Source organism: Streptomyces sp. NPDC005648, assembly GCF_040605395.1.
In the GTDB taxonomy this organism is placed as follows: domain Bacteria; phylum Actinomycetota; class Actinomycetes; order Streptomycetales; family Streptomycetaceae; genus Streptomyces.
Genome location: NZ_JBEXCS010000084.1, coordinates 1 through 43,599 on the forward strand (window position 1 = coordinate 1; position 43,599 = coordinate 43,599).

Genomic DNA, 43,599 nt, shown 5'->3' on the forward strand with positions numbered 1-43,599 from the left:
TGGCGTTGATTTTTGGCACGCTGTTGAGTTCTCAAGGAACGGTCGCTTCCTTTGTACTCACCCTCTCGGGCTTTCCTCCGGGCGCTTCCCTTCGGCGTTCCAAACTCTATCAGTGTTTTTCCGTCTCCCTGACCACCCTCCTGCAGGCATGCAGAAGACGACCCCGGGATAGGATCTGACAAGTTTGGGTGCTGCTGAGCAAGGACGCTCGATCGCGTCGCTCGGCCTCAAGCAGGAGTACGACTGTACACGGGGCCCGGAAGCCGGAGCAAATCCATTGGGCTGGTGGTCTAGACCTCTAGCCGGTATGTTTCGTGCGGTACCGCCACTTCGGGTGACATACCCTGCTGCACAGTGCGCCGTTCGCGACGGACAGTGACGGCTCCGCTCTGAATCTCCACCTCTGGGAGGCTTCCCATGACCACCGTGACGTCCCCTCTGGCAGGACGCGCCATCGGACTGGCTGCCGTGCCTGACCCGGTCTTCTCCGGGGCCATGGTCGGCCCGGGCACCGCGATCGACCCCGTGCGTGAGCCTTCCGAGGCGGTCTCGCCCGTGGACGGAGTGATCGTCTCTCTGCACCCGCACGCTTTCGTGGTCGTGGACGAGGAGGGTCACGGCGTCCTCATTCACCTCGGTATCGACACCGTGCAGCTCAACGGCGAGGGTTTCGAGCTGCTGGTGAACAAGGGCGACACCGTGACGCGTGGTCAGAGTGTGGTCCGCTGGAACCCGGCCGCCGTGGAGGCCGCCGGCAAGTCCGCAGTGTGCCCCGTCGTGGCGCTCGAGGCCTCGGCCGAGGCTCTCTCCGATCTCCGTGACAGCGGTGAAGTGAAGGCCGGCGACAGTCTCTTCGCCTGGAAGTGACGTCACAGCCGTCGTATGACGGCACGTACGACAACCACAGCGGCGGCGGGACCCGCCGCACTATCGGAGACGGGTGAGATGGAGACAACGCTGCGAGGCGTCGGCGTGAGCCACGGTGTGGCGATCGGCGAGGTTCGGCACATGGGAACGGCGGTACTGGAGCCGCCTGCCAAGCAGATCCCGGCAGAGGACGCCGAGCGTGAGCAGGGACGTGCACGCAAGGCCGTGGAGGCGGTGGCGGCCGACCTGATCGCGCGCGGCAATCTGGCGGGGGGCGAGGCCCAGGCGGTGCTCGAGGCGCAGGCCATGATGGCCCAGGACCCCGAGCTGATGGCGGATGTGGAGCGCCGTATCGCTGTCGGGAGCACTGCGGAACGGGCCGTGTACGACGCGTTCGCCGCGTACCGTGCCCTGCTGGCCGGTGCCGGTGAGTACCTCGCGGGTCGGGTGGCCGACCTGGACGACGTGCGGAATCGTATCGTCGCCCGGCTGCTCGGAGTTCCTATGCCCGGTGTACCGGACAGCGACGAGCCGTACGTCCTCATCGCCCGTGACCTCGCGCCGGCCGACACCGCGCTGCTGGACCCGACCCTGGTGCTCGGTTTTGTCACCGAGGAGGGTGGGCCGACCAGCCACAGCGCGATCCTGGCCCGGGCGCTCGGTGTTCCGGCCGTGGTGGCGCTGCCGGGCGCGGGCGAGCTCGCCGAGGGCACGGTGATCGCCGTGGACGGCAGCACGGGCGAGATCTTCGTGAACCCGAGCGCCGAGAAGAAGGCGCAGCTGGAGACCGCGGCTGCGGAGCGGAAGGCCGCGCTCTCCGCGTCCACCGGGCCCGGTGCCACCTCCGACGGGCACAAGGTGCCGCTGCTCGCCAACGTCGGCGGTCCTGCGGATGTGCCGGCGGCGGTGGAGGCCGGTGCCGAGGGCGTCGGTCTGTTCCGTACCGAGTTCCTTTTCCTTGACGACAGCAAGAACGCCCCGTCCGAGGAGAAGCAGATCGGCGCCTACCGGCAGGTGCTGGAGGCGTTTCCCAAGGGTCGTGTGGTCGTACGTGTGCTGGACGCCGGCGCGGACAAGCCGCTGGACTTCCTGACCCCGGCGGACGAGCCCAACCCGGCCTTGGGCGTGCGCGGTCTGCGGACTCTGCTCGACCACCCGGAGGTGCTGCGGACCCAGCTGACCGCGCTGGCGAAGGCGGCCGAGGGTCTGCCGGTCTACCTTGAGGTCATGGCGCCGATGGTGGCGGACCGTGCCGATGCCAAGGCGTTCGCCGATGCCTGCCGTGAGGCGGGGCTGCGGGCGAAGTTCGGGGCGATGGTGGAGATCCCGTCGGCCGCGCTGCGGGCCCGGTCGATCCTGCAGGAGGTCGAGTTCCTGTCGCTGGGGACCAACGACCTCGCGCAGTACACCTTCGCCGCCGACCGTCAGGTGGGTGCGGTGTCCCGGCTGCAGGACCCGTGGCAGCCCGCGCTGCTCGACCTGGTGGCGCTGTCGGCGGAGGCGGCGAAGGCCGAGGGCAAGAGCTGTGGTGTCTGTGGTGAGGCCGCGTCCGACCCGTTGCTCGCGTGTGTGCTGACCGGTCTTGGTGTCACCTCCCTTTCGATGGGTGCGGCGTCGATTCCCTATGTCCGGGCGACGCTCGGCAAGTACACGCTGGCCCAGTGCGAGCGCGCTGCGGCGGCGGCGCGGGCCACGGAGAGTGCCGAGGAGGCGCGCAACGCGGCTCAGGCGGTGCTGTCCGGCGAGTAGTCGCCGGACCGGCTGTTTCTTGAGGGGCGCTCCACCCGCGGGTGGAGCGCCCCTTCGCATGGAGCGCCCTTTCGCGTGCTCAGTGGTGGTGGCCGGGGTTCTGTCCTTCCTCACCCAGGTCTGGCGGTACGCAGTAGTCGACGTCGGATTCGGGGGAGATCAGGTCTCCGGATTCGATGTCGGTGCAGTAGGCGTCGAACACCTCGCCCGCGGTGAGGGGTTGCAGACCCTCACCGCGCAGGCGCCAGCCGTAGACCCGGTCGGTGCTCCCGGGAGCGCTGGTGCGCATGACGATGCCGCCCGGGCTCCGGGTGGCGATGCCGAGCGCGAGGACCGTGGTGAATTCGAGGGCTTCGGCTTCGTCGAGTCGCAGGGCGCCCTCCTCGTCCTCGTCCGCGTGGAGGACGGAGAGGAGGGCTTCCGGGGTGGCCGTGACACTGCAGACGAGGTGTCGGTTGCCCGGTCCCGCCGTGTCGAGGATGCGGACGACGAGGCCGGACGCCCGGGTGAACGCGGCGCGGCCGATGTCCTCACCGCAGGAGGCACAGGCGCCGAGCCTGGCCAGGAGTGTGGAGGCGTACTCCCAGGTGGCCTGTCGGACCGCTTCGTCGACCAGGACGGGGACGAGGTCGGTCAGGGGTTGGCCCTGGTAGGCCACGGTCGGGCCCGTGGTCGCCAGTTCGGCGGTGAAGCGTGTGCGGCTGGACGGGATGTCGGGGTCGAGGCCTGTCTCCGCGCAGAACTCGGCGTACTCCTGCGGGTCGAAGAGGGCCACTGTGGTGTGGGTGCCCTGGGCGGCGCGGGTCTTGAGGACGGCCTCGACCTGTTGCAGATAGGTCCGGTGGTCGTCGAAGGTGAAGCTGCGGTAGCGCCGCATGGCTCGGAAGTCGTGTTCGTCGGTGAGCAGGCCGATGGTTCCGGCGATTTCCCGGCGCAGGACGCGCCGCATGGTCTGGTGGTCGGTGTCCGCCATGATTTCCCCCTGTGCACAGTCGATCAATGCTCACTCACAGTAACCGGCGGCACTGACAACGGCTCGGACGGGGCGATCACGGACCATGCGGTGCTGGAACTCGTCAGGCGCGCTTGCGGGCCAGGTCCTCGTAGAAGTGGAGCAGGTCGAGGTTGTCGATGGAGCCCGGGTTGACCGCCTTCTCCAGGGGCGCTCCCTGGAGAAGGCGTTTGACGGGGACCTCGATGCGCTTGCCGGTGAGGGTGTGCGGGACGCCGGGGACCTCGATGATCTCGTCCGGTACGTGGCGTGGGGAGAGCTGCTCGCGGATGGTCTGCTTGATGCGGCCGAGGAGGGCCTCGTCCAGGGTGGCGCCGGGGGCCAGGTGGACGAAGAGGGGCATCCAGTAGCCGCCGTCGGGCTGTTCGATGCCGATGACCAGGGATTCCTTGATCTCCGGGAGGCGTTCGACGGCTTCGTAGATGTCCGCCGAGCCCATGCGCACGCCCTGGCGGTTGAGGGTCGAGTCGGAGCGGCCGTGGATGACGACCGAACCACGGGAAGTGACGGTGATCCAGTCGCCGTGGCGCCAGACGCCGGGATAGGTGTCGAAGTAGCTGTCGTGGTAGCGGCTGCCGTCCGGGTCGTTCCAGAAGCGGATCGGCATCGATGGCATGGGGTTGGTGACGACCAGCTCGCCCACCTCGTCGACCAGCGGTTTGCCGCTGGGGTCCCAGGACCGCAGATCGGTGCCGAGGCCGGGGGCCTGGAGTTCGCCGATGTACACCGGGAGGGTCGGTACGGCGCCGGCGAAGCAGGAGCACACGTCCGTGCCGCCGCTGACGGAGGCGATCCACAGGTCGTCGCGGACCTCGTCGTGGAGCCAGCGGAATCCGTCGGGCGGCAGCGGTGATCCGGTGGTGGCGACGCACTTCACCTCGGAGAGGTCGAAGTCGCGCGCGGGGTGGACGCCGGCCTTGCGGCAGGCCATGACGTAGGCCGCCGAGGTGCCGTAGAGGGTGGCTCCGGTGCGTTCGGCGATGCGCCACTGGGCGCCGGTGTCCGGGTAGCCCGGGCTGCCGTCGTAGAGCACGATCGTCGTCCCGGTGAGCAGCCCGGAGACGAGGAAGTTCCACATCATCCAGCCGGTGGACGTGTACCAGAAGAAACGGTCCTCTGGGCCGAGGTCGCAGTGGAGGCCGAGTTGCTTGAGGTGCTCGACCAGGATGCCCCCCTGGGACTGGACGATGGCCTTGGGGAGGCCGGTGGTGCCCGAGGAGTAGAGCACCCAGAGCGGGTGCTCGAAGGGGACCTGCTCGAAGACGGGCTCGGTGTCCGCACCCGTGAGGGCGGACCATTCCAGGGCGCCTTCGGGGGCGTCCGTGCCGAGGAGCGGGATGTGTACGACGGCGCGCAGCGTGGGCAGTTCGCGGCGCAGTTCGGCGACGATCTCGCGGCGGTCGTGCTCCTTGCCGCCGTAGCGGTATCCGTCGACGGTGAACAGGACGACCGGTTCGACCTGCTGGAAGCGGTCCAGGACGCTGCGGGCGCCGAAGTCGGGCGCGCAGGACGTCCAGACGCCACCGACGGCGGCCGTGGCGAGCAGGGCGACGACGGCCTGCGGAACGTTCGGGAGGTAGCCGCTGACGCGGTCGCCGGGGCGTACGCCGAGGGCGCGGAGTTCGGCGGCCAGGGAGCCGACCTGGCGGCGGAGTTCCGACCAGGTGACGGGGCGCGGTTCGTGGGTCTCGTCGACATACAGGAGGGCCGGTTCGTCCGCGCGGGTGGCGGCGGCGCGCAGGGCGTGCTCGGCGTAGTTCAGGGTCGCGCCGGGGAACCACTGCGCCCCCGGCATCGAGCGGTCGCCGAGTACGCGCGCGTAGGGCGTCGAGAAGCGTACGTCGAACCACTCCGTGACGGCTTTCCAGAAGGTGTCCAGCTCGTCGACGGACCAGCGGTGCAGTGCCGCGTAGCCGCCCTCGGCGGGGGCGCCGTGGTGCTGGGCCGCCCAGGCCTGGAACTTCGTGACCTGAGCCTGTGCGATACGTTCCGGATCTGGCTGCCAGAGCGGCTGGGGGTTCACGGTCGACATGGGGCGGCTCCCGGACTGTGCGCGTCGTGTGCGTCGGTCGCGCACGTGCTGGGTGTGCGCGTGACGCGGCTGACACGGACGATGCCATGTGATCGACTTCTACACCAGGGCGCGCCCCACATAGTCCTCGTCGTGAAGATGTGGTCCCAGCACGGGTGAACGGAAGTTGAACGACACGCGCGCGTGGGGCGGCAAATGGCAGGGTGAGCAGCATGGACGGTCGTGACCTGGTGCGTTCGATGAGGGTGGTCGGTTCTGTGGGGGCGGCCCAGAGGTTGCGTACCGTGCGGGCGGCATGGCGCAGGAGGCGCGCGGACGCGGGGGCCCTGCCGCCGCGTGGTGCGGAGCGCGCGCGGGTGCCCGGTCCGGTGCAGGAGGTGGAGCCGGGTCCGGGCGGCGGTGTGGTCCGGTTCAGCCGCTCGGAGCTGCGCGTCCTGGTCGCTGTCAACGGGGCGGTCTTCTGGGGCTGGGACGGGGCCGCTCCCGAGCCGTCGTACGCGCTCGCGGGCCGCTGCCCCGAACCGGATCCCCGCGCGGTCCTGGAGCCGGACAAGGACGGCGGCTGGCGGGTCGTGGCCGAGCGCGTGACGGTGACCGTCTCGCGGCATGGCGCGGTCGAGGTGCAGACGCCCGGTGGTGTGGTCCTGCGCCGGGATCTGCCGCCCCGGTGGTGGGAGCCGGTCGGGGGTGGGGACGCGCGGTGGATGCAGCGCTCGGAGGTGGCCGCCGACGCGCGGTTCTTCGGGCTGGGCGGGCGGGCGGCGGGCCCGCGGCTGCGCGAGGGGACGTACCGCTTGTGGAACACCGATCCGGGCGGTTCGTTCGCTCCCGGCGACGATCCGCTGTACATCACCATGCCGGTGCAGCTGGTGGTGGCCGACGCTGCTACGCATCTGGTGTTCCACGACACCTCCTGGGACGGCACGGTGACGCTGCGGGAGGGTGAGGAAGGGGCCGGTTCGGGGCACGACCGGGCGGGGACGAGTGAGCTCCGGGTGGACGGCGGGCCACTGCGCTGCTGGGTGATGGTGGGCACCCCCGCGCGCGTGCTGCTCGCCTGGGCGTCGCTGACGGGGGCGCCGGCGCTGCCGCCCGCCTGGGCACTGGGCCACCACCACGCGCGCTGGGGCTTCGGCAGTGAGCAGGAGGTGCGCCGGATCGTCGCGGGCTACCAGGAGCGGGAGCTGCCGCTCGACGCGGTCCATCTCGACATCGACCACTACGACGAGCACCAGGTGTTCACCGTCGACCAGGAGCGCTTCCCCAAGCTGCCGGTGCTGGCGGAGGAGTTGCGGCGGGACGGGATCCGGCTGGTGTCGATCGTCGACCCGGCGGTGAAGGCCGCCGAGGGCAACGCGGTGTACGACAGCGGGACCGGCCGGGACGCGTTCGTACGGGACGCTTCAGGACGGCTGGTGCGCGGGGTGGTGTGGCCCGGAGAGGCGGTTTTCCCGGACTTCACGCACGCGCGCGTGCGCGCGTGGTGGGGACGGCTCTACGAGGAGCGGCTCGCCCAGGGGTTCTCGGGTTTCTGGCACGACATGAACGAACCCACCTCGTTCACCGCCTTCGGGGAGTCGACGCTGCCGCGCTCGGCCCGGCACGCCCTGGAGGGCCGCGGAGGGGATCATCGCGAGGCGCACAACGTCTACGCCCTGTGCATGGCCCAGGCGGGCTACGAGGGACTGCGCGAGCTGGCGCCCAAGGAGCGGCCGTTCGTCTTCTCGCGCTCCGGCTGGGCCGGCATGCAACGCTACGGGGGGACCTGGTCCGGCGATGTGGCCACCGGCTGGCCGGGGCTGAAGGCTTCGCTGTCACTGGTCATGGGGCTCGGACTGTGCGGGGTGCCGTACTCCGGTCCGGACGTGGGCGGCTTCGACGGGAGTCCGTCGCCCGAGCTGTATCTGCGCTGGTTCCAGCTGGGCGCGTATCTGCCGCTGTTCCGGACGCACGCGAGCCTGCGGGCGGGCCGCCGGGAACCCTGGGAGTTCGGCGCCGAGGTGCTGGAGCACGCGCGCGTGGCGCTCGTCGAGCGCAGACGGCTGCTGCCGTACTTCGTGACGCTGGCGCATCTGGCCCGGCGTACGGGTGCGCCCTATGTGCGTCCGCTGTGGTGGGGCGCGCCCGAGGATCGTGCCCTGCGTGACTGCGAGGACGCCTTCCTGCTCGGCGACTGCCTGCTGGTGGCGCCGGTGCTCGATCCTGGTGCGGACCGGCGGGCGGTGCAGCTGCCGCGCGGACGCTGGTACGACACGGTCACGGAGCAGGTCTACGAGGGCCCGGCCCAGGTCCTCGTGGATGCCCCCTTGTCGCGGATTCCGGTGCTCGCGCGCGCGGGTGCCGTACTGCCCGTGCGCGGCGACGACGGAGGGGTGGAGCTGGAGGTGTGGGCTCCTGCCCGGGGCCGCTCCGGGGGCGGACTGGTGGTGCCGGACGGGGGCGACGGCTGGGACGAGCCGGAACTCGAGCGGTACGTCGCCCGTTGGAGGGGGCGGAGGCTGGTGGTGGAGCGGGAGGGTGAGGGCGGCCCGGTCGAGCCGCCCTACCCGGTGCGTGTGCGGGGGCTCGGGGAGGGCTGAGTTCAGATGTAGCGGCCCTCGAACCACGCGCGTACGGCCAGGGTGTGGAGGGGGAAGGCCAGTTCCTCGGGTCTGCGCAGGAGGTCCCAGCCCTCCGTCTCGTCCGTGGCGGCGGACTGCGGCAGGCCCTCGGCCGGGCGTTCCGGAAGGAGCCCGAACAGCAGGAGGTGCCCGTCGGGAGAGCTCATGGCGTCGACGAGCCGTACATCGCGGCTCGCCGCGTCGATGCCGGTCTCTTCCTTGAGCTCGCGGACGACGGCCTGCCGCCAGTCCTCGCGGTCGTCGAGGTAACCGCCGGGCAGCGCGATCCCCCCGCGCGCGGGAGCGATGGTTCGGGTGACGACGACCAGGGCCGTGCCCTTGGTGTCGTACACCGGCTGGAGCGCGACCGCCACCGGGAGCGGATTGCGGTAGGCCACGTGGTGGCAGGCCGGACAGGTGCGCGGCCAGCCGGAGACGCCCTCTCCGTAGGGCGCTCCGCAGCTCGAACAGTGTGAGTCGGGCGCGGAGTTGGGGGTGGAGGCTAGGTTTTCGGACACGAAGCGGAATGTATCCGATCACGGGGAGGACGTCTGCCGGGGGCGGCTCAATGGCCGCCGCTGAGCGATTTCCAGGACACGGGGAAGTCGAAGTAGGTGTCCGGGTAGGGCTCCGGCTTGTACGTGTAGTGCCACCACTCCTCGGCGAGGTTCACGAACCCCAGCCCCTCCAGGGTGCTCTTGAGCAGCAGCCGGTTGGCGCGCTGTTGTCCCTGGATGCGCGGGTCGAGGGTGTGCGCGAGGGTGTCGAAGCAGTTCGACTGTAAGGAAACACCAATACGTAGAACTCCGCCAAAGCCGCAGGTCTCAGCGCCGCCGTAGATGAAATGGAGCCCCGCCGGGCCGAGGCTTCCGGTCCTCGGCGCGCGGCGGGGCTGGTGGAACGCGGTCCACCCTTCTCCCGGAAGCGCCGCTTCAGTACCGTGCGCGCGGCATATTCCAAGGAAGGTCGAGTACACCCCGTGCGAATCCGTTCACAGGCGAACCTTCTGGATGGCCGAAAGCCGCCCCACCGCGGTCTTCCGGAACCTTGGCGGGGCGGCTGCTTTCGGAGTGGCCGCCGCGAAATACCTGACTACACATCAGAAAAAGCGTCACGGCTGACGCTGACATGTGAACACGCTGCGTCCAATTTTGTCGAGTGCCTCGCGACAACCCGAAATGGATCATCGACCGACGTCGCGAGTTGGGCGCCCGCATCCGCGACCTGCGCACCGACGCGGGCCACACTCAGGAACAGTTCGCGGAGATCACCAGCATCGATCGGCGCACTCTCCAGCGCATCGAGGCCGGCGAATCCGATCCCCGCTACGGCCATCTGCTCAGGATCGCCGCGGCTCTCAACCGAGAGATTTCCGCGCTCGGTGAGTGATGCCCAAGACCCCGCCCATCCGCCACGGGGGGAGGCAGACAGGCGGGGCCGTCTAGGGGGAACTGCATCAGAGGGACGCGCGCCATCGCCCTCGTGCGAGCCTGGTCTCTCCATCGGGGCGGATCAGGACCCTTGCGCCACGCACCGGTAGTTCTCCGTGCTGGAGCCAGTAGGAACGGATCTCATCGAGGCAGTCCCAGAGCCGGCTGGGACCGCCCTGGTGGACGAGCGTCGGACCGTCGCCATCGGAGCTGGCGCGGGCCCATGACCCATCCGGGTGCGCCATAACTGCGATCCGTCGCCCGTCAGGATCCTGGTACGCATGTTCGATTCCCGGAGTAGTGATCGCGAGCATCGAGTCGAGATCCCACGCGTTGGCCACGTCAACGACTGGGTACGGGCTGATGGTGATGTCTTCGCCCTCCATGTCGTGGGCGGCGGCGAGCAGGCTGGACGCGCCGGGCGCGTAGTCGTCTCCGTGCCGGGCGTGCATGAAGCCCGCTCGGCTCCACTCGACACGGCCTCTGGCACTGCCGTCCTCCCCCTTCTCTGCGGTGACGATGAGGGACGTCCCGGCGATGGTGGTGACCAGCCTTCCGCCGACACACAGTGCCGTCAGCCAGCTTTCGGGGACCGTACGGACGGCGACAGTGGCGACGATCCTGTCGAACTGCCCCGCGCGGGCCGGGAGGGGTCCGGTCGCGTCGACGGTGTGCACGGCGGGTTCGAGGCCGATCAGCGCCAGGCGCTCGCGGGCGGCTTCCACGAGGTATGGGTCGACGTCGACGCTCGTGACGGCTCCGCCCCCGAGCCGGGACGCAGCCAGTGCCGTCCCGTACCCGCTGCCGGTGCCGACGTCGAGGAGTTCGTCGCCGTCGTCGATGCGCGCATGCTGGAACATCTGCACGACGAGGCTGGGCAGCGTGGCCGATGAAGTAGGCCGGCCGATGGGGTTGTCGTCGGGCTTGGCCCGATCCGCGTGCAGATCTCCGACGCGAGTGATGAGCGACCGGTCGTCGTACGCGGCAGCGAACCACACCTGTTCGTTGAGCGGTTCGCACAGGACCCACCGGCCAGACCCGGCTTCCCACCACTGCGGGATGAAGATGTGTCGCGGTGTACCAGCCACCAGCCTGCGCCACCGGGACGACCGGTGGGTGACACGGTCGGCCAGCTTCGCGGCGTGGGGTTCCCAGTTCACGCGGTCACTCCGAGACTCAGCGCGGGCGGCGGGGCGTAGTAGGCAGGATCGCACGCCTCAGTACTCGCGGGGTCGCAGTCGCCGGAGTCGTCCGGCGTGCACGCAGCGCGCGGCGCGGGGACGGCGTCGGTCAGATGCTGCCAGCGGTCGCTGCCCAGGATGGCGGCGAGAGGCTGCTCACGGACGTTCCCGGCGACGAGGAACCGCGACAGGATGCAGCCCGACACGGCACCATCCGGGTCGACGGAGACGCGGTAGCGGAAGCAGTTTCCGCACAGCTCTGAGGTACTCGGGATAGAGGTTCCGGGGTCGGCGGCACGCCCCACCTTGCGCGTCCGGTCCACCTTGATGCTGGTCACGCCGAGCTGACGCAGTTCCTCCTGGGCCTGGGCGATGCGCTGGCCTTCGAGGACCTCCACGATGCCCACGCGCAGGGGAATGCCGAGGCGCACGGCCTCGGCGATGTTGTCCCGGGTGCGCCGGTAACTGCCGGGCCCCTTGGTGATCTGCTCGTGCTGGGTGGCCTGGTCGCTGTAGTAGCTGGTGGCCAGGCACACGCCGGCCTTCTGGAAGGCGGACCACAGTCCGGGACGGACATGGGCGAGGTTGGAGTAGACCTCGACCTTCAGATTCAGCGTGAGGGCGTGGTCGATGTACTGCGTCAGGTACGGGGTCAGCGTGGGTTCTCCGCCGATGAACTGAACTGCGGGGATGCCCAGTGCCGCGATGTCCGTGATCACGGAGCGCCAGTCCTGCGGGGTCATCGCGCCGGCGGATGCGGTCGGTCCGGAGCTGGTACAGCAGTGGCTGCATTGCAGCTGGCAGCGGCCGGTGACCTCCAGCTCGACAGACTGGATGCCGGTCGCGGACGATTTCGAGGTGTGCAGCGGTAAGGCCGTCGTCATCAGGATCTCCTGCTTTGAGGTCTGCGGCATGAGGACCCGCCCCGCCGAGTCCTTCCGGGACCTCGACGGGACGGGCGTATAGCGGTGCGACCCTGACCCGGTGGTCGCCGCGCGGCCCCTGGTCACCGGGGCACAGTGGTATCGGTCAGCGAGCGGGACGCGACCGGTTGACACAGGCAGCGTGGATGCGCCCGGAGGATGCGGCCGCGCCAGACGGGCTGATCTTGCCATAGGGAAGATCGTCCTGGCCCGGCTTGATCCGTTGGTCGCAGGCCAGACAGATGGTGATCCCGGTGAGGTTCTCGAGGTGGTCACACAAGGCGAGCACGGAGCGGGCGAGCTTCTTCACGCGTTCGTGCTCGCCCATCAGTCCAGCGCGTTCGATCAGTGTGAGGCGCCTGCGTGCCTCCTCGACACCGGCCATGGCCACCTGAGAAATGATCTCGTCGGGGGCGTCTGCGTGGCTGCGTTCGATCTCCGGGATGAGGGCCCACAGGTCGCGGCTGAAGTCCAGACTGTGTCGCTTGATGGCCTCGTAGCGAGGGAGAACGTTCAGGGTCACGTACTCGGTTGCAGCCGCGCGCATGGCCCCGGTGTCGATGGTCGCGCGCTGTTCGCTGGTCATCATCGAGCAGCCCCCGTCTGGCGGTGCGTGGGGCACGCACACGGGGGCAGTTGGGTGCCGATGCCCTCCAAGGGCGGCTGCTGTCCGTGCGCGACGTTCAGGGTCGCGCCGGGTTCGGTGGTCGTTCCGTCAGCGCGCACCGTGTACACCCTGATGGTCATCTTCGCGCCCCGTGTGCGCTCTCGGGGCGGGGCGGTAACGTTCGTCATGTCGGCGCTCCCTCTCAGCTTCGAGCGTGGACCACACCCGGGACCGTTCGCGCGGTCGCCGGGCTTCACCTTGGAAGGGACAAGGCGGCGCGGCGTGATCCAGAGAAGTGCTCGATGAGCGTTCACGCTGCCTCCCGCCGGTCGTTGACCAGGTGTAGGTACAGCGTGACGCTGAGAGAAGGGCCGAATGCCTACAGATCTGTAGGTGTTGTAGGCGTTACCTACAGGCCGACCCAGGCCGCCATGTGGTTGAGCGTGTCCGGCGTGCGACGGGATAGGTGGACCAGGCCGCTGATCGTCTCGCGAGCGCCCGGGTGATACCGCGTCTGCTCCGGCGCCAGGCGTCGCGCTTCGACAAGCGACGTCAGCGCCGCATCCGTGTGCCCCGTCTCCATCTCGGTGCGCGCCTGGTCGATGAAGAAGTGAGCCCGGCGCGAGGTCGCCAGCTTGGAAGGTAGCGCCTTGATGATCTTCTTGGCCTTCTTCAGTGCGTCGTCGTACTGGTGCATCTCGACGGCAGCGGACATCTCGTGCAGGTCCACGTTCGTCGGGCCGAAACTGAGCCAGTGGATCTCGGAAGCGTCACCGATCTCCTTCGCGATCCGGCGTGCCTCTCCGATGTGGGACTTCACAGCGGTCGCGTCTTCGGCTCGCGCGCAGATCACCGACGCGCCCAGGTGTAGCTGGCCAGACACAGCCAGCGCCTCGCGCGTCTGGTCGGACTGGCCGACCACACTCTGCCCGGAGGCGACGAGTCTCTGCCCGATCCGGTACTCCCCCTCACGGAAGTACACCAAGGCCCGCATGTACTGGCGCACGGCCGCGAGACACGGATCAGAGGCTCGCTGCGCGGCCCAGTCCATTCTGTCCAGAGCAACCGCAGAGAGATCGTAGTAGCCCAGTTTCACGGTGATGTCGTGCGCGGTGCGATACGTCGATGCCAGGGCCTGCCACAGCTCTGTCGAGGGCGTCGCCCAAGCTGTGTGCGTGAGCTCGGCGATGATGCCCGGAAGGTCGCGGGCAGCGTTACGGAGGTGTGTGGCGCGCACCAGCTCACAAAGGTGGTCCGCTCCGGCGATCAGCTGGTGCGCTGGCCTTGTGCTCAGATCCGGGTTGGGTCCGAGGTCGTAGAGGTCCAGAGCCTCACGGATCGGGCGGACGAGTTCGGCGAGGCGATCTCGCTGCAATTCGCTCACGTACGGCTGGCCTGTGAGCACGGTGACGTCGACGTTGAGGGCCTTGGCGCATGCGGCCACGAAGTCTGACGTGGCCGGCCTCAGGCCGCATTCCACCGAGTTGAGCAGCGCGTAGGAGTACGGGATCCTGTCAGCCAGTTCACGTTGAGTGAGCCTGGCCAGTTTGCGCTGTTCCTTGATGCGTGCGCCCGTGCGGTTGTCGTCCGGTGTGGGCATACTGTCTCCGTTCTAAGCAGCCACTTGGAACAGTACCCGCCCCCGACTCTCTTGAGAGCGGGGGCGGTTGCATGTGGTCGGATAGGACCATGACGACAACTGATCGTGTGCTCTACCTGTTCGGTTCGGCCGCGCCACCCGTCTTCGATGTCGACAAGGTGATTCAGGACGCGCAGGGCAGGGGCTTCGACGTGTGTCTGGGTCTGACACCGACCGCGGCACGGTGGCTCGAACCGCAATTGTCGGAGCTTGAAGTGCTGACCGGCCATCCGGTGCGTAGCGAGTACAAGATGCCGGGCGAGCCGGATGTGTGGCCGAAGGCGGACGTGATCGCCGTCGCGCCGGCCACCTTCAACACGGTCAACGCGTGGGCGCTCGGGATCACCCGGGAATTCGTGGTGGGGGTCGTTGCCGAGGGCATCGGCAAGCAAATCCCGATGGTGGCCATGCCGTGTGTGAATGCCGCGTACGTGCAGCACCGACGCTTCGAGTGGAGCGTCTCCGAGCTGCGTGAGATGGGCGTCCGGGTGCTGTATGGCGGAGGGGGCTTCGTGCCCAACGAGCCGGGCCAAGGGAAGCCGAACGCGTACCCGTGGGGGCTCGTTCTGGATGCTGCTGAAGACCTGCTCCGTTGTTGAGGGCAGGAGCGCGTCGGGCGTGCGGGCATGAAGAAGTCCCCGCCGCCCTGAGGCGGCGGGGATCAGTAGACGATCTGTGGACATCAGTAGAGGTTGGTCACCGCTCAGTGGCCGAAGAGTGAGACGACCGCGGCAACCACGCCGCCGAGCCCGACGAGTGCCCCTATCTGCGCGAGCGGCCAACGCCCCTGCTTCAGGGATTCCACTTCGGCCCGGAGCGGCTTCAGCTCGTCCTCACGGATCTTCTGAAGTTCCGCCTCCATGTCGATGCGGAGCTGGCGGACATCGGCGTCTGTGCGGGAGGTGCGCTCGACGAGGATGCCGAGGGTCCCCTTGATGTTCTCCAGACCCGTGTTGATCTCCCCTCGTAGCTGCGCTAGCTCGACGGCGACGTTCGTGGTCGGGTCCGGGGCCGCGGTCACGACGAGTCCTTGGTCTCCCCGTTCGGCACCCGCCAGACGATGCCGAGGGCGCCGAGCACGGCCAGTCCGATGGTGACGCCTTCGGTGCCCGTCACGGTCCCGTCGCTCAGGGCGGTGGCCAGAGTTCCAGCGCCGGCCGCAACGGCGCCGGCGAGGGCCTTGGCGTAGGTGGGCAGTTTCATCGGTCAGGCCTCCTGCGGCTTGGTGACGGTGACTTCGACCTGGAGGCCCTGGAGCTTGGCCAGGAGAGCGGCCTCCAGGGCGGCCGGGTCGAGTGCGGCGAGCGCCGTCTGGAGGGCCTTGACGCGGGTGAGGGTCTCACGGATGCCCTCGACCTGGGTTTGCTGCGTGTACGCGGCGGTCCAGGTGGTGTTGTCGAGGGTCTTGCCGTCGGGCTTGTAGTAGTCCGCGTTGTTGTACGGAGGCCGGGCGGCCGGGATGACGTCGTCACCCCAGATGCGGTCCAGGTCGCTGTTCTCGAGGACGCCGTCTCCCGCAATGAGCTTCGCCACCACGGCGTTCGCGACCTTCTGCACGTCGTCGTCGGTCAGGGCCACGTCGGTGTCCTCTCCTGCCGCCCAGGCGGCCATCTCGGCGCGGCTCGCGAACGCGGCCACGTTGGTGTCCAGCGGGGTGGATGTGTACTGGTGGATCAGCCACTTCGCGGTGATGTCCGGCTTCCCGGGCTTGCCGTTGTACTGGGCGATCCACAGGCCGTCTCCGACGTACGAGGTGGTGTCCTTGGTCAGCCAGAACTGCTGGCCCGTGTAGAGCAGCACCTTGTTGTTCGGGCAGAGCACCTTGACGGCCTTGATGAAACGGTCCTTCTCCGCGTTGCTCGGGAAGGTCTTGGTGGCCGGGTTGGTCTCCCAGTCGCAGGCGAGGATGTCGCCGGCCTTCGGCGCGGCGTGCTGCACGAAGTACTCGGCCTGCGCCTGGATGTTCCCGGCGACGAGGAAGTGGTAATGGCCGACGACGCGCGCGTTGGTGCGGGCGCGGGTGACCTGGGCGGCGTGCCGGGGGTTGGTGTAGTTCGTCGACTGGGTGGCCTTGACGATGACGAAGTCGACGTCGGTCAGGTCGTACGTCTCGCTCTGGAAGTTGGAGACGTCGATGCCCTTGATCATCATCCCTGGGTCTCCTTCCGCTGGCGTGGCCGATTTCTGCGGGAGCCGAGCCCGAGGACCTTGCGGGCGATGGCCTCCGCGGCGACCTCCCAGGCGGTCTGGATGGAAGGACCTAGGTCCTCCCAGGCCGGCATGGGCTCTCCACGGTGGTTCTTGCCGCCAGTCGAGCCGCCGTATGCGGCGTAGGCGTCTCGGGCGAGTTCGCTGGGGTCATGTCGGGTCATCAGAGATCGGTCTCCTCGCCGTTTCGGTAGACCGTGACCTTCGAGTCGGGGAAGGCGGCCCGTACGTCAGCCATCTCCTGCCGCATGGACAGGGCCACGTCGGTCTGTGTGCCGAGGTGGTCGAGGATCCCGTAGACGACCTTGGGCGAGTCCTCGCAGCCGGGGCTGTTCTTGATGCCCTCGGCGTAGTTGCTCGCCCAGATGCCGATGATCCTCAGCTCGTGCTTGGTCAGCGTCACGGTGGCCGTGTCGTCGGCGTCTGCCGGAGTTGCCGTTGAGCCGCACTGCGGGCAGGCGCGAAGGGGCTCTCCTTCGGGGTCTACCTCTGTGATCTCTCGGCAGTGGCAGCAGAGTAGGCGCATGGCGCCTCCCTTCGATGGTCAGGCGGGGATCCACACCCCGCCGCGGACGAAGCCGTGTATGTCGCAGCAGCGCCACAGGAGGCTCGGCTCCAGGTGCAGTGGGTCGCGGGAGATGAGGGTGTGCTTGCTGGTGCCCGCTCCCACCCACTGGCCGTGCACCGTCCGGTCGTCGGGTACGCCGGCCAGAGCGGCGCACCGGTGCCAGAACATCGGGTTCGCGTCGCCCTCGATCCAGCCGTAGTAGAGGTCCTCGGTCAGCTGCGTCAGGCCGGCAGTTTCCAGGCCGGGCCAGTCGGTTGGGGGCTTGCTCCGGTCGACGGAGGGCATCGCCGTCTCTTCTCAGGCGCCGAGGACGAGAGACCGGCTGGTGAGGTTGCTGTAGTCGGCGCGCAGCGTCACGAGGTCGAGGCCGGCGCGGTCGCGGCCGGTCGTGGGATCGAGGAAGTCGGCTGGGTTGAAGACGACCCAGGCTTCGTCGCCGTAGACGTCCCACCAGCGCCAGGTGAGGCGCTGGACGCAACCCCACGTGACGGCGTCGAGGCCCTTGCGGTCGTACGCGCCGAGGGTGATGCAGTGGCCGCCGAGCTGCGGCGAGCGGCGGGAGACGTCCCAGATCTCGTCGCCGTTGAACTGGTCCTCGGCGGCCTGGGTGATGGTGACGCCGACGTAGATCTGTCCGAACAGGTTGATGGCCTGCTTCAGTTCGGTGTGGTCGTCGATGTTGATCCGGGTGTATGCGAGGTTCTTCTCGCCGAGGAAGCCGCGGCGGTGCCAGTAGGAGAGGACGTCCTGGCAGACGGCGCCCCTGTCGGTGGATGGGTCGCCGGGCCGGTAGCCGAAGTGGCCGTAGTACTTCAGGCAGTCGGCGGTGTTGATGTTGAGGGGGCGCCGTTGCCCGGCGTAGGCGTCGCCGATCCGTTTGTGGGCGAGTGCGGCCACGGTGCAGTCGCCGACCTGGTCGTTGCCGAGCATCCCCCAGGCGTCGGCCGGGACCGGGGTGAGCCAGTCGGCGGACGCCGGAGGTGCGGCCAGGTCCGTGGTGAGGACCCGGGAGAGCTTCAGGTGCGGGCGGTTGGTGTCGTGGGGCAGACGGCCGCCGCGGAAGGTGATGGGCAAGGCTCCTCCAGGCATGAAAAAAGCCCCAGGTGGGGGGCGTTGGGCGGCTGGTGCGTGAAGAAGGTCAGGAGGGCGTCATGCTGCGCGTCGTGTACGCCGTGAACCCCTTGGTTCCGGTCACGCCGGCGTAGCGGGACGTGAGGAGGTCGACGAGCTCCTGGAGGAGGGCGTCGCCCTCGGCCTCGGTAGAGGAACTCTCGACGGTGATGGACACCTGGAAGGCGGTGACGGAGTTCGCGTTGTAGCGGCCGGACACGGTCCAGGTCGTGTCGGACTGGGACGTCTGAGGCGCGTCGAGGGGCATGCCGAGGGCTCCTATGCCGTGTAGGTGGTGACGATGACGACGCCGTTCGCGCCCGCTGCCCCTGCGACAGCGGACTGGCTGGCGCCATTCGACGGACCGCTCGCTCCGCCGCCGTACTGGTAGCCCGCGAAGCCGCTGGTGCTCGTGGCGGCCACACCGGTCGCGCGGCGGATGTTCGAGAGGAATGAGCTGCCGCCGTTGTTGAACTTGATCGGGATGGCGCTGATCACCTGCCCGTTTCCGCCGTCGCCACCAGGGATCCGGATATCGCCGCCGGTGCCGCCGCTGCCGCCGTTGGAGGCGCCGTTGGAGACGTTGGTGCTGGTGGCGGCTGCGCCGCTGCTGCCGGACCCTCCGAGCGCGGTGATGAGTGAGCCGAAGGAGCTGGTGCCGCCGTCGCTTCCCGCGTTGGCGCCTGCGCTTCCGGCGGTGCCGCCGGTGCCGACGGTGACGGCGACGCTGGACCCGGCGGCGGCTGGGGTGAGCCAGCCGGCGGCGTACTCGCCACCGCCGGCTCCCGGGGCGCAGGCGGCTTGCCCGGAGGTGGTGGCGGCCACTCCCCCGGAGCCGCCTCCAGCGCCTTGCACCTGGACGTGGACCAGGATCGCGTTGGCGGGCCTGGTCCAGGTGCCGGAGGTGGTGAAGATCTGCCGGTCGACGCCGCCGATGATGATCTGGTCGGCGTCGGTGGCGAGGGTCTGGAGGTGCTCCCAGATCCGGGTGTGGTCGGTGGACTGGGGGTAGACGATGCCCTTGGAGGTGGATGCGGTCATGACGAGGTACGCCTCCAGGAAAGCGTCAGGGTGAAGGCCGCGGACCACGAGCCGCGCCCGGCGAGGTGGATGTACGGGTCGTCGGAGCTGACGGTGATGCCGATGCCGCCCCGGGTGCCGTCGATGAGGGCCTGTCCCCACGAGGTCGGCAGCGTGAAGGTGCTTGAGGACCCGATGGCCAGCGACGGGCCGCTCGTCGACTCGTTCAGGGTGGCCGCCCCGGAAGGCCTGCTCGTCTGGGTCACGAGCCGCAGGGTTGCCGCGCGGGCGGCGAAGTCACCGGCCGACAACCGCTTGATCTTCACGGTCGCCTTGGTGCAGGTGGCGCCATTCAGGGTGTGTGGCTTGCTGCCGTAGAAGGCGACGCCCGTGTTCCTGCCGAACGACGAGCCGGAGTAGCGGCCCTGATACAGGTCGAATGAGTTCGTCGGGTCTCCGTCGGAGCGCCAGCTGCCGTCGCGGTAGCAGGAGGTCGCGGTCGGCACGCACGTCAGGGTGCCGGTCGTCACGGTCGGTTTCGGAGACGGTGCCGGGTCACCGGTGCTGGGCTGCGCGCTGTCCGCCGGCGGCGGCGTGCTGGGCGTCGATGTGGGGGCCGCGGGTACGACGCTGATGACGTAGTAGGTGCTGCCCAGGCGGCCCATCAGCAGGATGTTCCCGGCGGCGATCGTCAGGGTGGTCGCTACCCGTGCGGTGATCGTGATGCCGCCAACGCTGACGAGGCAGGCGTTCCCGGACACCGCGGTCAGCGCGACACCGCGCACCATGCCGGTTCCGGCGAGGCTGAGCCGGGTGTCCGCGAAGTCGGCCATGAACCCTCCCCCGCTACAGGACGCGCACGGTCAGGCTCTGCTCGCCGGGCGAGTAGGGCAGTGACAGGGACTCGATGGCGCACAGCGCGTTCGTCAGGCCGGCTCCGGTGACCGTGATGATGTCGCCGGTGACGAGGCCCGGATGGGGGACCATCGTCACGCCGAGCCGCCGGAAGGCCTGCCGGCGCAACAGGATCATCTGGGCGGCGGCCGCGGTACGGCACTGGTCGACGGTGGTCAGCAGGCTGGACTGGTACGGGTACGGGACGGGCAGCGGGTTGAAGGGGCCGCCGTACCGGAACGGGGAGGTTCCTGAGCTGTCGTACGCGACGCCCTGGATCTGGTTCCCGGACGAGTCCTCGCCCTGGGCGACGACGACGTTGAACGCACCGTCACGGCTCGTGGAGCCCTGCCAGCGCACCACCGTGCCGGTAGAGGCGTCGTCGGTGATGGACAGCACCGACGAGCCGGCGTCGCTGACGGGCTCGATGAGGAGGAATCCGTCCTCGGTGACGCGCTCGGCCGCGCCCCACGCGTTGAGGACTTCGGTCACGGCGCCCAGGCGGTCGCTGTCCCACTGCATCCCGAGCGGCACCGACCGGTCGACGAGGGATCCGTTGAAGGACACCGTGAGGGCCGGTTCGACGAGTGCGCGCACGACGGAGCCGAGGGTGTCGGTAGAGGACGGCTGGAACGGGACGACCAGCTTGGCCTCGTCGATGAGGGTGAGCAGCCCCTGGCAGGTGACGGTGACCGTGTCGCCGTCGGCCGACGAATCGGTGATCAGGAACCAGCCGCGGTTGATCCACTCGGTCGTGCCGCCGATGTCGACGCCGAAGTCGATGCGGAGCATCTGCCCGTATGCGGCGAGGGGGTGAGCGGGGTCGGTGCCGGGGTCCCAGTCGAAGCCGCGGTCACGGCGCGGGACGGTGAGGGTGACCTGCTCGGGGATGCTCAGAGACCGGTCGCGGGTCTCGCCGCCGTCGCTGACGGGGATGCCGTCGGCGAGCAGCTGGCCGCCGAGCCAGGACTCGGCCCGGATGTCCATCGTGTAGGAGCGCTGCACGACCGCGAGCGCGGTATCCGACATGGAGAGCATGTCAGGGGCCGAAGTCGTAGAGGGCGATGGCCAGGAGGTTCGTCGTGAAGAAGTTCGCGATGTCCTGGAGCGTCGAGAAGTTGTCGGCGATGTCCTGGAGGGTGAAGCCCGCGGCCTCGAGGACATCCGGCCATGCCTCGACCTCGACGGTATCGAGGTCCCACATGCGGAACGGGATGGTCCAGGTTCTGCGCTCGTCGTCGTCGAGGAGTGCGAGGTGTCCGTCCACGCCGGAGAGGGTGACCTGCTTGCGGATCATGATGGTGCCCTCGGTGGCGTTGTCGAGGACGTCTTGCAGATCGTCGCCCGCGTCGTCGGTGTCGGTGGACACGGTTACGGTTGCCTGTGGTGCAGAGCGCTTCTTGCCGACGACGATGATCCGGCCGCCGACGTTGAACTGGGTGGCGTCACGGGTGCGCTTCTTGTCGGCCCACTCCTCGATGAAGACGGCCGCCCCGACACCGCGGATCGCGTCCGAGATGACGTCGGAGGTGACGGTGGACGTGATCGGTCCGGAGAAGACGGTCCACTGCGTGCCGTTGACGTCGGTGAGGATAGCTACGTAGTTGAGGCTGACGCCGAAGGGTTGCTCTGCGTCGACCCGAAGCAGCGAGGACTGGCCGGTGACGTCGATGCCGCTGGCGGCGCGGACGGCGGTGAGGTCGGTGCCGACCTGCCGGTAGAGCGTCGCCGTCACGATGTCGTCGCCGGTCAGGCCGGTCGCGCTGACGAGGTTGCGGGGCGGGAACACGCTCTGTGCGGTCGCGTTGATGTCGCTGGAGGCTTCGCGGATGCGCAGGACGGCTGCCGCTCCGGTGGTGGCGGCGGACAGGGTCGCAGACGCGGTGGGCGCCTGTGTTCCCGTCCCGGCACTCACCGGCTGGGCTGAGGCCATGCCCAGTCGGGCTGTGTTGCCGCTGGCCACTGCGTTGTCCAGGCGCTCGGTGACGACGCCGAAGGTGATGCCTGTCGCCGCGACACCCTGCGCGGAGAGCGTCACCGACGAGCTGGGGAGCGCATATCCGATCACGGTGAAGTCGCCGACCGCCCACGTCAGGGCTGTGGAGCATGCCGCCGAGAAGCTGGTGCCGGAGATGGTGTCATCGCCGTTCGTGTACGCCCACCGCCAGCCGGTCCCGGCTGTGCGGGACAGTGTGACAACGCACGCTCCGATCATCGACCCGGTGGACCCCGAGGGGATCGCGGTAGTCGGTGCCGCTTCGCCACCGACGAGCACCCGTACGAAGAACGTGACCCGGCGTGGGCCGGTCCCGCTGCCGAAGGTGCCCCCACCTCCGGAGGAGGAGCCTGCGAGCGTCCACCCCGAGGGCGTGGACGGGACGTTGTCGTTGGGGTGCCCGGAGACTACTTGGAGGATCGCGAGCATCCCCGCTGCCGCTCCGCTAGGCAGCCCGGGACTGACCGTGTCGGTGTGGCTGGCCGTCGCCCCGGTGAGGGAGTAGGAGATCGTCACCGGCGGCCCACCTTCGCTCGATACGCCTGCCGCTGCTCGGACTCGCTGATCATCGGCTTGACGGTTCCCTTGATGACACCGAGGAGTTCGCCGGAGTCGAGGACGAGCTGGCCGGTGAACTCGCCACCGCCGACCGGCGCGAAGCCGCTGGAGCCCATGGCCTGGGCGAGGCGGTCGAAGGCGGCGTCCGCGCTCGCCGCGCGGGCGGTGGTGGCGAGGCGGCGGGCGGCCGCCGCGACGTGGGGTCGGTGGTCGTCCATGCCGCGGACCATGCCGAGGGCGAGCTGCTTGCCGACCTCGTCCCGGAACACCTGCGACGGGGACTTGATCTTCAGCTTCTTCTTGATGGACTTCACCAGGCTGTCGGCCAGCGTGCTCATGGCCTTCTCGAGGTCCTTCTGCTGGGCCTTCAACCCAGCAAGGAAGCCCTCGCCAGCGTGCTTGCCGGAGTCGTACATGGTGTCGGCCATCGACTTGCCGAAGTTGTCGGCCAGCTTGTTGCCCGACTTCACCAGCCCGTTGAGCTTGCCGATGTCCGTCGTCGTGACGTTCTTCGCGCCGAGGATCGTCGCGAGCTGGCTGCCGGGGCCGGCCTCGGCGAGCTGCGCGAGGAGCTCCTTCGAAGCGCCGCGCGCCTTCAGGGACTTGGTGAGGTCGGCGAACCCGGAGACGGTCTTCTGCCCGGACTGCATCTGCGAGATGAGACCGCCGACGGAGGTGGCCGAAGTCCCGGAGATCGACAGGAAGTCCCTGATGTTCGAGGACTGGTCGGCCGCGTACTGGTTCGCGGCCTTGATCGTGGCCCCGACCGAGGCCTTCTTGTTCGCCAGGGACTGGAGCTTCTCGCCGGCCTTGATGACCTGGTCGGTGAACTTCTTGCCCAGACCGGCGTTCTGGAGCTTGCCGACCATCGACTTGATGGCCGCGGCGATCGCCGCGGCCGTCCCGGTGGTCAGGGTCTTCTTGAAGCCATTGTTGATCGAGTTCTCGACCGCGGTCTTCGTGCGCCTCTTGGCGTTGGCGAGTTCCTGCTCGGCGGCCTTCAGCCGGGTCTTCGCGGCCTGGATGCCGTAGTGCCTTTCCTGGGCCTCCTCCAGGTCCTTCTTCGCCTGGTTCACCCGGGCCTGGGCGTTGGCGACGGTCCCGGAGGCGTAGCCGGGCAGCCGGATGCCGTGCGTCTTCGCGAAGGCGATGGAGTCCTCATGGTTGAGGACGTCCTCGCCGCCGCCGAAGTTCACCAGCTCGGCGCCGCGCTCGCCGACCCAGGCCAGGCCGCGCGCTGCCCCCCGGGTGCCCTTCGCGTACCAGTGCGGGGACCGCGACAGCCACGCGCTGTATGCGCTGAGGGGGTTGCCGTACCGGGAGGCGATGTAGGAGAGGCCCCACTTGATCTGGGTGGACGCGCTGGTCTTCCAGTCCGAGCCGGCCGACGCGTACTTGCTCGCGGGCAGCGCCTGGGCGATGCCGTACGCGCCTGAACTCTTGTTGAGAGCGCGCTCGTTCCAGCCGGACTCGCCGTTCCACAAGTTCTTCAGGGCGGCCCACTGCGGGCCGGACCAGCCGCGGGCGGAAGCGAGGACCTGGCCGATCTTCTGGTTCGCCGAGGAGCCGCTCCCACCACCACCCAGGCCGAGGAGCCCCAGGATGTCGCCGCCCAGGCCACCGAGCGCCTTGAGGGCCTTGGCGGGCAGCGCGGAGATCGAGACGAGGCCCTTCTTCGCGATCGCCGCCAACGCCTTGGGCAGGCTCCCGAACACCTTCTTCGCGATGGCCGTCCCGGAGGTCTTGGCCATGCCCCTCATCAGGCCGGATACCAGGTGGCCGCCGATGCCCATGAATACACGGCTCGGGCTCTTGATCCCGAAGAAGTGCTTGACCGCTCCGACGACCGGGTCGACCAGGTACTTCTTGATCCACGACCCGATGCCCTTGACCGCGCCGACGATGCCGGCCTTCATGCCGGACACGAATGCGGAGCCCTTGGACACGAGGATCGTGCCGAAGTTGCTGAAGGCGTTCCGGGCCGGGTTGATGACGTGGGAGGTGGTCCAGCTGCCGAGGCCCTTCGCCCCGTTCACCACGCCGTTCTTCATGCCGATGACGAAGTTCTTGCCCTTGCCGAGCAGCCACGAGCCGGCGTCGGCGAACGCATCGACGGCCGGTTTCCCTGCGGTCCGCCACGCCCAGGAGCCGAGTCCCTTCGCGGCGTCGACGGCACCGGTCTTGAGGCCGCTGACGAAGCTGCGGCCCTTGCTCAGCAGCCACGACCCGGCGGTCTTGAAGGCGTCCACGGCGGGTTTCCCGGCGTTTCGCCAGACGAATCCGCCGAGGCCCTTCCCTGCGTCGGCGATGCCGCGGCCGAGGCCCTTGACGAAGTCGCCGCCCTTGCCGAGGAGCCAGCCGCCGATCTTCGCGAACGGGCTGAGCATGCCCCTCGTGAACGAGATGACCTTGCCGGTGACGTAGGAGGTGCCGTTCTCGATGCCGGTGCCGATGGCCTTGGGCAGTAGCTTGGCCTGCGTGCTCAGGCGGCGGGCGGGGCCGAGAACGAACCGTTCGACGATGTCCTTGGCGAACCCCTCTGCGGCGGGGAAGGCGTCCTTGAAGGCGCGTGCGATGCCGCGGCCGACGGGCCCGAAGGCCTTTCCCAGGGCCTTCTCGACATAGCCGCCCAGCTTCCCGAAGCCTGACAGCAGCGGCTCGAAGACCTTCAGGAAGGGGATGTGCTCGAAGACCTTCCCGAGGACTCCCGCGAAGCGTCCGATCGGGATGACGCTGAGGATGGCCAGCACCGTGTCCCAGGCGTGCTTCTTCCAGAAGGACACATGGAAGAGAGGCTCGAAGAGGTTGACGACGAAGCCGATGGCGAAGGGGAGCGCCTGGCCGCCGATGGCCTTGCCGACGTCGACGAAGTCGATTTTCGACAGCGCTCCGCCGAGCTTCTTCGTCAGGTCCGCAGCGTGCTTGCCGACCCAGCCGATCGCCGTCCCGAGTGCCTTGCCGAGGACGCTGCCGATCTTGCCTGAGTCGATGCCCTCGATGCCGCCGCTGACGGCCTTGCGGATCGTCTCGCCGAACTTCTGTGCCGCCGACTTCTGCGGCGTCACCTTCGCCTTGGCCAGCGGAGCGGTCAGCCCCGATCCGCCGTGCGGGCCCGCGAATTGCTCGACGGTCGCGATGCGCCCGTTGGACGGGGCGACCTGGCCCACGTCGTAGTGCGGCATCGGCGCCAGCGCGGGCCCCTTGGCCTTCGCGCTGGTCTGGCCGGAGCCGAGGTGCGGGGAGGTGCCGAACAGGCCGGCCGCGAGGTCGGTGGCGGTCTTCGAGGTGCCGGAGAAGCCCTTGAGGAAGTCGCCGACGAGTCCCTTGACGGTTGAGAAGCCGCGTTCGATCTGAGCGACGGGGACGAGGCCGGCCATCGTCCGGCCGAACTTCGCGGCGGCGGGCATGGCCTTGTCGTTGAGGAAGCCGACGAACCCGGTGACCGGCGGCAGGATCTTCGTGCCGAACCGTACTGAGAGCGACTCCAGGCCGCTGACGAGGCGCTTCCACTGGGCCTCTGCGGTCTTACGCTGCATCGCGACGGCGTCGTCGAACTTGCCCGCGGAGTTGTTGACCTGGTCCTGCTTCTTCTTCAGGACGTCCAAATTGTTGATCAGGGTGATGATGCCGCTGGAGGACCGGCCGCCGCCGAACGCCCGGGACAGGATCTGCGACTGCTGCGCCGCGCTGAGCCCGCTCGCGTCGAGGTGGTCCTTCAGCAGCTGGATCGCACCGATGAGGCCCTGCGGTCCGCGCATCGCGGTCGCCAGGTCGATCCCGGTGAGCCCGATTTTCTTCAGCTGCTTCTCGGCCGCCATGCTGGGCGCTCCGAGGAGGCTGAAGGACATACGCAGGCGGGTCGCGGCGTCGGTCGCGGGGACGCCTTCGTCGGTCATGAGCGCCAGGGCGGCGCCGACCTGTTTCAGGGAGAGACCGAACGCCTTCGCGCTGGGCAGGATGCCGGTGCCGATCGCGGCGTTGAAGTCCTCCATGCGCATGTTGCCCGCGCCGATGATCGCGTTGACCGTCGACACTGCCTCGTGGAAGGACCCGGCGCCCTTGATGCCGGTCCGCCACGCGCCGGCGAGGGCATTGGTGGTCTCTTCGAGGGAGGAGCCGCCCACGGCCGCCAGGTCGGAGGCCTGCCGCAAGGCCTTCATCGCCTGGACGTTGTCCATGCCAACGGACTTGAGGTGGTACAGCGAATCGGCGAGCTGCTCGGGGGCCTGCTGGACCTTCCCGCCGAGCTTGAGGACCTGGTCCGAGAGGACCTTGACATCCTTTGCGGTGCCGCCGGCCTGCGTCGACACCTTCGTCATCGACGACTGGAAGTCCGACGCCAGCTTCCCGGAGACGATCGCGAATGCGCCGAGGGCTAGGCCACCGACCTTCAGGCTCTTGCTGATCGCGGCGCCGAGCCCGGCGGTCTTCCTCTCCAGCGCGGTCGCGGACTCGCCGACTCGGACGAACGTGCGCGACGCCTGGTCCCGCGCGACCAGGTCGTAGAGGACCCGGGTGGCGAGCGTGGACATGCCGCGTCACCTCCCCACGAGGGGTCAGGACGCGGCGGTGCCGGTCAGCGAGTCAGGCTCAGACGATCTGCTTGGCCACGCGGTCCATGGCCTTGTTCACGTTCGACCGGGTGCGCAGGCCGAGGGGCCGCACGGTCTTGTAGAAGTAGGGCGAGGGGTCCTGCTTGACCCACACCTCGCGGTTGCCGAACACGGGGTGGCGCCACGGCTTCTTCAGGCCCTCCATGTACGACTGGAGGGCCTTCTCGTGTGACGGCATCTTGCGGCCGTCGACCCGGATGCGGACGCCGGCCAGCTTCCCGGTGGGCCGCACCTCGAGCTTCACGGCCTTCGACATCCGTCCGCGCAGGCCGTCGGCGGTGTAGCCGCGCTGGGACGGGATCTGCCGGATCGCCTGCCGCACCGCGGGCACCATGGGCTTCGCCGCGGACCGGAGTTCCTTGCTGAACTCACGCTGGAGGCGCTTGTTGCCCATGCTGCGCAGCTCGGCAGAGATCCGCTTGAGGTCCTTGCCCGTGCGCATCTGGAAGCTCGCGACCATACGACCTCCCTTGATCCAGTTGACCGGGTATGGGGCCGGTGGGACGATCCCGCCAACTGTGGTGAAAAACAGGGGGGATGAGAATGAGCAGCGACACCAGAGCTCAGGCCGGCACGCAATGCTCCCATTGCGAGCAAGCGGTGAAGCCCGTCGAGAAGAAGGGCTTGCAGCACTTCCTCGGGTGGGTCGCCCTGCTCCAGCTGGGCGCCGTGGTCGCCGCGGTGGTGACCGCGTTCCACTCGTACGACCCGGATGCGGCGACTGGGATCGGCCGGCTGATCCTGTGGCCGGGCGCCGTCCACCCCGTGTGGCTGTCCATCGTGGCCGCGGTCGCGGCGTTCCTCACTTGCGCAGTGCTCGCCGGCCGTGCCGGCGGACGCGCGGAGAGGAACGCCACGTGCCCGATGTGCGGTCTGCGGCTGGCCGATCCGGTGCCTGCCCCTAGCGCCTAACCCGTGGGCGCGGGAGGGTCCTTGGCGAGTTCGTCGCACACCACGGCGAGCGCGTCGAACTCGTCGAGGGTCAGCTGACCGATGTCGTGGGGTCGGTACTTGAATTGGTAGGCGAAGGGTCCGAGGTAGCGCCAGTAGCGGGACTCGGGATCGTCCCACTCTGGCCAGACTCGGGCGTAGGGTCCGCCGGCACCACCTCCGACGCCGCCCCGTCACCGGTCTGCTCGCCCGTACCGTCCTGCGCCTCGTCGGGGTCGACGAACTCCAGGTCGAAGTCGGCGTAGTCGAGGCTGTCAAGGTCGGAGTACCTCAGCTGCTCGCCCGCGCGCTTCTTGGCCAGGTAGATCAGGAAGGCGAGGCCGTCCGGGTCTGATTCGTCGATGGCGGCGAGCCACTTGGGCGGCGTGAACCCGGTGTACGTCTTCAGTTCGCGGGCTTCGGCGACCAGGAGCCTGGAGCCGTCGAACTCGTACTCGGTGCCCTCTACGGTCAGCTTGACGATCACAGGGTGGTGTCCTTCGAGATGATGCGGACCTGGATGACGGGGTTGACCTCGTCGCTGTAGGCCTCGAAGTCGGTGGACATTGAGACGATGTCGGGGCCTCCGACGTTCGGGGAGGCCGCCTTGAGCTTGATGGCCGGCAGGATGAACTCCAGGGTCTCCAGGTTGCCGCTGCCCGCGTCCGCGCCGGTCAGGGTCAGGACCAGGGCCTTGGTGGTGTTCGAGCTGAAGACGTCGTAGAGCTCGGTCTTGCTGAACTCCGCGCCGAGCGACCCGGTGATGGTCGGGGTGTCGTTCTCCAGCTGCTCCGCCTTCAGACCGGAGTTGCCGATGCCGTAGCGGTCGGCTGCGAGCGGGGCGGCTCCAGCGATGCTGAGGTCGTTGATGATGGTCGCGACCGCGGTGTTGCCGCTCACCGTGGTCTTCCCGCTCGCGGTGGTCGCGGTGCCGCCCAGCTTGAGCGTGGCGGACGCGAAGCTGAAGACTGCCGCCCCGGCTGCATAGGCCGGCGCGGCCAGCGCGGTCGCTGTGTCCTCGCTGCGTCCGTCGAACGTGAGCTTCAGGGTCGGGATCGCGTTGTCGGAGAGGCTGAACTCCCAACTGGTGATCTTGCACCCGGCGAAGGTGAACGGCCGCACGGTGCCTGTGGACGGCTCCGGCCGGCCGACCTGCACGGTGAGGCCGAGGCCGCGGTGGTCACCGGGGACGTGGACCTGCTCGTACGCGGTCGAGGTGCTGATCTGCGTCGCGGTGGCGGAGGAGGCCAGGGCGTGCTTCCACAGCAGGCCCATGGTGCGGGTGCTGTGTTCCATGGTGACGTCGCCCGACACGCTCTTGCGAGAGATGGTGACGCGGGCCGCGCGCTTGTACTTGGTCCCGACGCGGAGTCCTGTCGGCTCCAGGAAGGTGGGGTCCAGCTTCAGCGATTCGTCGTTGAACTCGTTGGCGTGGTCCGCAGTGACCAGGGTTCCCCAGGTGGTCTCCTGGCCGTACATGAACTGTGCGTCGAGACCGGTTCCGGTCGTCATCAGTCCTCGCCACCCTTCTCGTCATCGGCCGCGGTGCTGGCCTTCTTGGCGCGGGGCGGCGGCTGCTCGGCCACCCACCGAGACTTGGGGAAGGCCCGCTTGGCGTCGCCCTCGCCGCACACATACGCGTCGTCGATCTCCTCGAGGGGACCGGGGACGGTGATGATCTGGCCCGCGTCGACGGGCAGGCTGTTGGGTTCGCCGGGGGGCGCGTACAGGTGCACGGCCTCCCCGAGGTTGCGCAGGCGTACGGCGCCCATCGGTTTCCTCCAGGCTCAGGGGTCAGATACGGGTGCTGCTGGTGAGCGTGAACGGCATACGGCCTTGGATGCCGCGGTCGGTCTGTTCGGTGTGGAAGGTGTGCTCGGCGACGGAGCAGATCGTCGGCGGAGGCAGGCCAAGGGACGGGTTGGCCCGGACGACGGCCTCGACAGCGCCGAAGATGGCGAAGGTCCGCATCCGGCAGGCCTTCACGTCGGTCGAGCCGCGCCGTACGAGGACGGAGCAGACCAGGGCGATGTCCTCGCTCTTCGCTTTCGCGCCCAGGCCCGCCCACTGCTGGGTGGTCTGAGTGGTCATGAACTCGCCGTCGGGGTCGCCGTCGTAGCCGACGAACACCCACTCGGTGGCCGCGGAGTCGGTGACGAGGGGCCCGTCGACGATCTGGACGCCGTCCAGGTCGGCTGACGCCTCGAGGGCGGCGATGAAGGCGTCGATGAGTTCGGGCACGCGGGAGGGTGAGGTCATGTCAGGCCATCCCGGGGAGGTGGTTGCCGAGCAGTTCCACGGCCCGGTTGGGGATCGCGTAGCCGGCCGGGATGGCCATCTCGCCTCCGCCGCCGGGAACTGCCTCGGCCCGGCCTCGCTGCGTCTCCCACACGTGCTGGAGGATGATGAGACCGGCGAGCAGCTCGTTAGCGGGTACCTGCGCCGGGCCGGCGCGGTAGGTGGCGGCGACGAGCCCGGTGAGTGGGGCGCCGGACAGGACGGTGACCCGTCCGGTCACGGTGTTGACGTGCATCACGGCGGGGTCGACCGACCAGGTGGCAGAGCCGTCGACAGCGGCGATGCTCGTCAGAGAGACGACCGGCACCGAGCGGAGCAGAAACGACGTGGTGCCCTGATCGAAGTCGAACTCGTCGATGAAGACGCGCTGTTCGACGACGTGCCCGGTCTCGCGTTCCAGCGGGAGGGTCACGGCGTCCATGTACGTCTGGAGCTCGAGGTCCTGGCTGTCGTCGCCTGCCTGAAGGTTCAGCTGTGCCTTGGCGGCGGCGAGCGTCATGATGGCCATGGCGTCCTTTCAGACCGCATACCAGCCCCAGGCGGTGCCGTTGTAGAGAGCCTGGACGCGCAGCGACTGGCCGGAGGCGACAGCGACGGTGGCGGTGCCCGAGGTGCTGCCGACGCCGGTGATCAACTGTCCGGAGAACGCTGCGACGGTGAGCGTGTTGGCGCCGACGTTGCGGAAGATGTACTCGACCGGGTTGACGTCGGCGTCCGGGAGCGTGCCGGTGAACGCTCCACTGCTGGTGTCGCACACCAACGTCCGATCGAGCGGGCCAGCGGTGAAGGCCCCGGTCTTGCGGCTGATCGCGCGCGGCGCCTGCCCGTTGATGATCTGGATGCCCGTGGGGTGGGCGATGCTGACGCCGGCGGGGTTGTACAGCCCGGTGAGGGTGAGGGTGCCGACGGCGGCCATCAGGGCTCCGACGCCGTTGCCGTCGATGTTGGGGGTGGACGACTCGGTGGACAGCTGGATGTCGACGATCGGGCCGTCGCCGTTGGAGCCGGGCCCGATGATGTACACCTCGTGCTGGCAGGCCTCAACGGACGCGGACAGCACGCGCATCGAGTGGGCCGCGCCGACGCTGCCCGCGTAGGTTCCCACCGGGCAAAGGCCTGCCCAGGCGTACAGGGCCATGATGCGGCCGATCAGGGTGTGCTCGCTGAAGAAAATGGCGTAGGTGAAGCCGCCCTGGATGCTCAGGTTGTCGACGATGCTGAGGTCGTTGTTGCCGGGCGCCGGCATGAGGCAGCCGATACTCAGGCCGGTCCCGAAGACCCCGGGGCTGGTGTAGTCCGTACTGCTCGGAACGACACCGATCGTGGAGACCGAGACATCCCTGATGTGGGCGTTCGCGCACCCGAAGAAGTTCCAGGCGCCCCGGGTGAGGCCGTAGGCGCTGTGTGGGACCAGGAACGCCATGTTGCTGATCATCGGCATGGTGTTGCTGAAGCGGCCTCCCACGCCGTAGGCGAGGCCGTTGGAGGCGCCCTCGTTGGGCCCGCTGATGATGCCGGGGTTCCCGTTGGCGTTGATGTCGCTGAGCTGCGCCGACGTCGAGCTGTAGAACCCGAAGCTGATCCAGGTGCCGCCGCTGATCTGCGGGACGAGCTGCTCCCAGTGACGTACGCCGGCGCCGGAGCCGTCGCTGCGGAAGTGGGGGACCTTCTTCCCGCCTGTCGTGGCGTCGGGACCGAAGACGACTTGGCCGTTGCCCGACTTGCTGGTGTCGAGGGGCCCGTCCAGGATGAAGCCGCCCGTCGGCGGCGTGTACACCTCGGAGTAGGGATGCCCGGCGGCGCGGTAGGCCGTCGCTGCGGCGTTCGCAGCCCGGATGGCCGTGTAGTTGTTCGTGCCGAAGATGACGATCGCGCCGGTGGCGCTGGTCGGCGGCGCGGCCGTCAGTCCCATGCTGGTCGGGCTGTTGTAGCTGGAGAACGTGGTGACGAACTCCGTGACGCCGGTCGGGCCAGCGCCGTGGATCAGAACGGACTTGCCCACGAGGCCGCTGTGGAAAGGGGCGCTGGTGTTGCAGTTGACGACTGGCACCCCCGCCGTGACCGCGCCGTCGGTGACGATCTTGGCGTCGCCGACGGCGCCGAACGCTGGGTCGGTGATGTCGAACACCCATGGCTTCGACTGCCCGAACCGCGGGTCGTCGCCCGCAGCCACGGTGTCGGCGCCCGTGCCGACGTCCAGGACGGCTGCGCCGCCCAGACCGAGGTGGGTGCGGCCTGCTGCCTTGTCAGGGACGTCCGCAAGGTTCGCAGCCTTGGCCAGGTAGGCAGCAGAGACGGCCGTAGCGTCGATGAGGGTCGAGAAGCTGCCCGCGACGGGGTCCGGGACCACGACGTCCGACAGCTTCACGCTGGGGGTGGCCTTCGGGAGGCTGATGTACCGGATCCACGAGGCGGCGTTGGTCAGCACCGCGCGCACCGTGTACGTCCACCCGGTAGGGCTCATGCCCGTGGCGTCGGTTGCCACGAGGTCAACGGAGAAGGATCCGTCGACGAGCTCGACCGGTGGCACCTCGCCGCCGAGGAGGACGTCCTCACCGGCGATGGTGACCACGTCCGGGCCGCTGAAGTACAGCGTGCCCTGGATGGCCGTCCCGTCAGGCAGCTTCAGCGGCTGCCCGGACGAGACGGTGACGGTCTCCACACCGGCGGGGAACGGCACTGGCTCAGGCCTTGGTCTCGCCGTCGGCCGTCCGCTGGGACGCGGCGGTCTTCTTGGCGGGTGTCGCCTTCTTCGCCGTGGTCTTCGCCGGTGCCGTCTTGGCGGGTTCGGCCTTCGGTGCCGGATCGGGCGCGCTCTGCGTGACGGCGGCGGCGGTCTCTGTTGTCAGGGCGCGCGTCTCGGCGTCGTCCGGCTCGGTCGCTGTCTCGACGTCCTCGTCATCCGCGAGGGGCTCGGCCATGCCCGCTGCGCACATGCTGGCGGCCTCGTCGTCGGGCAGCTCGACCGTGCCACCGCGCGGCGGCCACGGCACTCCGTTTCGTGAGCCGGACACGGTGGTCTTCATACGGATCTTCATGCTTCCTCACTGGATGTAGAGGACCAGCTCGGAGGAGCCGGTGCCGGAGCGGTCGACGAAGATGCCCGTCGTGAAGTCCACGGCCGGGATCGAGCCGGCCTGGCTGCCGTTGGCGACCAGGCGCACGATCGCCTTGATCGCCCCGCTGGCGTCGGTGCCGTCTCGAAGGGTCACGTCGGCCGAGGCCGCGCCGCCGGTCTCCCGCGCGGAGAACCCGACGAGCGTGCACGCCCCCGTCACGGCCTGGACGTCGGCCGTATTCGTGGCAAGAGGGATCGCGCGGGCCATCAGGAGGCCAGAATCCCGGCGTCCTTGAGCGCTGCCGTGATGGCGTTCAGGCGCGTGACGATGGTCGCGAAGTTGTTGTTGATCGCGGCCTGAGTCGGCGTCGCGGTGACGTCGACAGTGCCCGCCGCGGGCGTTCCCGCAGCGCTCGTCAGGTCCGCGAGAGCAGCGCTCACGGCGAGCGCGAGATCGGTGCCGAGTACTTGCTTGCCCTTGGCCATGGCGTCTCCCAGAGGTCTCGCAGGGGATGGCCGGAGGCGGGTGTGCCGCCTCCGGCCGGAGAGTTGCGGGTCAGGAAGCCCCGCCGGCGAACGTCTTGACGGCGCCCGTCAGGTCGACGAGGGCGCCGTCCGCGCGCATCAGTGCGCGGAAGGTGACCAGGTCGGTGTTGAAGGCGTAGTCGTCGGAGCGCTCGAAGCGGATGCCGCCGGCCAGGCGCACGAAGTACTGCGACATGTCGCCGAAGACGACGGACTTCGCGGACAGTCCGACCGCGGCGACGTTGGGCTCCGTGAGGACCGGCTTGCCGAGGATCGTGTCCGGGACGCCCGCCTGGAGGCCCGGCTGCCAGATGTACTGGCCGGTCGTGTCCTTCAGCTTGCGGGCGTTGGCGATCGACGAGTCCGCCATCATCCACACCGCGGCCTCGGAGCGGCGGTACGGGGCGATGACGGAGAAGAAGAGGTCGATCAGGTTGTCCGAGCTGAACGCGCCCGTGACGCCGGTCGCGCCGGTGACCCCGGTGGTGGCGTCGGTGACGACTCCGCGGGGCTGGCCGGTGCCGGTGCCCGTGATGGCGTGCGCCCCGAAAGCGTTGCCCAGGGCCCTGCCGGCCTGCATGGCGAGGTAGCCCTCGAGGTCGACGCCCGTGTCGTCGAGGAGCTCGCGCGAGACCTGGATCAGGGCGCCGTACTTGAAGGCGCCGAGCGGGACCTGGCCGAAGGTCGGCTCCGAGGCGCCGATGGCGTTGCCCTCGGTGACGATCGCCGCGGTTGAGTGCGCGGTGGTCTTCGGGATCTGGATCGTCTCACCGGAGTCGGTGTTGAGGATCGTCGCCCCTGACTGGAGGATCGCGCTCGTCTGGATGAGGTGCTGGACCAGACGGTCGTAGAAGTTGGTCGGCACGGTGTTGCCGCCGGCCGTCGCGGAGCCCTTGGTGAGGCTACGGACGTCGATCGGCCCCGCCGGCTTGACCTCGTAGAAGCGGGGGCCCTCGCCGCGCATCCAGTTCCGCAGTTCGGAGGCCTGCTGGCCCTCCGGGGGCTGCGGGCCGGTGCCGCGCTGGCCACCGCCGGCGCCCTGGCCGCCACCGCCGCCGTGAAGCCGGTTGAAGGCGTCGTCGGCGTCCTTGGCGCGCTGCTCGGTGTCCAGGGCGGACTTGATGCGCTTGTCGAGGTTGTCCAGCTCCTCGGACATGACGTCCCACTGGCCCTGCTCTTCGGCGCTGAAGGCCCGGTTCGCCTCGCTCGCCGTGTCGGCGAGGGCCTTCATCTGCTCCCAGACGTTCGCGCGGCGGCCGCGGAGCGTCTCGACCATCGTTGACATGGGTGGACTCCCGTCCGATCGAATCGATCTCGACCGGGAGCCCTCGCGGTCCCACACCCCAGTGGGGTGCCGGTGGCCAGCGCCTTTTCGCGACTGGCGGTCCGCTGATCCCTCTCCGTGTCACACGCGGCCCGTTGTGTGCTTCGCCGCACCCAGAGCGGACGCCGACCGGGTGTTGCCCAAGTCGGTGCCGTGGCGGTGCGGTTACGCGGTCCAGGACGGTCGTGCCGCCCCCTGTGAGGGGGGTCTTGGTGGTGCAGTGCGTACGCGGCCCGAAGTGGGCTCAGACGTACGGGTCTTCGCGCCGGGCGAGGAGCGCCGCGGCGGCGGCCGGCCCGAACATGCCCTTCTTCTTGCGCACGGCCGGCGTGGGGCCGTCGGTGCGGACGAAGAACTTGCGCAGCTCGTCTGCCTGGGCCATCGACCTCACCTCGTCGAGGTCGGCTTCGAACTTCGTCGCGAGCGAGCGCAGGCCCGCCGAGGTGTCCGCGTACGCGGGGGTGTTGACGGGGGCGACGTCGACGAGTTGCACGCCGAGGAGGCGACGCAGGGGGTAGCCCTGGTCCGTCATCGTCCAGTCGTCGTCCAGGGTGCGGAACGCGAAGGACGACTTGCGTACGTCGCCGCGCTCGACGAGCTCGGTGACGTACGACATCGCTGATGGCGGGAGCACGTCGTACGACAGGCCGTACGAGTCGATGCCCATGCGCAGGGTGCCGGCCGCTGTCGTGCCCAGGAGGGCCATGTCGTCGTGGTTGTAGCGGGCGATGACCTCGGGCCAGCCGTCGCCGCGGCTCTGGTTGAAGGCCACCGGGTCGACGACCTCGATGAAGCCGCCGAGGTTCTTCGACTGGCGGTTGAAGGTGGCCGCGTAGCCGCCGATGCGCTTGGCGCCGTCGTCGGCGCGCAGTTCGGCCTTGCCGGTGTCGCCGGAGGTGTACCGGCGTTCGATCTCCACAGTGCCCTCCAGGCTGTTGTGACCGGTGATGGTGCCGTCTGATCCCCAGTTGTCGGGGATGAGGTCGCTCAGGCCGATGGCCTGGGCGCGCTTGATGATGTGGGCACGGATCGCGTTGTGGCTGGCGCCTCCGCGGCCCACGGCACGGATCGCGGCCTCGAGGTCGTCGCGGCCGTGCATGTTCGCCGGGCGGATCGGATACGAGCCGTCGGGCATCGTCCACCCCTGCGCGGTGGCATACCGGCGGGCGGCTGCGTCCAGGTCAGCGGCGTTCGGAGTGGTGATGTTGCCCTGGTCAGCCATGCTGTTGTCCCTTTCCGGGGATCAGGCGCAGCCGGGGATCGTCGTCATCGCTGCGGATCGTCGGCGGGGTGATGTTGACGCCGGCCGCGATCGGGAGCGGTGTGTAGTCCTGGCCCTTGCCGTCCGGCAGGGGCGGCATGTCCTCGCGGTTGCGGATCTCGTCGATGTTCATGCCGCCGATGAGGCGCGTCTTTTCCCAGATCGACCAACGGGTCAGCGGGTCCAGGCGGATCAGGTGATCGGCGTCGAACTTCACGCACTGGCCGCGCGGGGTGAGGTCGGAGAAGTGGGACTCCAGCTTGCTCATGTACGGCAGGAGCCCGAACTGGATGAGCTCCAGCTCTCGCTGCTGGGGCGAGCTGTAGGACATGGAGCCGCCGGTCTCGCCGCCGATGAGCTCCGGCGGGATGCCGTAGATCGCCGCCAGCTGCGTGGCGCCCAGCTTCATCGTCGAGATGAACTGCGCTTCGTACGCCGGGACCGTGATCGCGTTGTAGTCCCAGTCCTTGCCGTACACGATCGGCTGCCGGGAGCGGATCGCCGCGACGAGGCGCTCCTTGATGACCGAGGCCTCGGCCTGGTCGACCTTCTGGGTCGTCGACTTGAAGGTGCCCGGCGGGACCCCGCCGGTGCTGTGCCAGGCCTCCATGTACTCCTGGGCGGCCAGGTTGGTCGTCGCCATCGAGGCGAACGCGCCGATCGGCGACAGGCCGAGGATCTTCCCAGGCAGCGTGAACCAGGGGATGTGGACGATGTCCTCGGGGTTGTCGACGCGGTTACCGAGGACGTACCAGATGGGGTTCACGAACGAGCCGGGCCCGTACGGCATCGAGTCGACGACCTGGACCCAGTCCATCGGGAGCCACTCGACCATGGTCGGGTAGCCCAGGTAGTCGCGAGCGGTCACGAAGCCGACGGCGTTGCCGCGGAAGACCAGGCTGAGCACGGCGCGCCAGATCCAGTCGTTCAAGTTGCCCTGCGAGGAGGGGCTGCTGAACAGACTGGACAGGGACAGTCGCTGGACGCCATCGGCCATCTCGCGGTACTGCCGTAGCGGCGCCGCCGCGATGTTCGACGCGAGCACGCGGCCGGCCGCGTAGACCGGCGCCAGGCGCAGCGCGCGCTCGGTGCTGACCGATCCGGAGTTCGCTGAGCCGCCCTGTGCCCACGGCACAGAGGTGATGGCGCGGCTCTCGACTGCGCCACGGGACTCAACGCCGACGATCCATGCGCCAGCCCTGGCGAAGCCGCGCGCCGCGACGCCAAGCCGACGCCCCCAGGTGGCGCGCGCCGTCGTACGCCAGCTGCTCGCCGTACGGCCGCGTGCGTCCATCCAGACATCGCCGACGAGGACCGGTCCCCCATCGTCCGAGGTCCTAGACGGCTTGCGCCGGCGCAACAGCTTCACGCGCTCGCCTACCAATCCTCGTCGTCTGGCTCATAGCCCGCGATCCAGAACCCGACCCGGTGGCGCAGCCGTTCGATGAAGTCGGCGCGCGCCATGCGCCAGCGGATGCGCCGCGGCAGCGGCTCCGGCGCGGGTGGCGGCTCCATGCCGGGCGGCAGCGGGATTCCGGCGTCGAGCAGGTGCTCGGCCGACACCGGAACGAACGCCGAGAACTTCTTCACCGTGAGGATGTGCGCCGCCAGGTCCTCGCCGGGCTGCTCCGGGAACTCCGAGCTGAATGGCACGCGCGCCGCCTCCTAGAAGATCGATTCGAGGACGTCGTATTCGGCGGCCGACAGCAGATGGGAGCGGGTCTCGAAGGACCACCGGGCGACGGACAGGGCGACGAGCGGGCTGATGTCGACCTCGGCGCCGTTCGCGGTCCACGCGATCGTGTCGCCGGAGGTCCTCGTCTTGGCGCCGGCCACTGCGATGTCGAGCGGCCTGGCCGGCACGTAACGGAAGGCGGCTTCGCGGACACCGTCGAGGATCTGCCCGGTGGCGGCCGCCATGTCGACCGCGTTGGTGACGGCCAGGTTCCCGGACTCCGGAGCGTCCGGGTCTTCCGGCTTGGCGAAGCCGGCCTTGTCGAGCTCCGTCTCGAGGTAGGCGTACGTACCGCGGCCCATGGCGATAGCGACCGGCTCCAGGGCTTCGCGGAGTTCGATCAGGCGCGGGATGACCCACTTGGAGCCAGGCCGGTAGTCGGCTAGCTGCGCGTGGCCGAGGCCGTCCTCGCGCAGGCCGTAGACGACGATCGCGCCGTAGTCCCGCAGCGGGGACAGGTCGACGCCGAGCGCGATGCCGCCCTGGCGCCGGGAGTCGGCGTCGGCGAGGACGGCCCACAGCTTCGGGTCGATGACGGTGTTGCCGCCCTGGATCCGCTTGGGCCAGATGCCGCAGATCTCCCGCGCGAAGCCCTGGTCCCCCATGCCGCGTCGGTCGCGCAGAGTCGACTGCTCGGTGACGCGGATGCCGTACGCCGGGTTCGTCGCTGCCCACAGCGCCGGGTCGTCAAGGTCGATGTCGTCGAGGTGGTCTAGGTCACCGCCGGCGCCCCAGTCGCGGTAGCCGAGCGAGTCATCCCCGCCGGCTTCGGCTCGCTCGCGGAGCATGAACATCACGTCGCCGGACACGCCGTCGAGCGGCGGCGACGAGGTGTAGATGATCTGCGGGTTCGGACGGGCCCGCATCGTCGGCATCAGCGCTTCCTGCTGAAGCAGCGTGTATGCGAACGACTCGTCGATGATGACCAGGTCGCCGGAGAACCCTCGTCCCGAACCCTTCGATCGGGCAACGAACTTGACCCGGGCGCCGGTGTCGAGCCTCTCGAAGGACTCTTCACCGTTGGTGTTCGAGATCTTGATCCGGATGCCGTCGACTTCGAGCAGGTTCTCGTTGTTCCCGACCTGCTTGCCGAGCTTCCGCAGCAGCGCCCGGAAGCGCCGGAACGCCTCCATCGCGGTCTTGTACTCGTGCGCAGACCACAGGATCAGCTGCTCGCCCAGGAGCAGGAACCCAGCGAGCACGCGGGCCTCAAGGATGGCGCCCTTGCCGTTCTGTCTGGCCACCCACTCGGCGTACTCGAAGCACGCCCAGCAGCCGTCGGTCTTGCACGCCAGCAGCAGGTCGATCGCGTTGCACTGCCACGGGTCCAAGACGAGGGCGGCGCGCGCCGCCAGCTCCCGCGCCTCTGGGCCGTACGTGTAGGCGTAGGGCGGGTGGACCTCAACCCTCGGCTTGCTTGCGCGCGATCCGGGCCGTGAGGTCGGAGACACCCGTCGCCTCCCCGTCACTGCTCGGAGCGGGCGGGAATCCGACCTGGCCCTGGCGAATCTCGGCGACCAACGTACGAAGAGCGCCCTGTTGCTGCCGCGACTCCGCCAATACCCCAGAGATATCGGCGACTTCACCGTTGACCTGCTCAGATCCACGCACGATCATCGTGTTCAGGACGTCGAGCCGGTCAGCGATCCGGCAGGCCTCCTCCAGCAACACCAGGTGCGCCGGAGTGAGCTGCCAGAGGTCCACGCACTCCGTCCAGAGCCGCGCGCCGCGGTCGCCGAGACCGAGCGGGAAATCTGCGGCCATTTCGGACCCTTCCATGATCATCGACCCCAGTGAAAAACAGCGGGGGGAGAGGGAGGGTCAGGTGGGGGCGGGGTCGACCGCCACAAGATCAAAAAAGACGATCTTGATTGGATTTTCACGTTTCCGCAGGTCAGAGCGCTGCGACGTCCACCGATAGGCTCTCCCGGCGCTGCTGGGCGCCTCTGAGCTGGTTGTTCCTGATCGTGTTGCAGCGGCGGTGGGCGAGGCGGCAGTTCGTCCGGTCGTGGGGATCTCCGCCCATCCAGAGCGGATGGACGTGGTCGACAGTGCGCCCCATGGGGTGCGTCTGGCCGGGCAGGGACTGGTCGACCCACTGTCCGCACCACCAGCAGTGGGACTCTTCAGCGAAGACCTGTGCCTGAACCCTGCGCCATGGTCGCCCGCTGCGTCCCTGCTTGGTGCGCTGCTCGATGTCCTGCTTGGTCAGGCGGGGCATGGTCACCACCCTGGACATGCCAGAGCCCGGCTCTGTGGCCGGGCTCATGAGGCAGTACGTGCACCATGACTGATGATGCGTGTCAAGTGATCTCTGGTCAAGCCGCCTTACCGGGGCGTATGGCGCTGGTGAGGTCGGCGAGGTCCCACATGGCGGGGGCCTGGCCGGTGGTGCCGGGTTCCCGGTGGTAGTTGGCGGCCTTGATTCCGTGGCGTCGGGCCCAACTGCGGAAGCTGTTCGGCTTGATGCCGAGCGAGTACGCGGCCATGGCCGTGGTCACGAGGGGCCGGCCGTCGCGACCGGTGGGGGTGGTGGTCATGTATGCAGTGTGCCCGCTGCGGTGGGAGTGCCATGCTGGCCGTATGCACCGTCTGATCCGCCGCCTGCTCGGCATGGGGCCGAGCCCGTCCGAGGTCCACCGTGCAGCGGGGCGCGTCGTCACCGATCTGTTCGTGCTAGGGCTTCAGGATCCTCGGCCGCTGACCGCCAAGGAGATGGACCGCCTCATGGCCTACACCGGTGGTGTGGCGCGGCGGTCCTTCTCTGCGCTGTACGAGGACGAGGACGGCCAGCTGTATCGTCGCCGCTTCAGACTGGCTCTGTGCTCGGCGAGCGGGGGTCATTCCCCATTGGGCGCCTGGACGGGGCCAGTCCATGTGCGTTGAAGGAAGGCTACGTCAGCCTGCCGGTTCATCTGGAGCTGCTTCTCGCGGAGATCAGCGATGTCATCGGCGCGTGAGGCGCGCAGTGCCGACTCGATGACGAAGTGCCGCGCCCAGTCGTAGTCGTCCGCTGTCAACTGTGTGTGTGACGTGGCCTCGACGTACCGGTGTTCGCCGTTGCCGTAGTGGTGCACTGTGGGGGCGATGATCCGGAATCGTGTCAGGCTGGGGTAGTCGATGCCGAGGCTGATTGCCCGTAGCGCTTCCTGTGTGTGCTCGGCGATCTCCGACAGTTTCGCCAGCCGCCCATCCCGAGGGGCGTCTCGACCATCCAGTTTGGGCGCGTCGAAGCTTTGGAGGGTGGGGCCGAACGCAAACGGTCTCCCCTTGGAGAAGGTGTTCCGGGCGGAGTAGTGCCTGAAGAGGGCGTCGAGTGCGAGGGACACGCCGGCCATCGCCATGGAGTAGTCGCCGAGGTCGGCGTGCGTCTGCGCCTCTCGTAGTAGCTGGCTGACTTCGGGCTGCGTGAGCAGGTCGACCATGTCGATGGAGTCGAAGTCGACGTTGAAGACCTTCGGGGTGGCGGTGGTGAAGAACTCGGCGAGCGCCTCCTGGGCCTGCTCAATCTGGTGCGCCGAAGGGAAGGTGCCGTGGTGCTTCAGTGCCACGCGTGCGTCGTTGAGTTGGCGCATGCGCTCTTTTTTGGGCAGGTCTACGTGGGGCTTGATCAGCGCCCAGTACGCGATGAACTCGATGTTCCTCGTCGGCTCCAGGCTGAGGTGCTGCACCGCCAGGCCGAGGAAGTTCTCGACAGCGTCGTGGAAGGAGGTGATGGCCCGGGAGCGCAGCGGAGCCGGTTGGCGGCTCTGCTCGATGCCCTCGCGGTAGAGATACCGGACATACGCGAGGCGCTGCACTGTGTGCTGATTGAGGGGCGCTGACATGGAAACTCCTGCTACTTGCGGGGGTGTTCAGATTGCGGCTTTCCGGTAGTTGAGATCAGCATGGCACGTGGGTCTGACAACGCCCGGAGCATGACGGGACGTTGGGCTTTGGTGCGATTTGCGAAACGCGGACGGCCGGATGCAGAGTGCGCGCCATGCGCTACTACGTGATGAGCGGCCCGCATCAGGGCGAGACGGGGACGATGACCGAGGGAGTTGGCGAGATCCAGCTGCCTCACCCGGCGGTTGGCGGGGTGCACTGCCGGTACAAGGTGAACAGCAGCGACTCCATGATTGAGCAGGACGGATTCGAGATCGGCGTGCAACTGCACTACGCGGGAGACGTCCCCGGGCCCACGGCCGGGGTATAGAGGTCGGCCCGGGACGCCGTGGTGACGTCCCGGGCCTTTCTCAGTGGTTGGGGTGACAGAGGCCGCTCTTCAGGCTCCTCGACGTCTTGTGGGTGGGCCGGGGTTCTGCCCCTCCCGGGCGCACGGGGTCGCGCGGCCCACCCAGAACGCGGGCGGTGTACGGCCGCCCGGTACGCCTGCCCGTTTCAAGGGCTCGCCGCCAGCGTACGCCTGATCGTCAGTCGCCGGTCTTGCGGTATCCACGGCGCCCCTTGAGTGCCTTGGTGGCGGTGGCGCCATACCAGCGGTTGACGCCGCCTTCGGTGTCGTCGGGTTCGGGCCAGCGGCGCCGGGTGAGGTCGGCGCGGATCGTCCCGGCCTTGATGCCGATGCCGGCGGCCTCGAGTTGGGGCGCGGTGTAGAGGCGGCGCGGTTCGAGGACGGCGCCTTGGCGGTCGATGTGGTCGCGGATGAACTCGTCGATGGCGTGGGGGTCGTACTGGACCCAGCGGCCGCGTTTCTCCGGCAGGGGTTCGGGCCACGCGGGGTGGCGGCGCCAGGTGTTCTTGACGGTGGTCAGCGGGCGGCCGGTGCGGGCTGCGATCTCCTCGACGGTCTCGGGAGGTCGAGGCGGCTGTTCAGCGCCCGAGGGGCCCCGCGTGGGCTCTACCATGGGTGTTCTGTCCTTCCTTCTGAGGCGGGATGGATCCGACCGGCGAGGGTTTCGCAACGGCGCTCTGGTGCCGAGGCTTCGGCCTGGCCCTCGCCGGTCTCGCGTCTTCAGTGGATACCGCCCCCGGCTGGCTGCCGGGGGCGGTGTTAGATCAGTCAGCCTCGTTGATCACCAGCCAGAGAGCGAGTGCCTTGAGCGACTCCTCCGCGACGAGGAGATTCGCACCGCACCCTTCGGCTCGGGTGAACATGTACCTCGCTGCGCAGAGCGCGTAGAGGTCGATCGCCGCCAGGAGGTGAATGCAGCCGGTGTACAGCTGCACCGCCTGGAGCTCACCCATGGGCTGCTCGGCCGCGAGTTCCGCCGCCCGCTGGATTGCGGGGTAGGCGTCGCTTGCGGGGATGTGCGGGTCGGTCGGGAGACCGATCGGCACGGGGAGCATCCCGCAGACGTCGACGAGGATGGTGTAGACCGTTGAGATCGAGAGGGAGAGGACCCTCATGATCTCGTCCTGCTGGTCAGCCATGTGACTGTCCTTCCACTGTTGAGTTGAGATGGATCGGGAGGGTCGGGGTTCGCAGCCCCTCACCTCTTGAGTAGTACTTTACAGC

At 68.8% G+C, this 43,599-nt stretch carries 49 protein-coding genes and 1 pseudogene; 8 read left to right on the forward strand and 42 right to left on the reverse strand.

The features are described from left to right. The first annotated feature begins 417 nt into the window (after positions 1-417). Both ABZT17_RS34800 and ptsP read left to right on the forward strand, forming a co-directional pair. Entirely contained in the window at positions 418-867 is a 450-nt protein-coding gene (locus ABZT17_RS34800; RefSeq protein WP_356354992.1) for a PTS glucose transporter subunit IIA, read from the forward strand. Positions 868-945: 78 nt separating this feature from the next. Continuing rightward, a complete protein-coding gene (gene ptsP, locus ABZT17_RS34805) occupies positions 946-2,616 on the forward strand; it encodes a phosphoenolpyruvate--protein phosphotransferase (protein ID WP_356354994.1) in 1,671 nt (556 codons plus the stop codon). A gap of 79 nt (positions 2,617-2,695) precedes the next feature. Here the strand turns inward: ptsP and ABZT17_RS34810 are convergent, their stop codons facing one another. After that, positions 2,696-3,589 (reverse strand): hypothetical protein, encoded by an 894-nt coding sequence (locus ABZT17_RS34810; protein WP_356354996.1) that lies wholly within the window; start codon positions 3,587-3,589, stop codon positions 2,696-2,698. A gap of 103 nt (positions 3,590-3,692) precedes the next feature. Next, positions 3,693-5,660, reverse strand: coding sequence for an acetoacetate--CoA ligase (locus tag ABZT17_RS34815; protein ID WP_356354998.1), 1,968 nt, complete (start codon positions 5,658-5,660; stop codon positions 3,693-3,695). A gap of 212 nt (positions 5,661-5,872) precedes the next feature. Here ABZT17_RS34815 and ABZT17_RS34820 point away from each other — a divergent pair, with 212 nt between their 5' ends. Continuing rightward, on the forward strand, positions 5,873-8,239 hold the full coding sequence (locus tag ABZT17_RS34820; RefSeq protein ID WP_356355000.1) for a TIM-barrel domain-containing protein: 2,367 nt from the start codon (positions 5,873-5,875) through the stop codon (positions 8,237-8,239). Between the two features lie 2 nt (positions 8,240-8,241). On the opposite strand, the gene ABZT17_RS34825 is transcribed toward ABZT17_RS34820, so the two are convergent. Beyond that, the gene (locus ABZT17_RS34825) at positions 8,242-8,778 is read right to left on the reverse strand and encodes an NUDIX domain-containing protein (RefSeq protein WP_356355002.1); all 537 of its coding nucleotides are present in this window, start codon (positions 8,776-8,778) and stop codon (positions 8,242-8,244) included. Positions 8,779-8,825: 47 nt separating this feature from the next. Beyond that, positions 8,826-9,035 (reverse strand): annotated as a pseudogene (locus tag ABZT17_RS34830) (M15 family metallopeptidase); the annotation flags it as partial. A 383-nt stretch (positions 9,036-9,418) separates the two neighbouring features. Here ABZT17_RS34830 and ABZT17_RS34835 point away from each other — a divergent pair. Beyond that, a complete protein-coding gene (locus ABZT17_RS34835) occupies positions 9,419-9,649 on the forward strand; it encodes a helix-turn-helix transcriptional regulator (protein WP_356355003.1) in 231 nt (76 codons plus the stop codon). Between the two features lie 67 nt (positions 9,650-9,716). Here the strand turns inward: ABZT17_RS34835 and ABZT17_RS34840 are convergent, their stop codons facing one another. The 4 genes from ABZT17_RS34840 to ABZT17_RS34855 all read right to left on the reverse strand — a co-directional run bounded on the left by ABZT17_RS34840 (position 9,717) and on the right by ABZT17_RS34855 (position 14,001). Then, the gene (locus tag ABZT17_RS34840; RefSeq protein WP_356355005.1) at positions 9,717-10,850 is read right to left on the reverse strand and encodes a methyltransferase domain-containing protein; all 1,134 of its coding nucleotides are present in this window, start codon (positions 10,848-10,850) and stop codon (positions 9,717-9,719) included. Further along, positions 10,847-11,755 carry a radical SAM/SPASM domain-containing protein gene (locus tag ABZT17_RS34845; RefSeq protein WP_356355006.1) on the reverse strand — a complete coding sequence of 303 codons (909 nt, stop codon included), beginning with the start codon at positions 11,753-11,755 and terminating at the stop codon, positions 10,847-10,849. The genes ABZT17_RS34840 and ABZT17_RS34845 overlap by 4 nt, the downstream gene beginning before the upstream one ends. Positions 11,756-11,900: 145 nt before the next feature. Next, a complete protein-coding gene (locus tag ABZT17_RS34850) occupies positions 11,901-12,383 on the reverse strand; it encodes a DUF6415 family natural product biosynthesis protein (RefSeq protein ID WP_356355008.1) in 483 nt (160 codons plus the stop codon). 427 nt (positions 12,384-12,810) lie between these two features. Further along, a complete protein-coding gene (locus ABZT17_RS34855) occupies positions 12,811-14,001 on the reverse strand; it encodes a helix-turn-helix domain-containing protein (protein WP_356355010.1) in 1,191 nt (396 codons plus the stop codon). An 89-nt stretch (positions 14,002-14,090) separates the two neighbouring features. On the opposite strand from ABZT17_RS34855, the gene ABZT17_RS34860 reads away from it, so the two are divergent. Next, on the forward strand, positions 14,091-14,639 hold the full coding sequence (locus ABZT17_RS34860) for a flavoprotein (protein WP_356355013.1): 549 nt from the start codon (positions 14,091-14,093) through the stop codon (positions 14,637-14,639). 104 nt (positions 14,640-14,743) lie between these two features. On the opposite strand, the gene ABZT17_RS34865 is transcribed toward ABZT17_RS34860, so the two are convergent. From ABZT17_RS34865 to ABZT17_RS34930, 14 genes are all read right to left on the reverse strand, one after another. Next, positions 14,744-15,061, reverse strand: coding sequence for a hypothetical protein (locus ABZT17_RS34865; protein WP_356355014.1), 318 nt, complete (start codon positions 15,059-15,061; stop codon positions 14,744-14,746). Beyond that, positions 15,058-15,243 carry a hypothetical protein gene (locus tag ABZT17_RS34870; protein ID WP_356355016.1) on the reverse strand — a complete coding sequence of 62 codons (186 nt, stop codon included), beginning with the start codon at positions 15,241-15,243 and terminating at the stop codon, positions 15,058-15,060. Before ABZT17_RS34870 ends, ABZT17_RS34865 begins: the two co-directional genes overlap by 4 nt. Positions 15,244-15,246: 3 nt before the next feature. Further along, positions 15,247-16,191 (reverse strand): glycoside hydrolase family 25 protein, encoded by a 945-nt coding sequence (locus ABZT17_RS34875; RefSeq protein WP_356355018.1) that lies wholly within the window; start codon positions 16,189-16,191, stop codon positions 15,247-15,249. Continuing rightward, positions 16,188-16,412, reverse strand: coding sequence for a hypothetical protein (locus tag ABZT17_RS34880; RefSeq protein WP_356355019.1), 225 nt, complete (start codon positions 16,410-16,412; stop codon positions 16,188-16,190). Before ABZT17_RS34880 ends, ABZT17_RS34875 begins: the two co-directional genes overlap by 4 nt. Then, the gene (locus tag ABZT17_RS34885; RefSeq protein WP_356355021.1) at positions 16,412-16,651 is read right to left on the reverse strand and encodes a hypothetical protein; all 240 of its coding nucleotides are present in this window, start codon (positions 16,649-16,651) and stop codon (positions 16,412-16,414) included. Before ABZT17_RS34885 ends, ABZT17_RS34880 begins: the two co-directional genes overlap by 1 nt. A 141-nt stretch (positions 16,652-16,792) precedes the next feature. After that, the gene (locus ABZT17_RS34890; RefSeq protein WP_356355023.1) at positions 16,793-17,101 is read right to left on the reverse strand and encodes a hypothetical protein; all 309 of its coding nucleotides are present in this window, start codon (positions 17,099-17,101) and stop codon (positions 16,793-16,795) included. Between the two features lie 12 nt (positions 17,102-17,113). Then, positions 17,114-17,890 carry a hypothetical protein gene (locus ABZT17_RS34895; RefSeq protein WP_356355025.1) on the reverse strand — a complete coding sequence of 259 codons (777 nt, stop codon included), beginning with the start codon at positions 17,888-17,890 and terminating at the stop codon, positions 17,114-17,116. A gap of 64 nt (positions 17,891-17,954) precedes the next feature. Continuing rightward, complete coding sequence (locus ABZT17_RS34900) at positions 17,955-18,194, reverse strand: hypothetical protein (protein ID WP_356355026.1); 240 nt, start codon at positions 18,192-18,194, stop codon at positions 17,955-17,957. Positions 18,195-18,205: 11 nt separating this feature from the next. Continuing rightward, a complete protein-coding gene (locus ABZT17_RS34905; RefSeq protein ID WP_356355028.1) occupies positions 18,206-18,967 on the reverse strand; it encodes a hypothetical protein in 762 nt (253 codons plus the stop codon). Next, positions 18,964-19,779 carry a hypothetical protein gene (locus ABZT17_RS34910; protein ID WP_356355030.1) on the reverse strand — a complete coding sequence of 272 codons (816 nt, stop codon included), beginning with the start codon at positions 19,777-19,779 and terminating at the stop codon, positions 18,964-18,966. The genes ABZT17_RS34905 and ABZT17_RS34910 overlap by 4 nt, the downstream gene beginning before the upstream one ends. Positions 19,780-19,792: 13 nt before the next feature. Further along, positions 19,793-20,869: a DUF5047 domain-containing protein gene (locus ABZT17_RS34915; protein ID WP_356355032.1), complete on the reverse strand. Its 1,077-nt coding sequence runs from the start codon at positions 20,867-20,869 to the stop codon at positions 19,793-19,795. 10 nt (positions 20,870-20,879) lie between these two features. After that, entirely contained in the window at positions 20,880-22,352 is a 1,473-nt protein-coding gene (locus tag ABZT17_RS34920) for a hypothetical protein (RefSeq protein WP_356355034.1), read from the reverse strand. Then, positions 22,349-26,926, reverse strand: coding sequence for a phage tail tape measure protein (locus ABZT17_RS34925; RefSeq protein WP_356355036.1), 4,578 nt, complete (start codon positions 26,924-26,926; stop codon positions 22,349-22,351). Before ABZT17_RS34925 ends, ABZT17_RS34920 begins: the two co-directional genes overlap by 4 nt. Before the next feature lie 58 nt (positions 26,927-26,984). Continuing rightward, positions 26,985-27,467, reverse strand: a complete 483-nt coding sequence (locus tag ABZT17_RS34930) for a hypothetical protein (RefSeq protein ID WP_356355038.1) — start codon at positions 27,465-27,467, stop codon at positions 26,985-26,987. Between the two features lie 164 nt (positions 27,468-27,631). Between ABZT17_RS34930 and ABZT17_RS34935 the strand changes: the two genes are divergently transcribed. Then, the gene (locus ABZT17_RS34935) at positions 27,632-27,919 is read left to right on the forward strand and encodes a hypothetical protein (RefSeq protein WP_356355040.1); all 288 of its coding nucleotides are present in this window, start codon (positions 27,632-27,634) and stop codon (positions 27,917-27,919) included. Positions 27,920-27,989: 70 nt separating this feature from the next. Here the strand turns inward: ABZT17_RS34935 and ABZT17_RS34940 are convergent, their stop codons facing one another. From ABZT17_RS34940 to ABZT17_RS35020, 17 genes are all read right to left on the reverse strand, one after another. After that, complete coding sequence (locus ABZT17_RS34940; RefSeq protein ID WP_356355042.1) at positions 27,990-28,424, reverse strand: hypothetical protein; 435 nt, start codon at positions 28,422-28,424, stop codon at positions 27,990-27,992. After that, positions 28,421-29,449: a phage tail tube protein gene (locus ABZT17_RS34945; protein ID WP_356355044.1), complete on the reverse strand. Its 1,029-nt coding sequence runs from the start codon at positions 29,447-29,449 to the stop codon at positions 28,421-28,423. The genes ABZT17_RS34940 and ABZT17_RS34945 overlap by 4 nt, the downstream gene beginning before the upstream one ends. Beyond that, the gene (locus ABZT17_RS34950) at positions 29,449-29,709 is read right to left on the reverse strand and encodes a hypothetical protein (protein ID WP_356355046.1); all 261 of its coding nucleotides are present in this window, start codon (positions 29,707-29,709) and stop codon (positions 29,449-29,451) included. Before ABZT17_RS34950 ends, ABZT17_RS34945 begins: the two co-directional genes overlap by 1 nt. 22 nt (positions 29,710-29,731) lie before the next feature. Continuing rightward, positions 29,732-30,196, reverse strand: a complete 465-nt coding sequence (locus tag ABZT17_RS34955; protein WP_356355048.1) for a hypothetical protein — start codon at positions 30,194-30,196, stop codon at positions 29,732-29,734. 1 nt (position 30,197) lies between these two features. Continuing rightward, positions 30,198-30,743, reverse strand: a complete 546-nt coding sequence (locus tag ABZT17_RS34960; protein WP_356355050.1) for a hypothetical protein — start codon at positions 30,741-30,743, stop codon at positions 30,198-30,200. Positions 30,744-30,752: 9 nt separating this feature from the next. Next, entirely contained in the window at positions 30,753-32,915 is a 2,163-nt protein-coding gene (locus tag ABZT17_RS34965) for a hypothetical protein (RefSeq protein ID WP_356355052.1), read from the reverse strand. A 4-nt stretch (positions 32,916-32,919) separates the two neighbouring features. Then, entirely contained in the window at positions 32,920-33,273 is a 354-nt protein-coding gene (locus ABZT17_RS34970; RefSeq protein WP_356355053.1) for a hypothetical protein, read from the reverse strand. Between the two features lie 6 nt (positions 33,274-33,279). Continuing rightward, positions 33,280-33,561, reverse strand: coding sequence for a hypothetical protein (locus ABZT17_RS34975; protein ID WP_356355055.1), 282 nt, complete (start codon positions 33,559-33,561; stop codon positions 33,280-33,282). Beyond that, positions 33,561-33,779: a hypothetical protein gene (locus tag ABZT17_RS34980; protein ID WP_356355057.1), complete on the reverse strand. Its 219-nt coding sequence runs from the start codon at positions 33,777-33,779 to the stop codon at positions 33,561-33,563. The genes ABZT17_RS34975 and ABZT17_RS34980 overlap by 1 nt, the downstream gene beginning before the upstream one ends. A 70-nt stretch (positions 33,780-33,849) precedes the next feature. Further along, a complete protein-coding gene (locus ABZT17_RS34985) occupies positions 33,850-35,103 on the reverse strand; it encodes a phage major capsid protein (protein ID WP_356355059.1) in 1,254 nt (417 codons plus the stop codon). Between the two features lie 283 nt (positions 35,104-35,386). Beyond that, positions 35,387-36,364, reverse strand: coding sequence for an HK97 family phage prohead protease (locus ABZT17_RS34990; protein WP_356355061.1), 978 nt, complete (start codon positions 36,362-36,364; stop codon positions 35,387-35,389). Then, positions 36,357-37,772 carry a phage portal protein gene (locus ABZT17_RS34995; protein ID WP_356355063.1) on the reverse strand — a complete coding sequence of 472 codons (1,416 nt, stop codon included), beginning with the start codon at positions 37,770-37,772 and terminating at the stop codon, positions 36,357-36,359. The genes ABZT17_RS34990 and ABZT17_RS34995 overlap by 8 nt, the downstream gene beginning before the upstream one ends. A gap of 8 nt (positions 37,773-37,780) precedes the next feature. Further along, positions 37,781-38,056 (reverse strand): hypothetical protein, encoded by a 276-nt coding sequence (locus ABZT17_RS35000; protein ID WP_356355065.1) that lies wholly within the window; start codon positions 38,054-38,056, stop codon positions 37,781-37,783. Positions 38,057-38,068: 12 nt separating this feature from the next. Then, positions 38,069-39,589 (reverse strand): hypothetical protein, encoded by a 1,521-nt coding sequence (locus ABZT17_RS35005; RefSeq protein WP_356355067.1) that lies wholly within the window; start codon positions 39,587-39,589, stop codon positions 38,069-38,071. After that, complete coding sequence (locus tag ABZT17_RS35010) at positions 39,540-39,923, reverse strand: hypothetical protein (RefSeq protein ID WP_356355068.1); 384 nt, start codon at positions 39,921-39,923, stop codon at positions 39,540-39,542. The genes ABZT17_RS35005 and ABZT17_RS35010 overlap by 50 nt, the downstream gene beginning before the upstream one ends. A gap of 109 nt (positions 39,924-40,032) precedes the next feature. Further along, positions 40,033-40,359: an HNH endonuclease signature motif containing protein gene (locus ABZT17_RS35015; RefSeq protein WP_356355070.1), complete on the reverse strand. Its 327-nt coding sequence runs from the start codon at positions 40,357-40,359 to the stop codon at positions 40,033-40,035. A gap of 97 nt (positions 40,360-40,456) precedes the next feature. Further along, the gene (locus ABZT17_RS35020) at positions 40,457-40,678 is read right to left on the reverse strand and encodes a hypothetical protein (protein WP_356355072.1); all 222 of its coding nucleotides are present in this window, start codon (positions 40,676-40,678) and stop codon (positions 40,457-40,459) included. A gap of 43 nt (positions 40,679-40,721) precedes the next feature. Between ABZT17_RS35020 and ABZT17_RS35025 the strand changes: the two genes are divergently transcribed. Next, on the forward strand, positions 40,722-41,024 hold the full coding sequence (locus ABZT17_RS35025) for a hypothetical protein (protein ID WP_356355074.1): 303 nt from the start codon (positions 40,722-40,724) through the stop codon (positions 41,022-41,024). Here the strand turns inward: ABZT17_RS35025 and ABZT17_RS35030 are convergent. After that, positions 40,979-41,965 carry a hypothetical protein gene (locus ABZT17_RS35030; RefSeq protein WP_356355076.1) on the reverse strand — a complete coding sequence of 329 codons (987 nt, stop codon included), beginning with the start codon at positions 41,963-41,965 and terminating at the stop codon, positions 40,979-40,981. The genes ABZT17_RS35025 and ABZT17_RS35030 overlap by 46 nt on opposite strands. Positions 41,966-42,120: 155 nt before the next feature. Here ABZT17_RS35030 and ABZT17_RS35035 point away from each other — a divergent pair, with 155 nt between their 5' ends. Continuing rightward, positions 42,121-42,336: a hypothetical protein gene (locus ABZT17_RS35035; RefSeq protein ID WP_356355077.1), complete on the forward strand. Its 216-nt coding sequence runs from the start codon at positions 42,121-42,123 to the stop codon at positions 42,334-42,336. A gap of 217 nt (positions 42,337-42,553) precedes the next feature. Here the strand turns inward: ABZT17_RS35035 and ABZT17_RS35040 are convergent, their stop codons facing one another. Continuing rightward, on the reverse strand, positions 42,554-42,988 hold the full coding sequence (locus ABZT17_RS35040) for a hypothetical protein (protein WP_356355078.1): 435 nt from the start codon (positions 42,986-42,988) through the stop codon (positions 42,554-42,556). Between the two features lie 151 nt (positions 42,989-43,139). Further along, a complete protein-coding gene (locus ABZT17_RS35045; protein ID WP_356355080.1) occupies positions 43,140-43,514 on the reverse strand; it encodes a hypothetical protein in 375 nt (124 codons plus the stop codon). Positions 43,515-43,599: the final 85 nt, after the last annotated feature.

Coding starts and splice junctions, on each gene's coding strand:
- ABZT17_RS34800 (WP_356354992.1), top strand. CDS start 418: ATGACCACCGTGACGTCCCCTCTGGCAGGACGCGCCATCGGACTGGCT.
- ptsP (WP_356354994.1), top strand. CDS start 946: ATGGAGACAACGCTGCGAGGCGTCGGCGTGAGCCACGGTGTGGCGATC.
- ABZT17_RS34810 (WP_356354996.1), bottom strand. CDS start 3,589: ATGGCGGACACCGACCACCAGACCATGCGGCGCGTCCTGCGCCGGGAA.
- ABZT17_RS34815 (WP_356354998.1), bottom strand. CDS start 5,660: ATGTCGACCGTGAACCCCCAGCCGCTCTGGCAGCCAGATCCGGAACGT.
- ABZT17_RS34820 (WP_356355000.1), top strand. CDS start 5,873: ATGGACGGTCGTGACCTGGTGCGTTCGATGAGGGTGGTCGGTTCTGTG.
- ABZT17_RS34845 (WP_356355006.1), bottom strand. CDS start 11,755: ATGACGACGGCCTTACCGCTGCACACCTCGAAATCGTCCGCGACCGGC.
- ABZT17_RS34850 (WP_356355008.1), bottom strand. CDS start 12,383: ATGATGACCAGCGAACAGCGCGCGACCATCGACACCGGGGCCATGCGC.
- ABZT17_RS34855 (WP_356355010.1), bottom strand. CDS start 14,001: ATGCCCACACCGGACGACAACCGCACGGGCGCACGCATCAAGGAACAG.
- ABZT17_RS34860 (WP_356355013.1), top strand. CDS start 14,091: ATGACGACAACTGATCGTGTGCTCTACCTGTTCGGTTCGGCCGCGCCA.
- ABZT17_RS34870 (WP_356355016.1), bottom strand. CDS start 15,243: ATGAAACTGCCCACCTACGCCAAGGCCCTCGCCGGCGCCGTTGCGGCC.
- ABZT17_RS34875 (WP_356355018.1), bottom strand. CDS start 16,191: ATGATGATCAAGGGCATCGACGTCTCCAACTTCCAGAGCGAGACGTAC.
- ABZT17_RS34880 (WP_356355019.1), bottom strand. CDS start 16,412: ATGACCCGACATGACCCCAGCGAACTCGCCCGAGACGCCTACGCCGCA.
- ABZT17_RS34890 (WP_356355023.1), bottom strand. CDS start 17,101: ATGCCCTCCGTCGACCGGAGCAAGCCCCCAACCGACTGGCCCGGCCTG.
- ABZT17_RS34900 (WP_356355026.1), bottom strand. CDS start 18,194: ATGCCCCTCGACGCGCCTCAGACGTCCCAGTCCGACACGACCTGGACC.
- ABZT17_RS34905 (WP_356355028.1), bottom strand. CDS start 18,967: ATGACCGCATCCACCTCCAAGGGCATCGTCTACCCCCAGTCCACCGAC.
- ABZT17_RS34910 (WP_356355030.1), bottom strand. CDS start 19,779: ATGGCCGACTTCGCGGACACCCGGCTCAGCCTCGCCGGAACCGGCATG.
- ABZT17_RS34915 (WP_356355032.1), bottom strand. CDS start 20,869: ATGTCGGATACCGCGCTCGCGGTCGTGCAGCGCTCCTACACGATGGAC.
- ABZT17_RS34925 (WP_356355036.1), bottom strand. CDS start 26,926: ATGTCCACGCTCGCCACCCGGGTCCTCTACGACCTGGTCGCGCGGGAC.
- ABZT17_RS34930 (WP_356355038.1), bottom strand. CDS start 27,467: ATGGTCGCGAGCTTCCAGATGCGCACGGGCAAGGACCTCAAGCGGATC.
- ABZT17_RS34945 (WP_356355044.1), bottom strand. CDS start 29,449: ATGACGACCGGAACCGGTCTCGACGCACAGTTCATGTACGGCCAGGAG.
- ABZT17_RS34950 (WP_356355046.1), bottom strand. CDS start 29,709: ATGGGCGCCGTACGCCTGCGCAACCTCGGGGAGGCCGTGCACCTGTAC.
- ABZT17_RS34955 (WP_356355048.1), bottom strand. CDS start 30,196: ATGACCTCACCCTCCCGCGTGCCCGAACTCATCGACGCCTTCATCGCC.
- ABZT17_RS34960 (WP_356355050.1), bottom strand. CDS start 30,743: ATGGCCATCATGACGCTCGCCGCCGCCAAGGCACAGCTGAACCTTCAG.
- ABZT17_RS34970 (WP_356355053.1), bottom strand. CDS start 33,273: ATGAAGATCCGTATGAAGACCACCGTGTCCGGCTCACGAAACGGAGTG.
- ABZT17_RS34975 (WP_356355055.1), bottom strand. CDS start 33,561: ATGGCCCGCGCGATCCCTCTTGCCACGAATACGGCCGACGTCCAGGCC.
- ABZT17_RS34980 (WP_356355057.1), bottom strand. CDS start 33,779: ATGGCCAAGGGCAAGCAAGTACTCGGCACCGATCTCGCGCTCGCCGTG.
- ABZT17_RS34985 (WP_356355059.1), bottom strand. CDS start 35,103: ATGTCAACGATGGTCGAGACGCTCCGCGGCCGCCGCGCGAACGTCTGG.
- ABZT17_RS34990 (WP_356355061.1), bottom strand. CDS start 36,364: ATGGCTGACCAGGGCAACATCACCACTCCGAACGCCGCTGACCTGGAC.
- ABZT17_RS35010 (WP_356355068.1), bottom strand. CDS start 39,923: ATGATCATGGAAGGGTCCGAAATGGCCGCAGATTTCCCGCTCGGTCTC.
- ABZT17_RS35015 (WP_356355070.1), bottom strand. CDS start 40,359: ATGCCCCGCCTGACCAAGCAGGACATCGAGCAGCGCACCAAGCAGGGA.
- ABZT17_RS35020 (WP_356355072.1), bottom strand. CDS start 40,678: ATGACCACCACCCCCACCGGTCGCGACGGCCGGCCCCTCGTGACCACG.
- ABZT17_RS35025 (WP_356355074.1), top strand. CDS start 40,722: ATGCACCGTCTGATCCGCCGCCTGCTCGGCATGGGGCCGAGCCCGTCC.
- ABZT17_RS35030 (WP_356355076.1), bottom strand. CDS start 41,965: ATGTCAGCGCCCCTCAATCAGCACACAGTGCAGCGCCTCGCGTATGTC.
- ABZT17_RS35035 (WP_356355077.1), top strand. CDS start 42,121: ATGCGCTACTACGTGATGAGCGGCCCGCATCAGGGCGAGACGGGGACG.
- ABZT17_RS35040 (WP_356355078.1), bottom strand. CDS start 42,988: ATGGTAGAGCCCACGCGGGGCCCCTCGGGCGCTGAACAGCCGCCTCGA.
- ABZT17_RS35045 (WP_356355080.1), bottom strand. CDS start 43,514: ATGGCTGACCAGCAGGACGAGATCATGAGGGTCCTCTCCCTCTCGATC.